General features: G+C 74.3%; 55 protein-coding genes and 1 pseudogene (1 of these 56 running past the window's edge). 23 read left to right on the top strand and 33 right to left on the bottom strand.

Annotated elements, in window-relative coordinates; genetic code table 11:
• The 4 genes in view from ACZ6O2_RS07495 to ACZ6O2_RS07480 are tightly spaced (at most 58 nt apart) and all read right to left on the bottom strand, a layout consistent with a single transcriptional unit that may run on beyond the window.
• On the bottom strand, nt 1-1,965 hold the 5' portion of the coding sequence (locus tag ACZ6O2_RS07495) for a DUF5941 domain-containing protein (RefSeq protein ID WP_466022320.1). Its footprint begins 48 nt before the window's first position; 1,965 of the gene's 2,013 nt are visible here — the first part of the coding sequence; it begins with the start codon at nt 1,963-1,965; its stop codon lies off the left edge, out of view.
• Nucleotides 1,962-2,708 (bottom strand): ABC transporter ATP-binding protein, encoded by a 747-nt coding sequence (locus ACZ6O2_RS07490; RefSeq protein ID WP_350701689.1) that lies wholly within the window; start codon nt 2,706-2,708, stop codon nt 1,962-1,964. Before ACZ6O2_RS07490 ends, ACZ6O2_RS07495 begins: the two co-directional genes overlap by 4 nt.
• A 2-nt stretch (nt 2,709-2,710) precedes the next feature.
• Complete coding sequence (locus ACZ6O2_RS07485) at nt 2,711-3,538, bottom strand: ABC transporter permease (protein WP_350701691.1); 828 nt, start codon at nt 3,536-3,538, stop codon at nt 2,711-2,713.
• Nucleotides 3,539-3,596: 58 nt separating this feature from the next.
• Entirely contained in the window at nt 3,597-4,967 is a 1,371-nt protein-coding gene (locus ACZ6O2_RS07480; protein WP_350701693.1) for an L-serine ammonia-lyase, read from the bottom strand.
• Nucleotides 4,968-5,334: 367 nt separating this feature from the next.
• Here ACZ6O2_RS07480 and ACZ6O2_RS07475 point away from each other — a divergent pair, with 367 nt between their 5' ends.
• Both ACZ6O2_RS07475 and ACZ6O2_RS07470 read left to right on the top strand, forming a co-directional pair.
• Nucleotides 5,335-5,529, top strand: coding sequence for a PspC domain-containing protein (locus ACZ6O2_RS07475; RefSeq protein WP_466022319.1), 195 nt, complete (start codon nt 5,335-5,337; stop codon nt 5,527-5,529).
• 9 nt (nt 5,530-5,538) lie between these two features.
• A pseudogene (locus ACZ6O2_RS07470) lies at nt 5,539-5,771 on the top strand (XRE family transcriptional regulator); the annotation flags it as partial.
• A 2-nt stretch (nt 5,772-5,773) separates the two neighbouring features.
• Here ACZ6O2_RS07470 and ACZ6O2_RS07465 read toward each other — a convergent pair.
• From ACZ6O2_RS07465 to pdxH, 7 genes are all read right to left on the bottom strand, one after another.
• The gene (locus ACZ6O2_RS07465; RefSeq protein ID WP_350701696.1) at nt 5,774-6,538 is read right to left on the bottom strand and encodes a DUF4230 domain-containing protein; all 765 of its coding nucleotides are present in this window, start codon (nt 6,536-6,538) and stop codon (nt 5,774-5,776) included.
• 143 nt (nt 6,539-6,681) lie between these two features.
• Nucleotides 6,682-7,842, bottom strand: coding sequence for an acyl-CoA dehydrogenase family protein (locus ACZ6O2_RS07460; RefSeq protein WP_350701698.1), 1,161 nt, complete (start codon nt 7,840-7,842; stop codon nt 6,682-6,684).
• A gap of 99 nt (nt 7,843-7,941) precedes the next feature.
• A complete protein-coding gene (locus tag ACZ6O2_RS07455) occupies nt 7,942-8,247 on the bottom strand; it encodes a type II toxin-antitoxin system VapB family antitoxin (protein WP_007454850.1) in 306 nt (101 codons plus the stop codon).
• A 187-nt stretch (nt 8,248-8,434) separates the two neighbouring features.
• Nucleotides 8,435-9,037, bottom strand: a complete 603-nt coding sequence (locus ACZ6O2_RS07450; protein WP_350701700.1) for a nitroreductase family protein — start codon at nt 9,035-9,037, stop codon at nt 8,435-8,437.
• A 12-nt stretch (nt 9,038-9,049) separates the two neighbouring features.
• Nucleotides 9,050-9,979, bottom strand: a complete 930-nt coding sequence (locus tag ACZ6O2_RS07445) for an aldose 1-epimerase family protein (protein ID WP_466022318.1) — start codon at nt 9,977-9,979, stop codon at nt 9,050-9,052.
• A gap of 54 nt (nt 9,980-10,033) precedes the next feature.
• Nucleotides 10,034-11,335 carry an MFS transporter gene (locus tag ACZ6O2_RS07440; protein WP_466022317.1) on the bottom strand — a complete coding sequence of 434 codons (1,302 nt, stop codon included), beginning with the start codon at nt 11,333-11,335 and terminating at the stop codon, nt 10,034-10,036.
• A complete protein-coding gene (pdxH, locus tag ACZ6O2_RS07435) occupies nt 11,332-11,961 on the bottom strand; it encodes a pyridoxamine 5'-phosphate oxidase (protein WP_466022384.1) in 630 nt (209 codons plus the stop codon). Before pdxH ends, ACZ6O2_RS07440 begins: the two co-directional genes overlap by 4 nt.
• A 281-nt stretch (nt 11,962-12,242) precedes the next feature.
• Here pdxH and ACZ6O2_RS07430 point away from each other — a divergent pair, with 281 nt between their 5' ends.
• The 4 genes from ACZ6O2_RS07430 to ACZ6O2_RS07415 all read left to right on the top strand — a co-directional run bounded on the left by ACZ6O2_RS07430 (nt 12,243) and on the right by ACZ6O2_RS07415 (nt 17,061).
• Nucleotides 12,243-13,349: a citrate synthase 2 gene (locus tag ACZ6O2_RS07430; RefSeq protein WP_350685273.1), complete on the top strand. Its 1,107-nt coding sequence runs from the start codon at nt 12,243-12,245 to the stop codon at nt 13,347-13,349.
• 254 nt (nt 13,350-13,603) lie between these two features.
• A complete protein-coding gene (gene serC / locus ACZ6O2_RS07425; RefSeq protein ID WP_466022316.1) occupies nt 13,604-14,731 on the top strand; it encodes a phosphoserine transaminase in 1,128 nt (375 codons plus the stop codon).
• Between the two features lie 187 nt (nt 14,732-14,918).
• Entirely contained in the window at nt 14,919-15,998 is a 1,080-nt protein-coding gene (gene sepH, locus ACZ6O2_RS07420) for a septation protein SepH (protein ID WP_350701708.1), read from the top strand.
• Nucleotides 15,999-16,074: 76 nt separating this feature from the next.
• A complete protein-coding gene (locus tag ACZ6O2_RS07415; protein ID WP_350701710.1) occupies nt 16,075-17,061 on the top strand; it encodes an aldo/keto reductase in 987 nt (328 codons plus the stop codon).
• A gap of 188 nt (nt 17,062-17,249) precedes the next feature.
• Here ACZ6O2_RS07415 and thpR read toward each other — a convergent pair whose 3' ends face one another.
• From thpR to ACZ6O2_RS07390, 5 genes are all read right to left on the bottom strand, one after another.
• A complete protein-coding gene (gene thpR, locus ACZ6O2_RS07410; RefSeq protein ID WP_466022315.1) occupies nt 17,250-17,828 on the bottom strand; it encodes an RNA 2',3'-cyclic phosphodiesterase in 579 nt (192 codons plus the stop codon).
• A 13-nt stretch (nt 17,829-17,841) separates the two neighbouring features.
• Complete coding sequence (locus ACZ6O2_RS07405; RefSeq protein WP_466022314.1) at nt 17,842-18,351, bottom strand: hypothetical protein; 510 nt, start codon at nt 18,349-18,351, stop codon at nt 17,842-17,844.
• A gap of 103 nt (nt 18,352-18,454) precedes the next feature.
• On the bottom strand, nt 18,455-19,738 hold the full coding sequence (locus ACZ6O2_RS07400; protein ID WP_350701715.1) for an MFS transporter: 1,284 nt from the start codon (nt 19,736-19,738) through the stop codon (nt 18,455-18,457).
• 71 nt (nt 19,739-19,809) lie between these two features.
• On the bottom strand, nt 19,810-20,259 hold the full coding sequence (locus ACZ6O2_RS07395) for a MarR family winged helix-turn-helix transcriptional regulator (RefSeq protein ID WP_350701717.1): 450 nt from the start codon (nt 20,257-20,259) through the stop codon (nt 19,810-19,812).
• Nucleotides 20,260-20,378: 119 nt separating this feature from the next.
• Nucleotides 20,379-21,857, bottom strand: a complete 1,479-nt coding sequence (locus ACZ6O2_RS07390) for an NCS2 family permease (protein ID WP_357702397.1) — start codon at nt 21,855-21,857, stop codon at nt 20,379-20,381.
• An 88-nt stretch (nt 21,858-21,945) separates the two neighbouring features.
• Here ACZ6O2_RS07390 and ACZ6O2_RS07385 point away from each other — a divergent pair, with 88 nt between their 5' ends.
• Nucleotides 21,946-22,194 (top strand): DUF2530 domain-containing protein, encoded by a 249-nt coding sequence (locus ACZ6O2_RS07385; RefSeq protein ID WP_466022313.1) that lies wholly within the window; start codon nt 21,946-21,948, stop codon nt 22,192-22,194.
• A 46-nt stretch (nt 22,195-22,240) separates the two neighbouring features.
• Here the strand turns inward: ACZ6O2_RS07385 and ACZ6O2_RS07380 are convergent, their stop codons facing one another.
• Nucleotides 22,241-23,080: a DUF3027 domain-containing protein gene (locus ACZ6O2_RS07380; protein WP_393257820.1), complete on the bottom strand. Its 840-nt coding sequence runs from the start codon at nt 23,078-23,080 to the stop codon at nt 22,241-22,243.
• Nucleotides 23,081-23,167: 87 nt separating this feature from the next.
• Between ACZ6O2_RS07380 and ACZ6O2_RS07375 the strand changes: the two genes are divergently transcribed.
• Nucleotides 23,168-24,817 carry an MFS transporter gene (locus tag ACZ6O2_RS07375; RefSeq protein WP_466022312.1) on the top strand — a complete coding sequence of 550 codons (1,650 nt, stop codon included), beginning with the start codon at nt 23,168-23,170 and terminating at the stop codon, nt 24,815-24,817.
• On the top strand, nt 24,814-25,464 hold the full coding sequence (locus ACZ6O2_RS07370) for a futalosine hydrolase (protein WP_466022311.1): 651 nt from the start codon (nt 24,814-24,816) through the stop codon (nt 25,462-25,464). The genes ACZ6O2_RS07375 and ACZ6O2_RS07370 overlap by 4 nt, the downstream gene beginning before the upstream one ends.
• Nucleotides 25,465-25,553: 89 nt before the next feature.
• Here the strand turns inward: ACZ6O2_RS07370 and ACZ6O2_RS07365 are convergent, their stop codons facing one another.
• On the bottom strand, nt 25,554-26,456 hold the full coding sequence (locus ACZ6O2_RS07365) for a GNAT family N-acetyltransferase (protein WP_466022310.1): 903 nt from the start codon (nt 26,454-26,456) through the stop codon (nt 25,554-25,556).
• A 593-nt stretch (nt 26,457-27,049) separates the two neighbouring features.
• Here ACZ6O2_RS07365 and ACZ6O2_RS07360 point away from each other — a divergent pair.
• Nucleotides 27,050-27,943 carry a 1,4-dihydroxy-6-naphthoate synthase gene (locus ACZ6O2_RS07360; RefSeq protein WP_350701730.1) on the top strand — a complete coding sequence of 298 codons (894 nt, stop codon included), beginning with the start codon at nt 27,050-27,052 and terminating at the stop codon, nt 27,941-27,943.
• Here ACZ6O2_RS07360 and ACZ6O2_RS07355 read toward each other — a convergent pair.
• Both ACZ6O2_RS07355 and ACZ6O2_RS07350 read right to left on the bottom strand, forming a co-directional pair.
• Entirely contained in the window at nt 27,904-28,290 is a 387-nt protein-coding gene (locus ACZ6O2_RS07355) for a cold-shock protein (protein WP_091098926.1), read from the bottom strand. The two genes, ACZ6O2_RS07360 and ACZ6O2_RS07355, sit on opposite strands and share 40 nt — an antisense overlap.
• A 28-nt stretch (nt 28,291-28,318) precedes the next feature.
• Nucleotides 28,319-28,942, bottom strand: a complete 624-nt coding sequence (locus ACZ6O2_RS07350) for an HAD family hydrolase (RefSeq protein WP_350701732.1) — start codon at nt 28,940-28,942, stop codon at nt 28,319-28,321.
• Between the two features lie 87 nt (nt 28,943-29,029).
• Here ACZ6O2_RS07350 and ACZ6O2_RS07345 point away from each other — a divergent pair, with 87 nt between their 5' ends.
• Nucleotides 29,030-31,513, top strand: coding sequence for a helicase-associated domain-containing protein (locus ACZ6O2_RS07345; protein ID WP_466022309.1), 2,484 nt, complete (start codon nt 29,030-29,032; stop codon nt 31,511-31,513).
• A 62-nt stretch (nt 31,514-31,575) separates the two neighbouring features.
• Here ACZ6O2_RS07345 and ACZ6O2_RS07340 read toward each other — a convergent pair whose 3' ends face one another.
• Both ACZ6O2_RS07340 and ACZ6O2_RS07335 read right to left on the bottom strand, forming a co-directional pair.
• Nucleotides 31,576-31,824: a hypothetical protein gene (locus tag ACZ6O2_RS07340; RefSeq protein WP_350701735.1), complete on the bottom strand. Its 249-nt coding sequence runs from the start codon at nt 31,822-31,824 to the stop codon at nt 31,576-31,578.
• Between the two features lie 132 nt (nt 31,825-31,956).
• The gene (locus ACZ6O2_RS07335) at nt 31,957-32,823 is read right to left on the bottom strand and encodes a L,D-transpeptidase family protein (RefSeq protein WP_466022308.1); all 867 of its coding nucleotides are present in this window, start codon (nt 32,821-32,823) and stop codon (nt 31,957-31,959) included.
• Between the two features lie 176 nt (nt 32,824-32,999).
• Here ACZ6O2_RS07335 and ACZ6O2_RS07330 point away from each other — a divergent pair, with 176 nt between their 5' ends.
• On the top strand, nt 33,000-34,679 hold the full coding sequence (locus tag ACZ6O2_RS07330) for a DNA repair helicase XPB (protein WP_466022307.1): 1,680 nt from the start codon (nt 33,000-33,002) through the stop codon (nt 34,677-34,679).
• Between the two features lie 365 nt (nt 34,680-35,044).
• Here ACZ6O2_RS07330 and ACZ6O2_RS07325 read toward each other — a convergent pair whose 3' ends face one another.
• From ACZ6O2_RS07325 to ACZ6O2_RS07315, 3 genes are all read right to left on the bottom strand, one after another.
• Nucleotides 35,045-35,254 carry a hypothetical protein gene (locus ACZ6O2_RS07325; protein WP_466022306.1) on the bottom strand — a complete coding sequence of 70 codons (210 nt, stop codon included), beginning with the start codon at nt 35,252-35,254 and terminating at the stop codon, nt 35,045-35,047.
• 182 nt (nt 35,255-35,436) lie between these two features.
• The gene (locus ACZ6O2_RS07320; RefSeq protein ID WP_466022305.1) at nt 35,437-36,033 is read right to left on the bottom strand and encodes a dihydrofolate reductase family protein; all 597 of its coding nucleotides are present in this window, start codon (nt 36,031-36,033) and stop codon (nt 35,437-35,439) included.
• Nucleotides 36,033-36,740, bottom strand: a complete 708-nt coding sequence (locus ACZ6O2_RS07315) for a TIGR03089 family protein (RefSeq protein WP_466022383.1) — start codon at nt 36,738-36,740, stop codon at nt 36,033-36,035. The genes ACZ6O2_RS07320 and ACZ6O2_RS07315 overlap by 1 nt, the downstream gene beginning before the upstream one ends.
• Nucleotides 36,741-36,890: 150 nt before the next feature.
• Between ACZ6O2_RS07315 and ACZ6O2_RS07310 the strand changes: the two genes are divergently transcribed.
• Nucleotides 36,891-37,457 (top strand): hypothetical protein, encoded by a 567-nt coding sequence (locus ACZ6O2_RS07310; protein ID WP_466022304.1) that lies wholly within the window; start codon nt 36,891-36,893, stop codon nt 37,455-37,457.
• Between the two features lie 35 nt (nt 37,458-37,492).
• Here ACZ6O2_RS07310 and ligD (ACZ6O2_RS07305) read toward each other — a convergent pair whose 3' ends face one another.
• Together ligD (ACZ6O2_RS07305) and ligD (ACZ6O2_RS07300) are read right to left on the bottom strand one after the other, a co-directional pair.
• Entirely contained in the window at nt 37,493-38,404 is a 912-nt protein-coding gene (ligD, locus tag ACZ6O2_RS07305) for a non-homologous end-joining DNA ligase (RefSeq protein WP_466022303.1), read from the bottom strand.
• A complete protein-coding gene (gene ligD / locus ACZ6O2_RS07300) occupies nt 38,394-39,335 on the bottom strand; it encodes a non-homologous end-joining DNA ligase (RefSeq protein ID WP_466022302.1) in 942 nt (313 codons plus the stop codon). The genes ligD (ACZ6O2_RS07305) and ligD (ACZ6O2_RS07300) overlap by 11 nt, the downstream gene beginning before the upstream one ends.
• A gap of 85 nt (nt 39,336-39,420) precedes the next feature.
• Here ligD (ACZ6O2_RS07300) and ku point away from each other — a divergent pair, with 85 nt between their 5' ends.
• The 6 genes from ku to ACZ6O2_RS07270 all read left to right on the top strand — a co-directional run bounded on the left by ku (nt 39,421) and on the right by ACZ6O2_RS07270 (nt 43,903).
• Nucleotides 39,421-40,437, top strand: a complete 1,017-nt coding sequence (ku, locus tag ACZ6O2_RS07295; protein WP_357452849.1) for a non-homologous end joining protein Ku — start codon at nt 39,421-39,423, stop codon at nt 40,435-40,437.
• A gap of 112 nt (nt 40,438-40,549) precedes the next feature.
• Complete coding sequence (locus ACZ6O2_RS07290) at nt 40,550-40,942, top strand: MerR family transcriptional regulator (protein ID WP_350701749.1); 393 nt, start codon at nt 40,550-40,552, stop codon at nt 40,940-40,942.
• Nucleotides 40,912-41,259, top strand: coding sequence for a thioredoxin (gene trxA / locus ACZ6O2_RS07285; RefSeq protein ID WP_466022301.1), 348 nt, complete (start codon nt 40,912-40,914; stop codon nt 41,257-41,259). Before ACZ6O2_RS07290 ends, trxA begins: the two co-directional genes overlap by 31 nt.
• A gap of 160 nt (nt 41,260-41,419) precedes the next feature.
• Nucleotides 41,420-42,100: an FKBP-type peptidyl-prolyl cis-trans isomerase gene (locus ACZ6O2_RS07280; RefSeq protein ID WP_350701753.1), complete on the top strand. Its 681-nt coding sequence runs from the start codon at nt 41,420-41,422 to the stop codon at nt 42,098-42,100.
• Nucleotides 42,101-42,293: 193 nt separating this feature from the next.
• A complete protein-coding gene (locus tag ACZ6O2_RS07275) occupies nt 42,294-43,118 on the top strand; it encodes an SCO6745 family protein (RefSeq protein WP_466022382.1) in 825 nt (274 codons plus the stop codon).
• A gap of 113 nt (nt 43,119-43,231) precedes the next feature.
• Entirely contained in the window at nt 43,232-43,903 is a 672-nt protein-coding gene (locus tag ACZ6O2_RS07270; protein ID WP_350701755.1) for an HAD family hydrolase, read from the top strand.
• A 4-nt stretch (nt 43,904-43,907) separates the two neighbouring features.
• Here ACZ6O2_RS07270 and ACZ6O2_RS07265 read toward each other — a convergent pair whose 3' ends face one another.
• Nucleotides 43,908-44,432, bottom strand: a complete 525-nt coding sequence (locus ACZ6O2_RS07265; protein ID WP_350701757.1) for an SAM-dependent methyltransferase — start codon at nt 44,430-44,432, stop codon at nt 43,908-43,910.
• A gap of 260 nt (nt 44,433-44,692) precedes the next feature.
• Here ACZ6O2_RS07265 and ACZ6O2_RS07260 point away from each other — a divergent pair, with 260 nt between their 5' ends.
• Entirely contained in the window at nt 44,693-45,709 is a 1,017-nt protein-coding gene (locus ACZ6O2_RS07260) for an NADPH:quinone reductase (protein WP_350701758.1), read from the top strand.
• A gap of 270 nt (nt 45,710-45,979) precedes the next feature.
• On the opposite strand, the gene ACZ6O2_RS07255 is transcribed toward ACZ6O2_RS07260, so the two are convergent.
• Complete coding sequence (locus tag ACZ6O2_RS07255) at nt 45,980-47,629, bottom strand: fatty acid--CoA ligase (RefSeq protein WP_466022300.1); 1,650 nt, start codon at nt 47,627-47,629, stop codon at nt 45,980-45,982.
• A gap of 83 nt (nt 47,630-47,712) precedes the next feature.
• On the opposite strand from ACZ6O2_RS07255, the gene ACZ6O2_RS07250 reads away from it, so the two are divergent.
• On the top strand, nt 47,713-48,204 hold the full coding sequence (locus tag ACZ6O2_RS07250) for an NUDIX domain-containing protein (RefSeq protein ID WP_350701761.1): 492 nt from the start codon (nt 47,713-47,715) through the stop codon (nt 48,202-48,204).
• 54 nt (nt 48,205-48,258) lie between these two features.
• On the opposite strand, the gene ACZ6O2_RS07245 is transcribed toward ACZ6O2_RS07250, so the two are convergent.
• Both ACZ6O2_RS07245 and ACZ6O2_RS07240 read right to left on the bottom strand, forming a co-directional pair.
• Nucleotides 48,259-49,926: an MDR family MFS transporter gene (locus tag ACZ6O2_RS07245; protein ID WP_466022299.1), complete on the bottom strand. Its 1,668-nt coding sequence runs from the start codon at nt 49,924-49,926 to the stop codon at nt 48,259-48,261.
• A gap of 118 nt (nt 49,927-50,044) precedes the next feature.
• The gene (locus ACZ6O2_RS07240) at nt 50,045-50,605 is read right to left on the bottom strand and encodes a type 1 glutamine amidotransferase domain-containing protein (protein ID WP_466022298.1); all 561 of its coding nucleotides are present in this window, start codon (nt 50,603-50,605) and stop codon (nt 50,045-50,047) included.
• Between the two features lie 117 nt (nt 50,606-50,722).
• On the opposite strand from ACZ6O2_RS07240, the gene rfaE2 reads away from it, so the two are divergent.
• The gene (gene rfaE2 / locus ACZ6O2_RS07235) at nt 50,723-52,687 is read left to right on the top strand and encodes a D-glycero-beta-D-manno-heptose 1-phosphate adenylyltransferase (protein ID WP_466022297.1); all 1,965 of its coding nucleotides are present in this window, start codon (nt 50,723-50,725) and stop codon (nt 52,685-52,687) included.
• Nucleotides 52,684-53,562: a glycosyltransferase family 2 protein gene (locus ACZ6O2_RS07230; RefSeq protein WP_466022296.1), complete on the top strand. Its 879-nt coding sequence runs from the start codon at nt 52,684-52,686 to the stop codon at nt 53,560-53,562. Before rfaE2 ends, ACZ6O2_RS07230 begins: the two co-directional genes overlap by 4 nt.
• A 50-nt stretch (nt 53,563-53,612) precedes the next feature.
• Here ACZ6O2_RS07230 and ACZ6O2_RS07225 read toward each other — a convergent pair whose 3' ends face one another.
• Nucleotides 53,613-54,734, bottom strand: coding sequence for a glycosyltransferase family 9 protein (locus tag ACZ6O2_RS07225; RefSeq protein WP_466022295.1), 1,122 nt, complete (start codon nt 54,732-54,734; stop codon nt 53,613-53,615).
• Nucleotides 54,735-54,743: 9 nt separating this feature from the next.
• Nucleotides 54,744-55,277, bottom strand: coding sequence for an Hsp20/alpha crystallin family protein (locus tag ACZ6O2_RS07220; protein ID WP_466022294.1), 534 nt, complete (start codon nt 55,275-55,277; stop codon nt 54,744-54,746).
• Nucleotides 55,278-55,279: the final 2 nt, after the last annotated feature.

Below are 55,279 nucleotides of genomic sequence, written 5' to 3'. Positions count from 1 at the left end.
CGCGGCGCGGGCGGGCAGGACGACCCAGGCGAGGACGACACTCCCCACGAAAACCATGAGAAGGTACGTACCGAGTGTAGCCATCCCGATACCCGCAATTCCGACGATCGCCGCCAGGGTCAGCAGCACGGACCGCCCCTCCCACCCGAGCGTGAGACCGTGCAGCGGCGGCGCGGACTGCCGCTTCTCCAGCCGGGCGGTCAGGTCGTAGTGGTGCAGGGTCAGCACGAAGACGTACCCGAAGACCAGCCACGGCGGCACGTCGCCGACCACCCCGACCGCGATGGCGAAGAGGTACTCCCCCGCCCGCAGCGCGGCCGGCACCAGCCAGTCCAGCGGCCCGTTGTGCGCCGCGCCCGCCCCCAGGCCGCCGACCAGGAGCACCAGCAGCGCGACCGGCACCGCCCAGCCCAGGCCCGCCGCCTCGGTGCCGCCCCGGGTGAGCAGGGCCGCCACCAGCAGCGCCGCCGGCCCCAGCGCCGCGACGACCGCCAGCGTCAGCGGGCCCATCGGGCGGACCACCGGCAGCCGGCGGGCCAGCGGGCCGTCGTCGCGGTGCAGGGTGGCGTCGACCGTGTCCAGCACCGGCACCCACATCCAGCGCGCGCGCAGGGTACGCAGCGCCCCGGTGTACGCGAACGCCAGCACCCCCCACGCCAGCACCGCGTACAGGCTGACCAGCGGGCCGAACAGCGCCACGGTCAGCGCGATCAGCGCCCACCGCTCCCCGATCGGGAAGACCACCGTCCGCTTGAGCCAGTACGACACCGACCCCGTGTCGGCCTGCACCCGGTTCGAGGCGGCGTTCAGCTTGTCGCCGATGCCGCCGGCGGAGGTGCCGACGGCCTTCGGCCGGCGCGCCGCCTCGTCGTGCAGCACGCCGTACCACGTGTCCGTCATGTGCCGGACGGTCTGCAGCGTCATCGCGGCGATCGCCAGCGCCCAGCCGTACCGGAACCCGGCCTGGGTGGCCCCGTAGCCGAGGCCGGCGTAGACCACGTACTCCTTCGCGCGGTCGGCCATCGTGTCCAGCCAGCCGCCCCAGGCGCTGAAGTGCCGCGTGTAGCGCGCGAGCTGGCCGTCCACGCAGTCGAGCACGAAGCCGAGGTAGAGCAGCACCGCCCCGGCGACCAGCGCCGGCCGGCCGCCGACGCCGAACAGCACGGCGGCGGCCACCGCGAAGGCCACCGAGATCATCGTGACGGCCGTCGGGCCGAGCCCGAGCCGGGCGGACGCCTTCGTGACGTACGGGGACCAGGTGCTGACGAAGAAGGTGGTGAAGAAGTCGTCCCGCTCCTTCACCGAGAGCCGCAGCTCCGCCCGGTCCTCGTCGACGGCGGCCACGGCCGCCTCCGCGGCGGCCAGCCCCGCCGGGTCGGTCACCCGGTGCGCGACGAGCAGGCGTACCCGATGGGCGAAGGTCAGCGCGCCGAGCCCGGCGAGGCCGGCGAAGAGCCGGTCCACGGCGGGCCCGGCCGGCGACGGCGCGGCGGCCGACGGCGCGCCGGCGGGCAGCACCCCGGCGGCGGCCGCGCGCGCGGCGGCGGCGAGCGACGGCAGGTCCGCGGCGCCGACCCGCAGCGCGCCGCCGAAGATCCCGGTGGCGTCCCCGTTCAGCGTCTCCGGCGGCCCGGCCTCGACGACCTGGCCGCGCTCCTCGCGCACGGCGGTGCGCCCGTCGCCGGGCGGATCGGTGAGCACCAGCGCCACCGTCGGCCCGACCGGGCTGGTCGCCAGGTGCCGCAGGACGGCGGTGTGCGCGACCAGGTCGGCGCCGGTGACCAGCACCGGTCCGGTGGCCGCGTCCACGAGGGCGGCCAGCTCGTCCAGGTCGGCGGCGCGGCGCACCTCGTCCGCCCCGGCGGCGCGGAGCTGGGCGGCGAGCCGGTCGGCGAGGGGTTCGCCCGCGCGGGTGGGGAGGCTCGCAGCCGGGGCGTCGGCGGCGAGCACGATCGCGAGGGTCACCGCGGGACCGCGGAGTGGTACGCGTCGAGCGCCTCGGCGATCGTGCCGTCGACGCTCAGCCGGCCCCCGTCGAGGTAGAGCCCCCGACGGCAGAACCGGGTCAGGTCCTTTTCGTTGTGTGACACCAGCACCAGAGTGCGCCCCTCCCCGAGCAGACGGTCGATCGTCGCATAACACTTCTTGCGGAACTCCGCGTCCCCGACGGCGGTCACCTCGTCCATGAGCAGGATCGGGTGCGGCAGGTGCGAGATGATCGCGAAGCCGAGCCGGACCTTCATGCCGGACGAGTAGTGCCGCACCGAGGTGTCGATGGCCCGCTCCACCTGCTCGCCGGCGAACGAGACGATGTCGTCGAAGTGCCGCCGCAGATAGCCCGACGACAGCCCGTGCAGGCCGCCGACCAGGTAGAGGTTCTCCCGCCCGGTCAGGTCGTTGGAGAAGCCGGCGGAGAGCTCCAGCAGCGGCGCCACGTCCCCGCGCACCCGGATCCGCCCCTCGTCGGGGATCAGCACCCCGGCGATCAGCCGCAGCAGCGTGCTCTTGCCGGTGCCGTTGCGGCCGATCACGCCGACGGTCTCGCCGGCCGCCACCGAGAACGACACGTCCCGCAGCGGCCAGAACTGGCCGGCGGACGCGCCGCGCGTGCCCCGGTGGATGAACAGCTCGCGCAGCCGCAGCTGCCGCCGCCGGTTGCGGACGAACCGGATGCCGAGCCCCTCCGCCTCGATGATCGGGTCGGCCATCGTCACAGTTCCTTGAGCACGGCGGGTTCGAGCCGGCGGAACGACCACCAGCCGGCGGCCAGCACCAGCAGGCTGACGCCGACGGTGGTGGCGAGCAGCCGGGCGTCCGGGAACTCGTCCGGGTACCAGACCGCGTGGTGCAGCTGGAAGATGCCGACCAGCGGGTTCAGCTCGTACGCGACCTTCAGCCAGCCCGGCAGGTCGGCGCCCCGCACCAGGCTCAGCGGGTAGATGATCGGCGTCGCGTAGAAGAGCACCCGGATGACCAGCCGCATGAACCGCTCGACGTCGCGCATCAGCACGTTGACCGCCGAGAGCAGCAGCGCCAGCCCGACCAGCAGGACGGCCTGCACCGCCACCGCCAGCGGCAGCGCGAGCAGCGACCAGCCCAGGTCGATCCCGCCGGACGCGGCGTACCCGACGGCGACGGCGACCAGGATCGGCAGGCCGGCGGCGTACTCGGCGAAGCGGCCGGTGACCCGGCCGATCGGGAAGACCTGCCGGGGCACGTTCATCGTCGTGATCAGCCGGGACTGGCCGGTCAGCGCGTTGGTCGCCTCGCTCAGCGCAGAGCTGGTCCACATCCAGGCGAAGATCCCGGTGATCAGGAACAGCGGGTACGAGTCGGCCGCGTCGCCGAGGTGCCGGGTGGTGTCCCGGGAGTAGAGGACGCCGAAGACGAACCAGTAGATCGCCCCCATGCCGAGGGGCTCGATCAGCGACCAGAGGTAGCCGAGCACGGACTGCTGGTACTTCACCGCCAGGTCGCGCCGGACGAGGATGCGCAGGGAGTTGCGGTGCGACCACAACGCCGCGACGCCAGAGGTCACCGTCGCCTCCCGCCTCACCGGACGGACGACAGGTTAGCAGTCGATGAACGAGCGGTCCTCAGCACTCGATCACGTTGACGGCCAGGCCGCCGCGCGCCGTCTCCTTGTACTTCACCTTCATGTCCGCGCCGGTCTCGCGCATGGTCTTGATGACCTTGTCGAGCGACACGTGGTGCACCCCGTCGCCGCGCAGCGCCAGCCGGGCGGCCGTGATCGCCTTGATGCTAGCCACCGCGTTCCGCTCGATGCAGGGGATCTGCACCAGGCCACCGACCGGGTCGCAGGTCAGCCCGAGGTTGTGCTCCATGCCGATCTCGGCGGCGTTCTCCACCTGCTCCGGGGTGCCGCCGAGCGCCTCGGCCAGCCCGGCGGCGGCCATCGAGCAGGCCGAGCCCACCTCGCCCTGGCAGCCCACCTCCGCGCCGGAGATCGACGCGTTCTCCTTGAACAGCACGCCGATCGCGCCCGCCGCCAGCAGGAACCGGACCACCCCCTCGTCGGAGGCGCCCGGCACGAACCGGGTGTAGTAGTGCAGCACCGCCGGGATGATCCCGGCCGCCCCGTTGGTCGGCGCGGTGACGACCCGGCCGCCGGCCGCGTTCTCCTCGTTGACGGCGAGGGCGAAGAGGGTCACCCAGTCCATCGCCCGCAGCGGGTCGGTGGGGTCGGACTCCGTCGCCAGGCTGCGGCGCAGCTCGGCGGCGCGGCGGCGGACCTTCAGCCCACCGGGCAGCACCCCGTCCCGCGAGCAGCCCCGCTCGACGCACTCCCGCATCACCCGCCAGATCTCCAGAAGGCCGGCGCGCACCTCGCCCTCGCTGCGCCAGGACAGCTCGTTGGCGAGCATCACCTCGCTGATCGACAGCCCGGTCGACGCGGTCACGTCGAGCAGTTGCGCGCCGGTGAGGAACGGGTGCCGTACGCGCGTCGCGTCCGGCTTGATCCGGTCCGCCCCGGCCGCCGCCTCGTCGACCACGAACCCGCCGCCGACCGAGTAGTACGTCCGCACGCGCAGCTCCGCGCCCCGGTCGTCGTACGCGACGAAGGTCATCCCGTTCGGGTGGTACGGCAGCGACCGGCGCCGGTGCAGCACCAGGTCCCGGTCCGGGTCGAAGCCGATATCGTGCGCGTCGAGCAGGCTCAGCCGGCGCTCCGCCCTGATCCGGCTGATCCGCGCGTCGACGGTGTCGGTGTCGACCGTCTCCGGCGCCTCGCCGGCCAGCCCGAGCAGCACCGCGCGGTCGCTGCCGTGGCCGTGACCGGTGGCGCCGAGCGAGCCGAAGAGTTCCGCCTGCACCCGGACGGTGCCGGTCAGCAGCCCGTCGGCCTTCAGCCCGGCGACGAACGTGCGGGCGGCCCGCATCGGCCCCACCGTGTGCGAGCTGGACGGCCCGATGCCGACGCTGAAGAGGTCGAAAACGCTGATCATGCTGCACTTCCTCGCCGTCGTACCCCTCGCGGGGTCCGGCCCGGTCGTGGCCGGCCCGGGACCGGGCGGCCGTCGGCACCCGGAGGTGCGGGTGCCCGACCGGCGAGCCTACCCGCCCAGCTCACCGGCTGCCCGTCGCGTCGCCCCGATCGTCGGCATCCGGAAAGCCGGCGCCGCGCGGGGACTGCCCCGAGGCCCCCGTGGGTCGTCGATCCGGACGGGTGCCCGTGGCACCCGTCCGGATCGACGCGGGTAACCACCTACGGGGACGCGGGCGGCCGATCCTCCCTGGGGCCGAGGGCGTGGTGGGTGCCCGTTCCTACCGTTGAGGCAGACGCGGCGAACGCCGCAGAGTGGGAGTACGACGATGAGTCGCAAACTGGTCCGCCCCCGTCAGGGACGCATGATCGCCGGTGTCTGCGCCGGTCTGGCCCAACGTTTCGGCAGGTCGGCGGGGTTCGTCCGGCTGCTGTTCCTGCTGTCGCTGCTGCTGCCCGGCACCCAGGTGATCTTCTACCTGGTGCTCTGGGTCCTGATGCCGAACGAGGACCGCAGCCGGTGACGTGAGATGCGCCGCCCGAGCCTGGAGCTGCTACTGCCCATCTCCCAGGCCCATCAGGTGCCACTGGACGAGTTGGTCGGGGCGCCGGAGGTCGGCGATCCGCGGATCCGTCACACGCCCCGCGTCCGCAACGGCCGCACGGTGGTCCCCTGACCACCCAGCCCGGGCCCCTGCAAGCCTGGAAGTCGGTCATTCCGGCTGAGCAGAACCGACCCGAGCTGTGCACGCACGACGGCTACGATGGTCACGGGGCGGTGTAGGTGACCGTCACCTTCTCGTAGCCGAGGGAGCGGAGCAGACCCTCCAGCATCTTGCGGGTGTTCTCCTCGGCCCGCTGGGTGAGGCCGCTGTCCCGGGCGGCGGTGGTGATCCGCTCCTCGGCTAGCTGGTAGACCTGCTGCTGGCGGTTGGGATCGCCGTCCACCAGCTCGCCGATCCGGTTGAGCAGCCCGCGCTCCTCGGCGAAGACGTAGCTCTTCTCCAGGTCGAGGTTGGTCTTGCCGAGCTGCGGCGCCGGCAGCCTGATCTCCACCGACTTGCCGTCGGCCGACTCGACCACCGCGCCCTCGGAGATCTTGGCGAAGTCCACGTACGCCTCGACGCTGCCCGCCCCCACGAAGAGGGTGCGCTGGTTGAGCAGCCAGTCGGGCACGTTGCGCCGGTCGTTCTGGAGGTCCACGACCACCTGGAAGTTGCCCTCGGCGGCGACGTAGCGGCTGAGGTCCTGGATCGACTTGAGCAGCGGCGGCTGACTGCGGTCGGTCTGCTCCTTGGCGAACGGGTTGCGGAAGTCCGGCAGGATGCCCGTGGCCTGCACGCCGAGCAGCACCACCACCGCCAGGGCCGCCGCGCCGAGCACCCAGAGCAGACCGCGGGCCGGCCCACCGGCCGGCGTCGGCGCGCCCGGCGCGGGCTCGGGTGCGACGTCCGTCCGGGCCTTGAGCTCCTCGCCGGTCGGGTAGCCCGGGAACTCCCTGGTGGGCTCGTTGATGTCACCGTCGCGGGCCATGGCCCTCACCGTCCTCGTCAGACACGTCGTCTGTCATGACGGTAAGGCCCCGGTACGACAGGCGCTCGCCGAGCGGCGCGGCCGGGCGATGGCGCCTCGCGGGGGCCGGCGCGGACACCGGCCGGGCGGGCGGAAACCGCAGGTCAGGCGAAGGCCGACAGCCCGGTCAGCCGCTGCCCGATGACCAGTTGGTGGATCTCCGACGTGCCCTCGTAGGTGAGCACGCTCTCCAGGTTGTTGGCGTGCCGCATGACCGGGTACTCCCCCGAGACACCGTTCGCGCCGAGGATGGTGCGGCACTGCCGGGCGATGGCCAGCGCCTCCCGGACGTTGTTGAGCTTGCCCACGCTCACCTGGTCGGGGCGCAGCCGCCCGGCGTCGGCGAGCCGCCCCAGGTGCAGCGCCAGCAGCGCGCCCTTGTTCAGCTCGACGGCCATGTCGGCGAGCTTGGCCTGGGTGAGCTGGAAGCCGGCCAGCGGCCGGCCGAACTGGGTGCGCGTGGTGGCGTACTCCAGGGCGGTCTCCAGGCAGTCGCGGGCCGCGCCGAGGGCGCCCCAGACGATGCCGTGCCGGGCCTCGGTCAGGCAGCTCAGCGGCGCCTTGAGCCCGACCGCCTCGGGCAGCCGGGCGTCCGCCGGGAGCCGCACGTCGTCGAGCACGACCTCCCCGGTGACGGAGGCGCGCAGCGACATCTTGTGCCGGATCTCCCGCGCCGTCACCCCGGGCGTGTCCATCGGTACGGCGAAGCCGCGCACGCCGTCGTCGGTGCGCGCCCAGATCACCGCGACGTCGGCGATCGGCGCGTTGGTGATCCACATCTTGGCGCCGGTCAGCACCCAGTCGTCGCCGTCGCGGCGGGCCCGGGTGGTCATCGACGCCGGGTCGGAGCCGTGGTCGGGCTCGGTCAGGCCGAAGCAGCCGATCGCCTCGCCGGTCGCCATCGACGGCAGCCAGCGCTGCTTCTGCTCCTCGCTGCCGTAGCGCCAGATGGCGTACATGGCCAGCGAGCCCTGCACCGAGACCAGGGAGCGGACGCCGGAGTCACCGGCCTCCAGCTCCAGGCAGGCCAGCCCGTACGCGACGGCCGACGCGCCGGCGCAGCCGTAGCCCGTCAGATGCATGCCGAGCAGGCCGAGCTTGCCGAACTCGACGGCCAGCTCCCGGGCGGGCACCCGGCCCTCCTCGTACCAGCCGGCGACGTGCGGGCGGACCCGGTCGTCGACGAGCTGGCGCACGACGGCGCGGATCTGCCGCTCCTCCTCGGTGAGCGAGGAGTCCAGGTCGAGCAGGTCGGTACGGCTCATGGCAGCCACCTTAACGAAGCCTCAGGCCGGGGCGTCGGACGAGGCGCGGGCATCACGAGGCGCGGGCGTCGGAGACGGCGCGGGCGACGCGGGCCCTCGTCACTCGATCGGCTCGGAGAGGACGAGCACCCGGGCGTGGATCTGGTTGCGCTGCTGGAGCGCCGCCCGCAGCGCGCGGTGCAGCCCGTCCTCCAGGTAGAGCCCGCCGTTCCACTGCACCACGTGCGGGAAGAGGTCGCCGTAGAAGGTCGAGTCCTCGGCGAGGAGCTTGTCCAGCGCCAGCTCGCGCTTGGTGGTGATCAACTGGTCCAGGCGCAGGGGCCGCGGCGGGATCTCCGCCCACTGCTTGAGCGTCAGGTTGTGCTCCGGGTAGGGACGCCCGTCCCGGACCGCTCTGAAGATCACGACGGCACGCTCCCCTCCCCCTAGGCCCGGCCGACCCACGCGGGGCCGGGTCGCGGCGTGGCACCACGACCCGCGGTGCCGATGACCGTGCCAGCGTAGCGGGCTGCGGCACCCCGCGTTCTGCTCCCTGATGTCAGTTTCACTACCCACCGTCCGGTTCTCAACCGGGCGAAACGCCCGGAGCCGGTCAGCTCCACCGCCCGCGCCGGATCACCTCGTCCACCGGACGCCGTCCCCGGCGCAGCGACGGTGACCGGTGGTCCGGCGCCCGGTAACCCACGGTGACCGCCCCGATCGGCTCGTACTCGGCCGGCACGCCGAACGCCTCGCGGTAGGCGTCGAGGCGCTGCGGCGGGATGCCGAAGAAGCACGCCCCCAGCCCCTCGTCCACGGCGGTCAGCAGCATCAGCAGGGCGGCGAAGCCGGTGTCGACGTACCAGTAGGGCACCGGCCAGCGCTCCGCCGAGCGGTCCGCCCAGCCTTTGTCCGGCTCCGCGTACCGCTCCAGGTAGGCCGAGCGGTTCGCGTGCGGCACGACGATCAGCGGGGCCCGGCGCATGCCGGCCAGCCAGCGCTCCCGGCCGCCCCCGCCGGGGGTGGCCGCCGCCCAGAACCGGTCCCGGTCCGCCGGCTCCTCCAGCACCAGGAACCCCCACCCCTGGGCGAAGCCGGCCGACGGCGCGTGGACCGCGTGGTCGAGCAGCCGCTCCACCACGTCGGGCGGCACGGGACGGTCCGGGTCGTAGTTGCGGACCATCCGGCGCCGCCGGACCACCTCGCTGAACTCCATGTGCTCCCCCGCTCAGACCCCGGGCCGTACGCCCCAGACACCCCGCCACGTCTCGCCCGGCTTCAGGGTGATCACGTCCCGGCCGGAGCGGAACGCGTCCGGCGGGCAGGTCATCGGCTCCACCGCGACGGAACGGCGGCACCGCTGCCCGGGAAGCGCGTCGCCGGTGAACACCTGCCACCAGCCGAACTCCCGGTCGGCCCAGATCCGCACGCCCGCCGAGCCGTCCGGGGCGGACAGGGTGACCGCCGAGCCGCCGTCGTCGTCGCGGATCACGTCGCCGAAGGTGAGGTCCAGCCGGGCGCGGCCGATCCGTCGGGGGCTGGTCCAGTCATACTCGGTGCCGGCGACCTCGCTGGCACCGATCGGCAGCAGCCGGGAGTCCACCTGCAACCGCCTCCGGGCCGGCAGCCGCATCGACAGGTCGTCCACCGCCACCCCGGGCACGCGCAGGTACGGGTGCACGGCGAAGCCGAACGGCGCCGGCTCGGCACCGAGGTTGGTCGCCTCGTGCTCGGCGCGCAGCCCGTCCGGGCCGACGCTCCACCGGGTGCGCAGCCGCAGCGGCCACGGGTAGCCGGGCTGCGGCGGCAGGTCGTAACCGACGGTCACCGCGTCGGGCGACCGGTCCAGCAGCCGCCACGGCACCCAACTGACCAGCCCGTGGATGGCCACACCCCGGTCCGGCTCGCTGAGCGTGAGCTGCAACAACCGGTCGCCGAAGGTGTAGCGACCGTCGCGGATCCGGTTCGGCCACGGGGCCAGCACCTGCCCGGCACAGCCGGGGCACATCTCGTCGGCGTCGTACCCGTCGAGGTGGTCGACCCCGTCGTGCCGGTATGTCCGCACCCCGCCGCCCACCTCCACGATGACGGCCTCGTGGCCGGCGCCGGAAATGGCCCACTGTGCGCCCGAAGGCGACCGCTGGTCGGGGATGTCCATGCGGGCGACCCTAACGGTTCGCGCCGTACGTGTCGCTCGCCCCGACCCGGCCGGTCAGCCCCGCCCGCCGCCGGAGGCGGACGCCGCCCGGTAGCGCAGCAACGCCGGGAACACCACCGCGAGCAGCACCGCCAGCGCCGCCGAGATCAGCCCACCGCTGACCCAGGCGACCCCGCCGCCGAACCCGGCCGCGACCGCCCCGGCCCGCAGGTCACCCAGGCGCGGACCGCCCGCGATGACCACCGTGTTGACGCCCATGAGCCGGCCGCGCATCCGGTCCGGCGCGTAGACCAGCAGCATCGACTGCCGCAGCACCGCGCTGACCAGGTCGGCCGCCCCGGCCACCGCGAGCAGCAGCACCATCAGCCAGAGCTGGCCGGCGAGCCCGGCCGCCGCCACGGCGAGACCCCAGGCGACCACGGCCGCCACCAGCGCCAGGCCCTGCCGGCGCAGCCGGCCGATCCAGCCGGAGCTGAGCCCGCCGAGCATCGCGCCGAGCGCGATCGCGCTGTAGAGCCAGCCGACGGCCGCCCCGCCGCCGAACCGCTCCTCGGCGATCTCGGGGAAGAGCGCGCGGGGCATGGCCAGCACCATCGCGATCAGGTCGATGGCGAAGGAGAGCAGCAGCACCGGTGTGGTGGACAGGTAGCGCAGCCCGTCGACGATGCTGGCCAGCCCGGCCCGCCGGGGGGTGTCGCCCCCGTCCGGGTCCGGCTCCGGCGGCATCGCCGGCAGCCGGAAGGTGGCCCAGACGGCGACGGTGAACAGCACGGCGTCGAGCGCGTACGCGATCGGCAGGCCGACGCCGGTGTCCCAGCGGGCGAAGATCAGGCCCGCGGCCAGCGGCCCGAAGACCGCCGCCGCGGTGTAGGTGGTGAAGTTCAGCGTGCTCGCCGCCGGCACCAGGTCCAGCGGCACCAGCCGGGGCAGGATCGCGTTGCGGGTGGGCGAGCTGATCGCGAAGGCGATCGACTGCACCGCCACCAGCACCAGCAGCAGCAGCGGGCTGCCGACCCCGAGCAGCGCCTGCGCCAGCAGGCCGAGCGTCGACGCCCACAGCACCGCCGAGGTGGCCAGCAGCACCCTGCGCCGGTCGCGCGCGTCGGCCACCGCGCCGCCCCAGAGCCCGAAGACCAGCAGCGGTACGAACGCCGCGATGCCGATCAGCCCGACCCAGAGCGAGTCCTCGGTCAGCGCGTACATCTCCACCGGCACGGCCACCGCGGTGAACTGCATGCCGAACATCGCGATGCCGTTGCCCAGCCACATCCGCCGGTACGCTGGCACGGCCAGCGGGCGCAGGTCGATCGCGAACCGGCGCAGCCCGCGCGGCCGGGGTTCCTTGAGCTGGGTCACGGACCCAGCCGCTCGACGACCCACTCCCCGGCCCCGGCACGCCGGAACCGCAGCCGGTCGTGCAGCCGGCTGGCCCGGCCCTGCCAGAACTCCACGGACTCCGGCCGCACCCGCAGCCCGCCCCAGTGCGGCGGCGCCGGGATCGGCTCGACCTCGGCGAACCGCTCCGCCGCCGCCCGGTACGCCGCGTCCAGCGCCGCCCGGTCGGGGACCACCCGGGACTGCGTGCTGGCCCAGGCGCCGAGCTGGGAGCCGCGCGGCCGGCTGGCGAAGTACGCCTCGGTCTCCGCCCGGTCGACCCGCTCCACCCGGCCGGCGACCACCACCTGCCGCTGCATCGGGAACCACGGGAACACCAGACTCGCGTACGGGTTGGCGGCCACCTCGGCGCCCTTGCGGGAGCCGTAGTTGGTGAAGAAGACGAAGCCCTCCGGGTCGTACCCCTTGAGCAGCACCGTCCGGGCGCTCGGCCGGCCGGCGGCGTCGGCGGTGCCGACCACCATCGCGTTCGGTTCGGGCAGCCCGGCCGCGACCGCGTCGGCGAACCAGCGGTCGAACTGGGTGTGCCAGTCGGCGGCCAGGTCCGCCTCGGAAAGGCCCAGGTCCGCGGCGTACTCGTTACGCATCGCGGCCGGGGGCACTGTGTCGCCCGTCACTTTCTCTCCCTCCCCGTCGACCCGGCCCACGCCCTCCGAGCAGGCCAGGCCGCACCGCCCAGTGTCGCCGACGCATCCGGGCCGTCCCGGGCGGGGGATGTCGCGTGCAGCACAGTCGCAGCGGGTCGCGGATCCGGTACCCAGCAGGCAAGATGTCACGAACACATCCCTGATGAGGGTCGCCTGGGGCACTCGGCCGGCTGGCCGGTGAGGGCTGGCCGGGCGCACCGAGCAGACCCAGGAGAGATGACATGGCCGATTTCAAACCCGGGCTGGAGGGCGTCGTAGCCTTCGAGACCGAGATCGCCGAACCCGACCGCGAAGGCGGCGCGCTGCGCTATCGCGGGGTCGACATCGAGGATCTGATCGGCCAGGTCTCCTTCGGCAACGTGTGGGCGCTGCTGGTCGACGGGCGGTTCGGCCCGGGCCTGCCGCCGGCGGAGCCGTTCCCGGTGCCGGTGCACTCCGGCGACATCCGGGTGGACGTGCAGTCCGCGGTCGCGATGCTCGCCCCCTACTGGGGCCTCGACCAGCTCCTCGACATCTCCGACGAGCAGGCCCGCGAGGACCTCGCCCGGGTGTCGGTCACCGCGCTGTCCTTCGTCGCCCAGTCCGCCCGCGGCCTCGGCCTGCCGGCGGTGCCGCAGAAGGAGATCGACAAGGCGTCCACCATCGTCGAGCGGTTCATGAAGCGCTGGCGCGGCGAGCCGGACCCGCGGCACGTCAAGGCCGTCGACGCCTACTTCATCTCGGCCGCCGAGCACGGCCTGAACGCCTCCACCTTCACCGCCCGGATCGTCGCCTCCACCGGCGCCGACGCCGCCGCCTGCATCTCCTCCGGCATCGGCGCCCTCTCCGGCCCGCTGCACGGCGGCGCCCCCTCCCGCGTGCTCAGCATGCTGGAGGCGGTCGAGCGCAGCGGCGACGCCGAGGGCTACGTGAAGGGCGTCCTCGACCGGGGCGAGCGGCTGATGGGCTTCGGCCACCGGGTCTACCGGGCCGAGGACCCGCGCGCCCGGGTGCTCCGCCGCACCGCCAAGGAGCTGGGCGCGCCGCGCTTCGAGATCGCCGAGGCGCTGGAGAAGGCCGCGCTGGCCGAGCTGCAGGCCCGTCGCCCGGACCGGGTGCTCGCCACCAACGTCGAGTTCTGGTCGGCCGTGGTGCTCGACTTCGCCGAGGTGCCGGCGCACATGTTCACCTCGATGTTCACCTGCGCCCGGATGGGCGGCTGGAGCGCGCACATCCTGGAGCAGAAGAAGCTCCAGCGGCTGGTCCGCCCGTCGGCCCGCTACGTCGGCCCGGGCAGCCGCAAGCCCAGCGACGTCGAGGGCTGGGACGCCATCCCGCACGGCGTCTGACCGCGTACCTCCGAGGGGCCCCGTCCGCGGACGGGGCCCCTCGCGCGTGCCCGCACCTTTGTGGCGGACGACTCACGCCCGGGTGTGGGACCAGCGGCCGGATCGGGCGGCCCGGATGGGAGGATGAAGGCCGGCAGTGTCGCCGGACCGGCCCGGATCCCGGCCGCCCCGCGCGCCCGCGCGCGTCCGCCGTCGATCCGCGCCCGCCTGAAGACCGGGCCCGCCATCGCACATGCGGAAGGATCTCGACAACCGTGGCTGACGCACCGACCATCCGGATTCCCGACGACCTCAAGCCCGCCGACGGAAGGTTCGGCTGCGGGCCGTCCAAGGTCCGTCCGGCGGCGGTCTCCGCCCTCGCCGACGTGGCGACCAGCTACCTGGGCACCTCCCACCGGCAGAAGACCGTCCGCGACCAGGTCGCCCGGCTGCGCCGTGGCATCGCCGAGTTCTTCTCCCTGCCCGAGGGCTACGAGGTGGTGCTCGGCAACGGCGGCACCACCGCGTTCTGGGAGGTCGCGACGTTCGGCCTGGTCCGGGACCGGGCGCAGTTCGCCAGCTTCGGCGAGTTCGGCGCGAAGTTCGCCAAGTCCGTCAAGGACGCCCCCTTCCTCGGCGAGCCCACCATCCGCAAGTCGGAGGCCGGCACCGCCCCGAGCCTGGTGGCCGAGGCGGGGGTCGACGTCTACGCCACCCCGCACAACGAGACCTCGACCGGCGTCGCGGTGCCGATCAGCCGGGTGGCCGGCGCCGACCCGGGCTCGCTGCTGCTGGTCGACGCCACCTCCGGCGCCGGCGGGCTCGACGTCAACGTCGGCGAGACCGACGTCTACTACTTCGCCCCGCAGAAGTGCTTCGGCTCCGACGGCGGTCTCTGGCTGGCCCTGATGTCCCCGGCCGCCCTGGAGCGGGCCGGCGGGATCAAGGCGTCGGGCCGCTACGTCCCGGCCTTCCTCGACCTGGTCACCGCGATCGACAACTCGCGGCTGGAGCAGACCTACAACACCCCGGCCCTGGCCACCATCTTCCTGGCCGCCGAGCAGACCGACTGGATGAACGCGCAGGGCGGGCTGGCCTGGGCGGCCAAGCGCACGGCCGAGAGCGCCGCGATCGTCTACGGCTGGGCGGAGCGCTCCGACGTGGCGACGCCGTTCGTCGCCGACCCGGCGCTGCGGTCCAACGTGGTCGCCACCATCGACTTCGCCGACGGGGTCGACGCCACCGCGATCGCCAAGGCGCTGCGCGCCAACGGGATCGTGGACACCGAGCCCTATCGGAAGCTGGGCCGCAACCAGCTGCGGGTCGCGCTCTTCCCGGCCGTCGAGCCGGCCGACGTCGAGGCGCTGACCGCGTCCATCGACTACGTGGTCGAGCGGCTCTAGGCCGCCGTCACGTTCGGTGGCCGCCGGGCCGTACGGCGGCCACCGAACGTGATCATCGCCGCAGCTCAGTCGCGACATGCGGGTGTCGCATCCCCCACCTCTGGGAAGATGCGCGTACGGTGGTGCGAGACGCCCGGGTGGCCGGCTCGTGGCGTGACGGCCAGCGAAGCGGGACGGAGGCAACGCTATGCGCCCAGTACGCTTCGTCGCCCTCTCCGAGGACGGCCAGGCCCTGGTGCTCGCCGACGAGGTCGGGCGACTGCTCGCCCTGCCCATCGACGACCGCATCGCCGGCGCGCTGCACGCCGAGCCCGGTGCCCCGCCGCTCGCGGTGGCCCCGGCCGCCGCCGACCCGGTGCCCTCACTGTCCCCACGCGACATCCAGGCCCGGATCCGCTCCGGCGAGTCCGCCGAGGACGTCGCCCGGATCGCCGGCGTGCCGGTCGACCGGGTGCTGCGCTACGCCGGCCCGGTGCTCCAGGAGCGGGCCATGCTCGCCCAGCACGCCCGGCGCACCCGGCTCAAGGGCGCGGAGAAGCCGACCCCGCTCGCCGAGGTCGTCAACGGCCGGCTGGCCCAGCACGGGATCGACACCGAGAAGATCTCCTGGGACGCGTGGCGCCGCGACGACGGCACCTGGCGGATCGTCGCGACCTGGCCGTCGGGCAAGGCGACCGCGCAGGCGGTCTGGGATCTCGACAAGACCCGGCAGGCGGTCACCCCGCACGACGACATGGCGCAATACCTCTGCGCCGAGCGGCCCACCCCGATCCTCGGTCAGGAGCCGGCGCCGGAGCGGGGCGGTCACGCGCTGCCCGGCCCGTCGCGCGGCGAGCCGAGCCGGGGCGGGCACGGCCTGCCGGCGCCGGCCGAGCACAGCCGGCCGGGCCGCGACCCGATCCGGGCCGGGCGGGACGCCCTGCTCGCCTCCCTCGACCGTCCACTCGGCTCGACCTCGGGCCGCGGGCTCGACCCGCGCTCCCCGGCCGCCCTGGCGGGGCAGGACGCGCCCCGGCAGCGGCCGGTCGGCGGCGGCGCGGCGGCGCTGCTCGGCGGCGGGCAGGGTTCCGCGTTCGACGACGACTCGGACGCGCCCAAGGAGGTGCCGGCCGTGCCGTCCCTGGCGGTGCTCCGGCCCCGCCGCACGGGCGCGCCGGCGGCTGCTGCCGGCGAGTCGGCCGAGGCCGGGGGCAAGCCCCGCAAGCGCCTGCCGAGCTGGGACGACGTCCTCTTCGGCAGCGGGCCGGCGGCCCGCGAGTCCTCCTGACGCGTCGACTCCGGCGGCGAGCGTTCGCCGGAGTCGGCGCGAGGCACTCGAAGTGCCGTCGTGGCAGGGTGGCCGTATGGAGTACACGAACCTGGGCCGCACCGGCCTGTCGGTCAGCCGCCTCTGCCTCGGCACGATGAACTTCGGGCCGCAGACGACCGAGCCGGACAGCTTCGCGATCATGGACCGGGCCCTCGAACACGGCATCAACTTCTTCGACACCGCCAACGTCTACGGCTGGCAGACCGGCGAGGGGATCACCGAGCAGATCATCGGCCGCTGGTTCGCCCAGGGCGGCGGCCGGCGGGACAAGGTCGTCCTGGCCACCAAGGTCTACGGCAAGATGGGCGAGTGGCCCAACGAGCAGGGCCTGTCCGCCCGGCACATCATCCGGGCCTGTGAGGACTCGCTGCGCCGGTTGCAGACCGACACCATCGACCTCTACCAGATGCACCACGTCTCCCGGGCCACGCCGTGGGAGGAGATCTGGCAGGCCATGGAGACCCTGGTCGCCCAGGGCAAGGTGCTCTACGTCGGGTCGTCCAACTTCGCCGGGTGGCACATCTCGGTGGCGCAGGAGGCGGCGGCGAAGCGCCACTTCCTCGGTCTCGTCTCGGAGCAGTGCATCTACAACCTGCTCACCCGGCACGTCGAACTCGAGGTGGTGCCCGCCGCGCAGCACCACGGGCTCGGCATCATCCCGTGGTCGCCGCTGCACGGCGGGCTGCTCGCCGGGGTGCTGCGGAAGATGGCCGAGGGCGGGGCCGCGCGCGGCGCCAGCGGCCGCTCCGCCGACGCGCTCGCCGAGCACCGGCCGACCATCGAGGCGTACGAGAAGCTCTGCGGCGAGCTGGGGCACGACCCGGCGGACGTGGCGCTCGGCTGGCTGCTGTCCCGGCCGGGGGTGACCGCCCCGATCATCGGGCCGCGCACCGCCGACCAGCTCGACCGCTCCCTGGGCGCCCTGACCGTCAGCCTCGACGAGGACGCCCTCGCCCGGCTCGACCAGCTCTTCCCGCCCGTCGGCAACGGCGGCCCCGGCCCGGAGGCCTGGGCCTGGTAGCACGCGCCGACGGTGGAGCCGGCGGCGGGCGACCGCCGGCTCCACGGGTGGGCGCCGCCGGCCGGGGCCTGCGGCGACGTCCGCCCGGGCTGGCGTGGCCGGGCGGTCACACGGGCACCGGCGGCCACTGGCTGGCGTGGCCGGCGTCAGATGGGCCAGGCCGGCCACTGGCTGGCGTGTCCGGGCGGTCAGATGGGCCAGGCGGCCAGGCGGTCGTAGGTGGGGCGGGGGCCGGGGTGGCTGCGCATCAGCACCATCTCGGCGGCCGGCCACGCCGGGCCCTCGTAGCCGTCCAGGGTCGCCAGGTCCGCCGTCACGTCGACGTCGGGCACCCGGTCACCCGGTCGGGCGACCGTCAGGTGCGGGCGGAACGGCTTCTCGTCGTGTGGCAGGCGGGCGTGCCGCAGCCGGGAGCGGATCAGCCGGGCCAGCATCTGGAGCTGCTCCACCTCGCCCCGCAGGTCGGCCCAGAGCACCGTGAACCGGCCCCGCCCGAAGCGCCCGCCGCCGGCGAACCGGAGCCGGGGCGCGGCGGAACGGCCCTCCCGGGACCACTCGGCGGCCAGCCCCAGCGCGCTCTCCACGTCGACCAGCCGGTCCGCCTCGACGTCGCCGAGGAAGGCGAGGGTGACGTGGGCGGTGGCCGGGTCGGCGAGCCGGACGTTGATCCCGGCGGCGGCCGCCGCGCCGACCCGCAACCGGGCGACCTGCGCGCCGAGGTGCGCGATCGCCTCCGGCGGCGGGTAGACCGCGACGAAGAGCCTCACGCCGGCCCGCCGCTCAGTGGTGGCGCTGCCGGTGACCGGCCCGGGCGGCGGGCAGGGTCAGCCCGGCGGCGTGCAGGAGGCCCTCCACCCGGACCCGCTCCAGCTCCAGGTCGACGCCCTCCAGCTCGGTGAGGTGCTCGGTGATGCCGAGCGCCCGGCAGGCCAGCCGGAGCCGGTCGTCGTACGCCCGGAGCACCGTGCCGTGCCAGACCGGCTGCCGGCCATCGGTGCTGGCGCCCTGGCCGCGCAGGCGCCGCAGGTCGGCGGCGAGTTGCTCCAGCGGGCGCCGTTCGGGCCGGTCGAAGTCGGTGAGGTCGATGTCGCGGGTCAGCGCGTCGGCCTCGACGGCCCGGTCCAGCCGGGCGATGGTGCGCCGCTCCCGCCGGCGCTCCCGCCACTCGGCCCACCCGCAGGCGACCCGGTCGATGATCTCGTCGGCGCAGAAGACCGCGGCGATCACCGCCGGCAGGCTGGCCACGCCCACGAAGGCCAGGACCAGCAGCACCCCGCGTCCGACCTCCACGCATCGACGCTAAGCCCGATCCCCCCGGGCCGCCACCGGATTGGCCGCATCCACGCCATCCGCGGGATGGGACGGATCGTCCCACCCCGGGCGGCGAGGGCGGTCAGCAGTCGGTGGAGGTGACGTAGAAGCGCGGCATCGGCAGGATGCGGAAGCGCAGCCGGGCGCCGGCGCGGCGGAGCTGCCAGGTGAGCGCGATCAGGGCGGTGGCCAGCGAGACGAGCCCGCCGATCCAGATGCTGGCGCCCGCGCCGTAGGTCTCCGCCACCCAGCCGATCAGCGGCGCGCCGACCGGGTTGGTGCCGAGGAACACCAGCACCCACAGGGCCATCACCCGGCCCCGGAAGGCGGCGTCCGTCCCGAGCTGGACCCGCTGGTTGGCGGCCTGGGCGAAGAACACCATGAAGAACCCGGTGGGCAGCAGGAGCGCCACCACCATCCAGTACGCCGAGGCGAGCCCGACCAGGGTGCCGAAGCTGGCGCAGCCGACCGCGGCGCCGAGGACCACCCAGACCGACGGGCGGCTGCGCCGCCCGGTGCCGGCCAGCGCCCCGACCAGCGCGCCGACCGCCAGCGCGGTGCTGAACAGCCCGAACGAGGCCGCCCCGGTCTGGAACACGGTCTTGGCGAGCGCGGCCAGGGTGAGCTGGAAGTTGAACAGCGACATGCCGATCACCGACATCACCGCCATCGGCAGCAGCAGGTCGGGGCGGCGCCAGACGTAGCGCAGGCCGTCGACGACCTTGGCCGAGGCCCGCTCGTCGCGCGGCGGCAGCGCCTCCCGGTGCAGCTCGGCCGGGCGCATCCGGACGACGTTGACCAGCGGGGCGATCGAGCTGAGCGCGGTGAACAGGAAGACCGGCCCCACGTCGAACGCGGCGATGGCCAGGCCGGCGGCGGCGGGCCCGACGATCCGGGCGGAGTTGAACACGGCCGCGTTCAGCGAGAGCGCGTTCGGCAGCAGCGACGTGCCGACCAGCTCCGAGACGAACGCCTGCCGGACGGGGGTCTCCACGGCGTTGGCGACGCCGAGCAGGGCCGCGAACGCGAACACGTGCCAGAGCTGCACGAGGCCGGTGATCACCAGCAGGCTCATCGCGAGCGCCAGCACGGTCCAGAACGCGTTGGCGACGAAGAGCAGCATCCGCTTGTCGTAGCGGTCGGCGAGCCGCCCGGAGAGCAGGGTGAGCAGCAGGACGGGAGCGAACTGGAGGGCGGTGACCACGCCGAGCGCGGTGGCGGAGTTGTCGGAGAGCTCGAGGACCAGCCAGTCCTGGGCGATGAACATCATCCAGACGCCGATCAGCTTGATCAGTTGCCCGGATGCGAAGAGCCGGTAGTTGCGGACCTGTAGGGACTGGAACATCGTGCTCAGCTTCGCCTGCACTCTTTGTGCGCCTCCTCGCGGTCGTACGCGTCATCGACGGCGGACGGCGCGGTGGGTGCGAGGCGCGCGGGTCAGGCGCGGGCGAGCTGCTGAAGGATCTCGGCGGCCTGCCGCAGGGTGTCCCGTTCTGCTTCGGTCAGCTCGGCCAGCCGGTGGGCCAGCCACTCGTCGCGGACGCGCTCGAACTGGTCGAGCACCGCCCGTCCCCCCTCTGTCGCCGCGAGGATGACCTGCCGGCCGTCGGTCGGATGGGGGGTGCGCTGCACGAGGCCGCGCTCCTCCAACTTCGCGACGATCTTGGTCATCGTCGGCGGCTGCACCCGTTCGACGTCGGCCAGTTCCCGGGGCGTCAGCGCGCCCGCCAGCTGGAGGCTGGTGAGCGCGGAGAGCTGGGTGACCGTGAGGTCGCCGACCGGCCGGGCCTGGCGGACCCGTCGGTTGAGTCGGGTGATCGCATCACGCAGCTGTGGTGCGAGCTGCGCCGGTGGCACGCGTTTCGCCGTCACCGTCCGCTCCGTCACGATAGTTAGCTTAACTAATGAGCCTGGCTAATGAGCTGCGATATGACCATGGTCACGAGAAGTTTGCCCTGCTCCGGGCCGGCTACCCGATTCGGTCACCGGCCCGGAGCGGAGGGTGGTCAGAGCACCAGGGACTCGATCGGCCCGCGCAGGAAGTACAGCACGAAGAGGGCGGCCACCCCGTACAGCAGGGGGTGGATCTCCCGGGCCTTGCCCTTGGCGAGCTTCACCACCACGTAGGTGATCAGGCCGGCGCCGATGCCGTTGGAGATCGAGTACGTGAAGGGCATCAGGACGATCGTGAGGAACGCCGGGATGGCGATCTCGTAGTCGGACCAGTCGATCGTCCGCACCGCGGTCATCATCAGGAAGCCGACCACCACCAGCGCGGTGGAGGCCGCCTCGAACGGCACCACCACGACCAGCGGCGCCAGGAACATCGCCAGCAGGAACAGGCCGCCGGTGACCAGGTTGGCCACGCCGGTGCGGGCGCCCTCCGCCACACCGGCGGCGCTCTCGATGTACGACGTGTTGCTCGACGTGCTCGCCGCACCGCCGGCCGCCGCCGCGATCGAGTCGACCAGCAGGATCTCCTTGGCCCGCGGCGGGGTGCCCCGCTCGTCGAGCATGCTCCCCTCCTGCCCGACCGCGACCATCGTGCCCATGGTGTCGAAGAAGTCCGTGATCAGCAGGGTGAACACGAACATGAGGACGACGAGCCAGCCGGCCCGGCTCCACGAGTCGAACACGTTGAAGTTGCCGAGCAGCGACAGGTCCGGCACGTCCAGCCAGGTCTTCGGCAGCTCGGGGACGTTCAGCGCCCAGCCCTTCGGGTTCGGCTTGCCGTCGACGAAGGACGGCCCGATGTTCGCCACCGCCTCGACGACGACCGCCAGCACGGTGGAGCCGAGGATGCCGATCAGGATCGCGCCCTTGACCCGGCGTACCAGCAGCACCACGGTCAACAGCAGGCCCACCACGAAGACCAGCATCGGCCAGCTGCCGAGGGTGCCGTCGAAGCCCAGGCCGACGGGGACGGTGGTGTTCGCCGAGTCCGGGACGCGGCGGACGAAGCCGGCGTCGACCAGCCCGATGATGGTCAGGAAGAGGCCGATGCCGACGCCGATCGCCGTCTTCATCTGCGTCGGCACCGAGCGGAACACCGCCGTGCGCAGGCCGGTCAGCACCAGCACCGCGATGATCACACCCTCGATCACCACGAGGCCCATCGCGTCCGCCCAGGTCATCTCCGGGGCGATCTCGTACGCGACCAGCGCGTTGACGCCGAGGCCGGCGGCGAGCGCGATCGGGAACCGGCCGACGACGCCCATCAGGATCGTCATCAGGCCGGCGACCAGGGCAGTGGCCGCCGCGAGGGCGGGGATGGGGAGCTTCTGGCCGTCGCCGTCGACGGCACCACCGATGATGAGCGGGTTGAGCACCACGATGTACGCCATCGTGAAGAAGGTCGCCAGGCCACCGCGTACCTCGCGGCTCATCGTCGAGCCACGGGCGGAGATCTCGAAGAACCGGTCGAAACCGTTACGCGGGTGAGCCGGATCGGGTGGTGTTCCGTTGTCGGGTGGTGCTACTGCCATCAGGTCCTCGCAGGTGATCTTCCGTTGTCGCGCCGCATCGTCGCAGATCACCGGCCAGCAGCGAAAGTTGATCGCGTACGCTTGCCGCGTGCCGAAGGAGCAGCCGCCGCGACCCGAGCCGCTCGACCCGCCGATGGTGCCGTTCGCCCTCGCCGGGATGGCGGCCTGGGCCCTCGCCGGGTTGGTGTTGCTCGTCTTCTTCCGCGGCTGGCTGACCGCGCACGGTCACCAGGACTGGTTGTGGATCTGCCTGGCCGGTTTCCTGTGGGGTTTCCCCGGTCTCGCCGTGATGATGCGGCACGACGCCAACCGACGCCGCCGCCGCGCCGGCCACTGACCTGCGACGACGCCGCGCCGCCGGCCCGTCAGGGGTGGCCGGTCCGTCAGGGGTGGCCGTACGGCTCCGCCGGCTCCGCGGCCTCCACCGAGCCCGGCGCCCGGCTGACCGACACGGGCTCCACCGCACTGTCGTCGTAGACCGTCGGCATCTCGTCGACCGGGGTGTCGGCGGCCTCGATCAGGGTCTCCGAGTGCGCGCCGCAGCCGTGGTCGGCGCTGACCACCCGGCCGTCGTCGGGGGCGTAGAAGTTGCCGCAGGCGCCGAAGGACTGCCGCAGGGCGCCGGCGAGCGGCAGGTAGAAGCCGCAGGTCCCGCAGCGGGCGGCGGCGGGAGCGGCGACCGAGATCGCGGCGGAGGGGCCGTGGTCGCCGTCGTACCAGCGCTGGGCGGCCTCACTGCGCCCCTCCCGGGAGAGCACCCGGGCCCGGCCGAGCCCCAACTCCCAGGCGGTCTCCTCGACCGCCGGGTCGTCGGAGAGCACGTAGCCGGGCTGGAGCCGCTCGTCGTCCGCCGGGGTGGGCAGCAGGTCGCCGGGACCGAGGTCGCCCGGCTTGAGCCGCTCCTGCCAGGGCAGCCAGCCGGGCGCGAGCATCGCGTCCGCGCCGGGAAGCAGCACCGTCTCGCAGACGGTGACGTGCCGGCTGCGGGGCACCCGGGTGACGGTGACCGCCCACCGCCAGCCGCGGTAGCCGGCGAGCCGGCACTCGAAGTAGTGGGTGACGAGCCGGTCGCCCTCCGCGACGGCCTGCAGGTGGTCGCCGATGTCCGAGGCGTCGACCTCGGTGATGGCGTCGCGCGCCACCTCGACGGCAGCGGCGCAGACCTGGTCGAGACGAGCGGCGCGGGCGGAGGCGGGCCTGGTCACCCGACCATTGTTCCCCATGCGTACGGCCGACCGACAGGCACCCGCCGAGGACGTTCTGGCGCAGTGGTGCGGCGTGCGCGGACCGGATGGGCGAGGATGGTGGGCATGCCGCTGTTCTCCCGCTCCGGGCGGTCCGTGCTCGGGCAGACCGTCGGCACCGGCATCAAGGCCGTCCGCCTGCTGTTCCGGGGCTCGGTCAGCGGTGGGCGCTGGATGACCCGCCGGGCCGGCCGGGCCCGCGCCCGGGGCGCCGGGGACGAGGTCGGCATGGTCCGCCTCTTCGACCTGCACGCGGTCTCCTGCGCCGGGGACACGCTGATCGCCATCGGCCTGGCCGGGACGATCTTCTTCAACGTCCCGCTCGGCGAGGCGCGCAGCAAGGTCGCCCTCTACCTGCTGGTGACCATGGTGCCGTTCGCCATGCTCGCCCCGGTGGTGGGCCCGCTGCTCGACCACTTCCGGCACGGCCGGCGGTACGCGCTGGCCGCCACCATGCTCGGCCGGGCCTTCCTGGCCTGGCTGATCTCCGACTACATCCACGGCTTCGGCCTCTACCCGGCGGCCTTCGGCGTGCTGGCGCTCTCCCGCGCGTACGGGGTGGCCCGCTCCGCGGCCGTGCCCCGGCTGCTCCCGGAGGGACTCGGGCTGTCCCAGGTGGGTGCCCGGGCCAGCGTCTACGGCACGGTGGCCGGCGCGCTGGTCGCCCCGATCGGCCTGGCCGCCTTCTGGTTCGGGCCGCAGTGGCCGCTCCGGGTGGCCTCGGTCATCTTCCTGGTCGGCATGGTGATCTCCCTGCGGCTGCCCCCGAGGGCCGACTCGGAGCCGCCGGAGCGGGTGCCCCGGCCGCTGCGGGCGCTGGGTCGCCGCACCGGGGACCGCCCGCTGGGCCGGGGGCGACCGGCGGGCCGGCTCGTGATCGCCACCCTGATCGGCGCCGCGACGCTGCGCGCGGTCTACGGCTTCCTGTTGCTCTTCCTCGCGTTCGCGATCAAGGCGGGCGACCTGACCACCGTGGCCTTCGGTCGGGACCTCGGCGACGAGGCGGCGCTGGGCCTGGTCGGCGCGGCGCTCGCCGTGGGCACCTTCCTGGCCACCGCGGTCGGCACCCGGCTGCGCATCCACCGACCCGCCGCGATCCAGTCCAGCGGCATGGTCGTCGTCGCCGGGGTGGCGATCCTCGCCGCGTTGAAGTTCTCGCTGCCCATGGTCGCCCTGCTCTGCCTGGTCGCCGCGCTGAACAGCGGCATCGCCAAGCTCGCCGTGGACGCCTCGATCCAGGAACGCATCCCGGAGCGGCTGCGGGCCAGCTCCTTCGCCCACTCGGAGACGGTGCTGATGCTCGCCTTCGTCGCCGGGGGCGGGCTGGGGCTCGTACCCTTCGACGGCCGGATCGGGATCGCCGTCGTCGCCGTCGTCGGCACCGTGGCCGCCGCCCGGGGCCTGGTGGTGGCCGGCCGGCTGCGCGCGGAGCGCCTGCTCGGCCGGCCGCTCGGCGACGACGAGCTGGCCGACGGGACCGACGGAACCGACCCCGACGCCCCGGGCACCGTCGACGCGGGTTCCCCCGACCCGGAGGCCGGGCGCCGACACGACCCCACGCCCACCTCCCCCGCCCCGACGCAGGGCGGCTCTCCGCTGGACGACCCCGGCCTGGCACCGCCGGGCTACCACATCTACCGGCCCTCGTCGGCCGTCGGCGGGCCGGGCGGGACGGACGACGAGACCCGTCGGGAGCCGCAGGGGCCGCTCTCGTGACCGCTCTGCTGGTGGTCACGGCGGTCCCCGCCGAGGCCGAGGCGATCCGCGCCGGCCTCGCCGACCAGACGACCACGGTGCTGCCGGTGGGGGTCGGCCCGGCCGTCGCCGCCGCGACCACGACCCGGCTGCTGGTGCTCGCCGAGGCCGCCGGCCGGCCCTACGGCGGCGTGGTCAGCGCGGGCGTGGCGGGGGGCTTCGCCGGCCGGGTGGAGGTGGGCGCCACGGTGCTGGGCACCGTGTCCGTGGCCGCCGACCTCGGCGCCGAGTCGCCGGCCGGCTTCATTCCGGTGGACGAGCTGGGCATGCCCGCGGACTGGCTGGGTGGCAGCACCGCGCTCGCCGCCGACCCGGGCCTGCTCGCCCGGCTGCGGGCCGCGCTCCCGGCGGCCACCGTCGGCCCGGTGCTAACCGTCAGCACGGTCACCGGCACCGCCGCCAGCACCGACGCGCTGCGCCGGCGGCACCCGGACGCGGTCGCCGAGGCCATGGAGGGGTACGGGGTGGCCGTCGCCGCCGCCCAGGCGGGCCTCCCGTTCGTCGAGCTGCGTACCGTCTCCAACCCGATCGGCCCCCGCGACCGCGACGCGTGGCGCATGCGCGAGGCGCTGGCCGCCCTGACCACCGCCGCCGCCGCCCTGACCTGACCCGTCCAACCTGCCCGGCCTGCCTTCCCGCCGCCTGCCTGCCGCACGGTGGCCTGCCTGCCCGCCCGCTGCCTGCCCGCACAGGACCGTCAGCCCGTGACCGCCGGCCGACGGTCGAGCCGCAGCGACCACGGTCGGCACGCCTCCAGTTCGTAGCCGCAGGCGAGCAGGAAGTCGCTCCCGCCGGCCCCGGCGGTCGCGAGCACGGTGCGGATACCGGTCCTGTCCATCTCCTCCGCGAGGAGCTGGAGCAGCCGGCGGCCGATGCCCAGGAAGCGCAGCTGGGGTGCCACCACCACACCGTCCAGCACCATCTCCCGCCGGCCGCCGACGTCCTCACCCAGCAACAGGTCCTCGCTCCGTTCGTGCGCCCGCAACTCGCCGACCGGCCCGCCACCGGGCAGTTCGGCCACGAATCGCCAACACCCGTCCGGCACGTCCTCGGTCACCCGGCGAAACCTCACGGCGGCGCGAAGCCGCTCCCGTACCCGTCGCTCGTCGCGCCGCCCGCGGTCGAGGTCGTACGTCCGCTCGGGCACCCGCACCGGCCACTGTTCCGGCGGTACGCACCAGTGCCCCCACCACGCGCCCGGCCAGTCCTTCAGCGTCCGGACCTCCCGGACGTCGAGGTGCGCGGGATAGCGGCGACCGCCCTCGTCGCGTCGTCCGTCGTGTGGGACGGCCGGCAGCACCGCGAGGGTGCCCGGCTCGACCGAGGACAGCGTGCTGGTTCTCGCGATGTCATCTGGGACGGCGTCTGCCATGTCGGGCCCGGCGTCTCGGACACCGACCACCAGTTCCCCGCCGGCGGCCCGGACCAACCGCTCCACCGTCCGCAACCTCGGATCGGCTCCCGGACCGGATTCGATCCGCGCCACGGTGCTCTTGGGCACGCCCGACCGCCGCGCCAGTTCCCGCTGGCTCAGGTCTGCCTGGCGCCGCAGTGCGCGCAGCGCCGCCCCCACGTCGATCGGCCCGCTCCGCTCCGTCACACCTCGATCGTCGCCATGGAGTGGGCCGACTTCAACAACAGCCGCCCACCTGTGGAAAAGCCTGTGGATAACCGCATGGTTGTGTGCAGCCGGAGGCTCTTGGGCGGACCACCACGCCCGAGCCGAGCTGCCTCCCGTCGACCCGCAGCCCGGCCGAGCCGAGCTGGCGCCGGTCTGCCCGTAGCCGCCGCCGCGGAAGCCGTGCGTGGTCGCTGTCGAGCTGCCCCGCCCATGAGACCACCGGTGCGTACCGGCCCAGCCCTTCTGGCCGGGGCGTGCCCCATCTGTGAGGGCAGCTCGACAGGGGCCGAACGGGGCATGGTGACGCCACCGACGGGGCCGGCTCGACACCGTTACCCGGTGTCGCCACCGACGGCCCGCTCGACACCGTGCCTCGTGTCCCTGTGGCCCGTGGCCCGTGGCCCGTGGCCCGTGGCCCTATCGTCGCGTGAGGCCGGCGGAGCGCGGCTCGGCACCGTGGGTGTGTCCCGGTCCCGTCGCGCCCGTCGCGGAGGGCTTCACGTCGCGGGGCAGGTCACAGTCGCGGGTACCGGGCGGAGCCGGCCCGCGGCGGGCGGGGATACCGTGGGGGCGTGGCGCTCTCGCTGGCGATCTCGCCCTGCCCCAACGACACGTTCGTCTTCCACGCCCTGGTGCACGGCCTCGTGCCCGACGCGCCGCCGGTGGAGGTGACGTACGCCGACGTCGACGTGACCAACACGGCCGCCGAGCGGGGCGCGTTCGACCTGGTGAAGGTGAGCTACGCCGCGCTGCCGTGGCTGTTGGAGGACTACCACCTGCTGCCCTGCGGCGGGGCGCTCGGCCGTGGCTGCGGCCCGCTGGTGCTGACCAGGGGCGACGGCGCCGGCCGACCCGACCGCCCGGGCGGCGCGGGGCACGCCGACCGCGCTGGCCTCGCCGACCGGGCTGACCTCACCGGCGCGACCGTGGCGGTGCCCGGCGACCGGACGACGGCGTACCTGCTCTTCCGGCTCTGGGCGGCGGACCGGCCGCCGGCGCGGATCGAGGTGGTGCCGTTCCACGAGATCATGCCGGGCGTGGCCGCCGGCCGGTACGACGCCGGCCTGGTCATCCACGAGGCCCGCTTCACCTACCCGCGGCACGGCCTGACCGCCCTGGTGGACCTGGGCGAGTGGTGGGAGGCCGACACCGGCCTGCCCATCCCCCTCGGCGCCATCCTGGCCCGGCGCGGCGCGGTGGACCCGGAGGCCGCCGCCGGGTGGATCCGCGAGTCGGTCCGCCGGGCCTGGGCCGACCCGGCGGCGAGCCGCGACTACGTGCTGGCGCACGCGCAGGAGATGGAGCCCGACGTGGTGGACCGACACATCGGCCTCTACGTCAACGAGTTCACCGCCGACCTGGGGGACGCCGGGTTCGCCGCCGTGGAGGCGCTGCTCGGTCGGGCCGCCGCCGCCGGGCTGGTGCCTCAGACCTCCAGCTCGCGCGCGACGGCGTGGACCAGCTGAGCGATCTTCTGCGCGGTCTTGCGGTCGGGGAAGCGGCCCCGGCGCAGGTCCGGCTGCACCTTCGCCTCCAGCACCTTGATCATGTCCTCGACGAGGCCGTGCAGCTCCTCGGCCGGCCGGCGGCGCAGCTCCGCCACCGACGGCGGGGCGTCGAGCAGCTTGACCCCCATCGCCTGCGCGCCCCGGCGGCTGTCCACCACGCTGAAGTCGACCCGCTGACCGCCCTTGAGGTCGGTGACACCCGCCGGCAGCGCGGTCTTGGGAAGGAACACGTCGCCACCCTCGTCGCTGGTGACAAATCCGTATCCCTTGGCCGCGTCAAACCACTTCACTCGACCCGTCGGCACCTGAGAACCCCTGCTTCGCTTGAGACGTCTACTGCCCCAAGGCTAGCCGGATCATCCCGTCCAGCGCCGCCGGGAATCCGGTGAGATCATCCAGCACCGCCTCCGCCCCGGCGGCGCGGAGTTCGTCGGCCGAACACGGGCCGGTCGCGACGGCGATGCCGGGCACGCCCGCCGCCCGCGCGGCCACCATGTCGGCCACGTGGTCGCCGACGTAGTGCGTGGCGCCGTGCTCGCGCAGCGCGGTCGCCTTCTCCTCGGCGAACAGGTCGCCGGCCAGCTCGTCGACCGCCAGTCCGAGGTGGTCGAGGTGCAGCCGGGCCAGGCGGCCCAGCTTGGAGGTGACCACCAGCACCCGGCCGCCGCGGGCGCGGATCGCGTCGATCGCCTCGCGGGCGCCGGGCAACGGGACGGTGGGCGTGATCGCGTACGCCGGGTAGAGCTCGCGGTACGTGCGGACGGCCGCGTCGACCTGCTCCGGCGGGAACCAGCGGGCGATCTCGGTACGCAGCGGCGGGCCGAGCCGGGACACGGCGGCCTCAGCGTCCACGTGCACCCCCGTCAGGGCGGTCAGCGCCCGGTAGGTCTCGGCGATGCCGGGGCGCGAGTCGACCAGGGTCATGTCGAGGTCGAAGCCGACCGTGAGTGCGGGCATGCGCAGAAACCTACCCGCCCGTCCGCACGGGTCAGCCGGACGTCCGAGGGGCGGGAAGACCCCCTGCCGGGCTAGCGTGGAACGACGATGACCACCTCACTCGCCGACCACCTGCGGTCGCTGCCCGACGAGTCGCTCGCCGCCCTCCTCCAACTGCGGCCGGACCTCGTGGTGCCCGTGCCCGCCGACGTCTCCGCGCTCGCCATCCGGGCCCAGTCCCGGGTCTCGGTGGCCCGCGCGCTCGACGGGCTCGACCAGTTCACCCTGCAGATCCTGGACGCCGCCCGGCTCACCCGGGACCCGGCCGAGGGCACCACCTCCACCGCCTCGGTCCTCGCCATGGCCACCGCCGGCCCGCACCCGCCCGCCCCCACCTCCGTCCGCACCGCCGTGAACCGGCTGCGGGCGCTCTTCCTGTTGCACGGCCCCGAGAGCGCCCTGCGCGTGGTGGAGAGCGTCGACGAGGTCTCCCCGTACCCGGCGGGGCTGGGCCGGCCGGCGGCGGAGCTGGACCCGCGGGCGGCGGCGCTCTGCGCGGACCCGGCGAAGCTGCGGCGGACGCTGCTGGCCGCGCCACCCTCGGCCCGGGCCATCCTGGACCGGCTGGCCGCCGGCCCGCCGGTGGGCAGCGTGCCGGCGGGCGCGTTGCAGGCGCCGCCGGTCGGCGCGGAGGACGACCTGCCCCCGGACCCGACCAACGGCGGCGCGCCGACCGGCTCGCCGGTGCGCTGGCTGGTCGACCACCACCTGCTGGTGCTGGTCTCCGGCCCCAACAAGGCCAGCGCCACCGGCACCGTCGAGCTGCCCCGGGAGGTCGGCCTGCTGCTGCGCCGGGACAGCGGCCCGCTCGGCCCGCTGCGGACCAGCCCGCCGCCGGTGGCCACGCCGCCGCGCGAGCCGAAGGCCGCCGACTCCGCCGGGGCCGGGCAGACCATGGAGGCGGTACGTCACACCGAGGCGCTGCTGGAGCAGCTCGCCGCCGAGCCGGCGCCCGTGCTGCGCTCCGGCGGCCTGGGCGTGCGCGACCTGCGCCGCCTGGCCCGCGCGGTCGGGGTGGACGAGCCGACCGCCGCCCTGCTGCTGGAGGCGGCGTACGCGGCGGGGCTGATCGGCGAGGTGGACCTGCCCGGGGCCACCACCACCCGCTACGGGGCCGACCAGCAGGTGCTGCCCACCGCCGGGTACGAGGTGTGGCGGGCCGGCACGCTGGCGCAGCGCTGGGAGCAGCTCGGCCGGGCCTGGCTGACGATGACCCGGCAGGTCGGGCTGATCGGGCAGCGCGACGACCGGGACCGGCCGATCACCGTGCTCTCGGCCGAGGCGGAACGGGCCGGGGCGCCGGCCGCCCGACGCGCGGTCCTCGGGGTGCTCGCCGGCCTGGAGCCCGCCACCGCGCCCACCCCCGAGGAGGTGCAGTCGCTGCTCGACTGGCGGGCGCCGCGGCGCAGCCGGGGGCGGGAGGCCGCGCACCGCGAGGTGCTGACCGAGGCGGCGACGCTGGGCGTGACCGGGCTGGGGGCGCTCACCTCGTACGGGCGGCTGCTGCTCGCCGACGTCACCGCCACCGACGAGCGGGGCGGGGACGACCCGCTCGGGCTGCGCGCGGACGCCGAGGACGGCGACGGGACCGGCGCGGTGCGCGCGCTGGACGCGTTGCTGCCCGCCCCGGTCGACCACTTCCTGGTGCAGGCCGATCTGACCGTCGTGGTGCCCGGCCCGCCCGACCCGGCCCTCGCCGCCGAACTGGAGGTGGTGGCCGAGCACGAGTCGGCCGGCGGCGCCAGCGTGCACCGGGTCACCCCGGCCAGCGTGCGCCGGGCCCTGGACGCCGGCTACTCGGCCGACGACCTGCACGCCCTGTTCCGGCGCCGGTCCCGCACCCCGGTCCCGCAGGGGCTGACGTACCTGGTGGACGACGTGGCCCGCAAGCACGGCGGGCTGCGGGTCGGCTCCGCCGGGGCGTACGTGCGCAGCGACGACGAGGCGCTGCTGACCGAGGTGCTCGCCGACCGGCGGCTGGAGTCACTGGCGCTGCGCCGGCTCGCGCCGACGGTGCTGTCGACCCCGTACCAGGTGGGCCGGATGCTCACGGCCCTGCGCGAGGCCGGGTACGCCCCGGTGCCGGAGGACGCGAGCGGGGCGGCGGTGCTGTCCCGCCCGAAGACCCGCCGGGCCCCGGCCCGGGTGTCGGTGACGACCCGGACCCTCGATCCGCTGACCGCGCCGAAGTTGTCCATGCCCCGCCTGCTGGGCGTGGTGGAGCAGATCCGGCGCGGCGACGCGGCGGCCCGGGCGGCGCGGCGCGCGCCGGCGGTGGTCCGGGGCGGTGCGGCGCGTACCGGGCCGGCGCCGGTGCACACCCACAGCGACGCCCTCGCCGTGCTCCAGCAGGCGGTGCGGGACAAGGCGCTGGTCTGGGTCGGGTACGTCGACGCGCACGGGGCGACCGCGTCCCGGCTGGTCCGGCCAGTCTCGATCGGCGCGGGTTACCTGCGCGCCGAGGACGAGCGCACGGAGATGCTGCACACCTTCGCCCTGCACCGGATCACGGCGGCGGTGCTGGAGGACTGAGCGCCGGCGCCCGTCCGCCCACGGGTCGTTCCTCTGGCAGGACCGGCGGGCCTCGGGCCGGGTCAGCGCCGGCTGCGGCGTACCGTCCCGACGACGGAGACGATCAGCAGCAGCGCGAACCCGGCGCCGGCCGACTCGCCGACCGAGTCGACGAAGCCCTGTTCGAGCACCAGCCAGCCGAAGAGGAACCAGCCGAGGAGCACCGCCGCGGCGGCCGCGTACGCGACGACGGTGACGGTGGAGACCCCCTCGTCCGGTGACCGGTCGCGCTCGGCGCTGTGCTCCGGTCTCGCTTCCCGGTCGACCGTCATCTCCAGCCTCCCCGTCCGTCCGACGCGTGGCCTTCCAGCGTGTCACTCGGGTGACCGGAGTGACAGGGGATAAAACCCCGATCGGACGACATGTGCGACGCGGACGGGCCGGGGCCCCGGGGCGGCGGCGGATCAGGTGCCGGGGCGCCGCCCGACCACCACCACCCGGCTGCCGACCTTGCCCAGCTCCCAGTACCGGACCGCGTCGGCGTGCAGCAGGTTGACGCAGCCGTGCGAGCCGATCGCCTTGTTGTGCAGGTAGGTCGTGGTCTCGTGGAAGCCCATCCCCTGCGTGAAGTGCTGCCAGTACGGGAGCCAGACCTCGTACGGGTCGGACCACTCCTTGATGTTGCGATAGTTGATCTTGAAGGTGCCGGCCGGGGTGCGGTAGCCGGGCATGCCCGTCCGGGTGACCGTCGGCTTCACGAGCACCTTGCCGTTGCGCATCACCCAGGTCGTCTGCCGGGTCAGGTCGATGCAGAAGGTGGTGCCCGAGCCGGCCTTGCAGCGCGCCGTGTCGGTGGTGGCGAGCCGCTTCGCCACGTCGTGGGTGGTGGGCCCCGCGCGGCCGTGGGCGGGGCGGATGTCGTACCGCTTCTGGAACTTCTTGATCGCGGCGCAGTCGGCGGCGGACTGGCGGCCGTCCACGGTCAGCGTCCCGAACCCGCCCAGCCGGGCGAGGTACGCCTCCACCGCGCGCTGGTGCTCCCCCTGCGGGCAGCCGGCGGCCGACGGCGACGTGGTGGGCTTCGGCGCGGGCCGGGTCGGCCTCGGGCGGTTCGGCGCGGGCTTCACCGCCGGCTTCGCCGTCGCCGTGCCGGCCCGCTGGTCCGGCCCGGGCGCACCGCTCGCCCCCGTTAACTGCTCCGTGGCACCGACCGGGACGGGACCCCCGCCCCCACCTCCGTCGGCCCGCGGCTCGAACGTGCACGCACCGGCACCGACCAGCGTGGCCACTGCCAGGGCGACGAGCCGGGTGGTGATCCGGACGTGTTTCATGGCGCCTCCCGTGACAGGTGTCCTATTGCTAGACGTTGCGAGTGCCGTTCCGGTTGCGCCCCGTGTCCAGATTTTTCTGGCGTCACCCGGATACGTGCAACACTGGTGGGTCGGCCCGGGGCGGGTCAGTCACCTCCCGGACAGCCGGCGACCCGAGGCGGAGGAGAGGCACTGGCGTGAGCGGTGGACCCCTGATCGTGCAGTCGGACAAGACCCTGCTGCTGGAGATCGACCACCCCGACGCGCAGGCGTGCCGGATGGCCATCGCGCCCTTCGCGGAGCTGGAGCGCTCCCCGGAGCATGTGCACACCTACCGGCTGACCCCGCTCGGGTTGTGGAACGCGCGCGCCGCCGGCCACGACGCCGAGGCCGTGGTGGACGCGCTGATCAAGTATTCGCGGTACCCGGTGCCGCACGCGCTGCTGGTCGACGTGGCCGAGACGATGGACCGGTACGGCCGGCTCCAACTCGCCAACGACCCGGCGCACGGCCTCGTCCTGCGGGCCCTGGACCGCATGGTGCTGATCGAGGTCGCCAAGAGCAAGAAGCTCGCCGGCATGCTCGGCGCGAAGATCGACGACGACACGATCGCGGTGCACCCGTCCGAGCGGGGCCGGCTCAAGCAGGCGCTGCTCAAGCTGGGCTGGCCGGCGGAGGACCTGGCCGGCTACGTCGACGGCGAGGCGCACCCGATCGAGCTGGCCGAGACCGGCAAGGACGGCGGCAGGCCGTGGACGCTGCGGTCGTACCAACGGGAGGCCGTGGAGGCGTTCTGGGCCGGCGGGTCGGGCGTGGTGGTGCTCCCCTGTGGCGCGGGCAAGACGCTGGTCGGGGCGGCGGCGATGGCCGAGGCGAAGGTCACCACGCTGATCCTGGTCACCAACACGGTCGCCGGGCGGCAGTGGAAGCGCGAGCTGATCGCCCGCACCTCCCTGAGCGAGGAGGAGATCGGGGAATATTCGGGCGAGCGCAAGGAGATCCGCCCGGTCACCATCGCCACGTACCAGGTGCTCACCTCGCGGCGCGGCGGAGCGTTCACCCACCTGGACCTGTTCGGCGCCCGCGACTGGGGCCTGGTCGTCTACGACGAGGTACACCTGCTGCCCGCGCCGATCTTCCGGTTCACCGCGGACCTCCAGGCCCGCCGCCGGCTGGGGCTGACAGCGACGCTGGTCCGTGAGGACGGCCGGGAGGGCGACGTGTTCAGCCTGATCGGCCCGAAGCGGTACGACGCGCCGTGGAAGGACATCGAGTCGCAGGGCTGGATCGCCCCGGCCCAGTGCACCGAGGTACGCGTGACGCTCACCGACGCGGAGCGCATGTCGTACGCGACGGCGGAGGCCGAGGAGCGCTACCGGATGGCGGCGACCGCCCGCACGAAGCTGCCCGTGGTCAAGGCGCTGGTGGACCGGCACCCGGGCGAGCAGACGCTGGTGATCGGCGGCTACATCGAGCAGTTGCACCAGCTCGGCGAATACCTCGACGCGCCGATCGTGCAGGGCTCGACCACCAACAAGGAACGGGAGCGGCTCTTCGACGCGTTCCGCTCCGGGGAGATCCGCACCCTGGTGATCTCGAAGGTCGGCAACTTCTCCATCGACCTGCCCGAGGCGGCCGTGGCGATCCAGGTCTCCGGCACGTTCGGCTCGCGGCAGGAGGAGGCGCAGCGCCTCGGGCGGGTGCTGCGGCCCAAGGCCGACGGCCGGCAGGCGCACTTCTACACCGTCGTCTCCCGGGACACCATCGACACCGAGTACGCCGCCCACCGCCAGCGCTTCCTCGCCGAGCAGGGGTACGCGTACACGATCGTCGACGCCGACGACGTCCTCGGCCCGAAGCTGCCGACGGTCGACTGACTCCCGTCACCGGACAGACCTCGCGGGAATCGCACGTCCCTCCGGTCGGTGTGGCGGGCCTGGCGCCGGCTCAGCGGTGTGGCCCGACGCTGACGAATGACTGATCTCTGCCCGGGTACGCGGGCTGCGATACCGGCGACGGATTCGGGCCCGTGGCCCGCACCACCATCACGCTGGGCCACGGCCCGGCGCGGAATCGCGATGGCCGACCCGACATACGCGAGAAGAGGCATGCGATGAGGGACAGGATCCTCCAAGCTCTGAAGAGGCAGACAAAGTCGATCATGGTGCGCCGCAGGCGCAGGGATTCCATGATCAGCAAGCGGGGCCGCTCCAGAAGGCCCGGCAGGCTCTTCCAATAAGGCTCAGCGCCGCGTCGAGCCGGGCGGCGTCACCGTCTCGGCCGAGGACCAGCAGGGCGTACGCCACTGGGTCTTCTGCGACCGCACGCTGCCCGGCGGCGCGCGGTGCGCCCTGCCGGCCGACCACACCGCGCCCTGCTCCCGCCGACCCTGGCGGACCCGCAACCACCCCGAGCAGAAGACGACCCCGCCGCCCAGCCGCCGCCCGACCACACGCTGCTCCGGCCAGATCTTGGACGGTTTCCGTTCGTTTGGAACGACAACTGTCCAAGATTGCCAAAGGCGGCCGGGGGCGGGAGCGGCGCAGCGTGTGGCGATGTGGTTCCGGCCGGTGGGCCATTGGGTCCGTGGGCGAGCCGGTGCTGACGGGGCCCGTGCTCGGGACTGCCGGGCGGCTACGGCCGGCGGACCCGGTAGTAGAGGTGGGTGACCTGGTCGCCCTCGATGACGGTCGGCCCGGTCAGCTCGACCGGCGGGTGACCGAGATGGTCGAAGAACGGCACCCCGCCGCCGAGCAGGACCGGCACGAGGTTGACCCGGATCTCGTCCAGCAGCCCGGCGTCGAGGCACTGGCGGGCGATGGTGCCGCCGTTGACCCCGACCCAGCGGCCGCCGGCCAGCTCTCGGGCCTGCGCGACGGCGGCCTCGATGCCCTCGGTGACGAAGGTGAACGGCGCGTCCGGCCGGGGCCAGCCGTCCGGCACGTGGTGGGTGACCACCACGACCGGCTTGTCCAGGGGGTGCCTGCCGTCCCAGCCGCCGATCAGGTCGAAGAGTCGCCGGCCGACGACCAGGGCGCCGGTCTCGTCCATGGTGCGGCGCACGTGGCCGGCGCTCGCCGGGGAGGTGCGGAACGTCATGTCCGGCTTGGCGGTCGGCACGGGGACGTCGCCGTTCTCGTACCAGCGGAAGAGCAGGTCGAAGCCGCTCTCGTCCGGCCCGGAGATGTAGCCGTCCAGCGACATGCTCGCCTCGGTGTAGACCCCGCCCATCAGAGCACCCGGGTGATCTGCTCGGCGGCGATCCGGGCGTCCAGCGTCGCCGGGTCGAGGTTGGCGCAGAGCACCACCGACGCGCCGACGGCCAGCGGCGCCAGCAGCCAGTACACGGGCTGCTCGTGCTCGGCGACGTCGACCAGCAGCCGGTCGCCGGCCCGCAGGTCGAGCCGCTCCGCCACGGCCCGCGCGACGCTGCCCCACTGGCGGTAGCTCGTGCCGTCCGGGCTGGCCGCGTCGGCGCTGGTCAGCGGGGCGGACGCGGGCAGCGCGTCGGTGTGCCGGCCCACCTCGGCGAGCCAGTCCAGGTAGCCCAGGGGCACCTCCGTCGACGGGGCGGACCCCAGCCCGAGGACGTAGCGGTGCCGGGCCTCGGGCACGTCCTCCAGCCAGTCGTCCAGCCGCTTCGCGCTGACGAAGACCGCGTCGAACGGCTCGTTGTCGCCCGGCCCGAGCTGCGGCAGCCCGGCGGTCGCCCGGGGACGGAACGACACCGCCACCCCGGCCGACCAGGCGCCCAGCAGCACGGCGGCGGTCTGCCAGTGGGCCGGGAGCAGCACCGCCGCCCGGTCGCCGACGCCCAGCCCGCAGCCCTCGCGCAGCAGCCCGGCGGCCCGCGCCGCCCAGCCGCCCAGCTCCGTGGCGGTCAGGTCGACCCGCTCACCGGTCGCGTCGTCGAGGTACGTCAGCAGCGGCCGGTCCATCTCTGTGGGCCGGTCACCGGTCGGCGACTCCCGGACGAGGGCATCGGTCAGGATCATCACGCACTCCTCGGGCAGGCTCAGGCCACCCTACTCAACCAGCGTCGGCCCGGCATTCGACTGACGCGCCCGTCGCCGGAGATCACCGCAATCATGGCCGGACGACCCGTCGACGTCGCACAGCCCGAGCACCCGTTCTGGGCCGAACTCGCCCAGGCCAGGGCCCATCCACGACTGCAGATCGCCGACGACGGCGTCGCGTCCCTGCTCGCCATGGTGTGGCTCACCGAGGCGGAGCTGAACGGGCCACGGGTCGCCCGACCCACCGCGGCGCCCTCGCTCGCCGACGGCGAGGTCGACAACACCTCCTGGCGGGCGAGGCACAGCGTGTACGGTTCCCTGTGGCTGGTGCCCCGCGACGACCCCAACGCAGGCGTGCCACCGGTGAGTTTCCCGTCCGACGGCGACGCCTACGTCGACGTGCCGGACAGGTTCGACGTCTTCCACGCCGAACACCTGGGCGGCACCGACATGTCCCCCGACGGAGTGCGCGACGGCCTGTCGCCCTGGTACGTCGAGGTGTGCCGACTGGGCGGCATCAGCTTCGGCGGCGACCTGGACATCGCCCTGGACCTCGAAAACGACGCCTTCCTCGGCGACTGGAGCACCGCTGTGCGGATCCCGGGCACCGCTGCCGGTCAACCGACGTCGCCACGTTGAGCCAGCGGCAGGGCGCACGCGGGACCCGCTGACCGTCACACCGGCAGCTCGGGGCCACCGTCGAGCAGCGGGGCGAGCAGGTCTCCGTCCTTCTCCACCCGCTTGAGCACCTCGCTCGCCACGTACGGCTTGGTGGCCGGCCGTTTCCCGGCCGCGCCCGCCGCGACCTCGTCCCACGTCAGCGGGGTGGACACGGACGGCACCGACTGGGCCCGCAGCGAGTACGGCGACACGGTCGTCTTGGCCGCGTTGTTCTGGCTCCAGTCGATGAAGACCTTGCCGGGCCGCAGGTTCTTCGCCATCTTCGACACGACCAGTTTCGGGTGCGCCCGTTCCAGTTCCTGGGCGATCCGTTTGGCGTAGGCCGACACGTCCTCGGCGTCCTGCGTGCCGGCGATCGGGCAGCAGAGCTGCATGCCCTTCTTCCCGGACGTCTTCGGGTAGCTGTCGATGCCGTCCTCGGCGAGCCGGTCCCGCATCAGCAACGCCACCTGGCAGCACTGGCGCAGCGCCGCCGGCGGCCCCGGATCCAGGTCGACGACCATCATGTCCGGGTGCTCGCCGATCTTCCACTGTGGGGTGTGCAGCTCCAGCGCGGCGAGGTTGGCCAGCCAGACCAGGGTGGGCAGGTCGTCGGCGACCACGTAGTCGATGGTTTCCCGGCCCTTGCTCGACCCGGGCGCGGGCAGCGTCTCGGTGCGTACCCAGCCGGGGGTGGCGGCCGGGGCGTTCTTCTCGAAGAACGAGCCGCCGGTGACCCCGTTGGGGAAGCGGATCCGGGTCAGCGCCCGGCCTTGCAGGTGCGGCAGGAGCACCGGGGCGATGCGGGTGTAGTAGTCGATCACCTCGCCCTTGGTGAACCCCGCGTCGGGATAGAGCACCTTGTCCAGGTTGGACACCTCCAGCGAACGCCCCTCGACGTCCACCTTCAACCGCTCACCCGGCATCGTCGACCTCCTCGGCGGGCTTGTCCGGTCGCAGCCGGAGCACCCGGGGGAACCGCAACCGCCCGTCCGGGGTGCGCTGGCCGTACTTCACCTCCACCACGACCCTCGGGGTTACCCAGATCGCGCCCCGCGCATCCTCGCGCGGCAGGGCGTCGGCGAACGGCGAACCGCCGGTGCGCAGCGGCTCCAGCTCGCGGAGCAGTTCCCGCTCGATGGCCGCGCCGATGCCGCCACCGACCCGCCCCCGGTAGGTGAGCCGCCCGTCCGGGCGCGGCACCCCGACCAGCAGGCCGCCGATCTTCCGCGCCCCGGGCCGCCAGCCGCCGACCACGAAGTCGCCGGTCACCTCCAGCTTGACCTTCACCCAGTCCGGCGAGCGCACCCCCGGGCGGTAGACCGAGTCGACCCGCTTGGCCATCACCCCCTCCAGGCCGTGCTCGCCCGCCGCCTCGTAGGTGGCCAGGCCGTCCGGGAAGACCGGCGACACCGCCCACCGGGCGCCGCCGAGCGCGAGCCCGTCCAGGGCCTCCCGCCGGCGGGCGTACGACCGGCCGGTCAGGTCCTCGCCGTCGAGCCGGAGCAGGTCGAAGATCATGTACGTCACCGGGATGGTCGCCGCCAGCCGGGCGGCCTTGTTCCGGTCGCGGACGTGCATCCGCTCCGCCAGGGCGGTGAACGAGGGCTGGCCGTGCTCGCCGAGCAGCACCACCTCGCCGTCGAGCAGCGCGTCGCCCACCTGCTTCTGGAGGGTGGCCAGCTCGGGGTACGCGACGGTGATCTCGACGCCGGAGCGGGCGTACAGGTGCTGCCGGCCGCCGGAGATGTCGGCGAGCGCGCGGACGCCGTCCCACTTGAACTCGTACGCCCAGCCGGCACCCGCCGGGAGCTGCCCGGTCATCGCGAGCATCGGCTTGAGCGGCGCGCCGGGCACCTCACGACTGTACTTGCCCACGGAAGCGCTCGCGTGGCCTTCGATCTTTTGGGATCCTGGGCAGTACCGGCGAGAGGAGCACGGGATGCGGGCCATCTGGAAGGGAGCGGTCTCGTTCGGGCTGGTCTCGATCGGGGTGCGGGTCTACTCGGCCACCGAGGAGAAGGACATCCGCTTCCACCAGGTGCACCGGGACGACGGCGGCCGGATCCGTTACAAGCGCACCTGCCAGGTCTGCGGCGAGGAGGTCACCTACGACGACATCGCCAAGGGCTACGACATCGGCGGCGGCGAGATGGTGATCCTGACCGACGAGGACTTCGCCGACCTGCCGCTGTCCACCTCGCACGCGATCGACGTGCTGGAGTTCGTCCCCGCCGAGCAGGTCGACCCGATCCTCTACAACAAGGCGTACTTCCTGGAGCCGGAGGGCACCGCCACCAAGCCGTACGTGCTGCTACGCGACGCGCTCGCCGACTCGGAGCGGGTGGCGATCGTCAAGGTGGCCCTGCGCCAGCGGGAACAGCTCGCCACGCTGCGGGTCCGGGAGGGCGTGCTGCTGCTCAACACGATGCTCTGGCCGGACGAGATCCGTAGCCCCGACTTCGGCTTCCTGGACGAGGACCTGAAGGTCCGCCCGCCGGAGCTGGCCATGGCCAGCTCGCTGATCGACTCGATGGCCGGCGAGTTCGAGCCGGACGCGTTCACCGACGACTACCGGGCGGCCCTCCAGGAGGTCATCGACGCGAAGGTGGAGGGCCGCGAGGTGGTCCAGCCGGAGGAGGTCGAGGAGGCCCCGGCGGCGGCGGTGGACCTGATGGCGGCGCTGAAGGCGTCCGTGGAGCGGGCCAAGGCCGCCCGGGGCGAGGCGCCGGCCGGCGGTGGCGGCGAGCCGACCCCGATCTCGGCGGCCCGTTCCGCCCAGAAGAAGGCGGCCGAGAAGAAGGCGGCCAAGGCGCCGGCCAAGAAGGCCGCCGAGAAGAAGGCGGCGCCCAAGAAGACGGCCGCGAAGAAGGCAGCCCCGAAGAAGGCCGCCGAGGGCGAGAAGAAGCCCGCGGCGAAGAAGGCGGCCCCGAAGAAGGCGGCCCGCAAGACCGCCTGACCCGCGCCGGCCCGCGTCCCCCGGCCGGCGACGCCTGCCCGGCGCACCGCGCGGGTTGCCTTGACGCCGGTGGCAAGGTCTAGCGTCGGTCGCGTCGGACGAGGGAGGTCGGATGCTGATCGGTGAGCTGGCGGAACGCGCCGGCACGAGCACCCGGGCCCTGCGCTACTACGAGACGCACGGCCTGGTCCGGGCGGCCCGCTCGGCCAACGGCTACCGGGTCTACGACGAGGCGGAGCTGCACGTCGTACGCGAGATCCGGGCCCTGCTCGCGGTGGGCTTCGGGCTCGACGACATCCGCCCGTTCGTCGCCTGCCTCCGAGCCGGCAACGCCTCCGGCCACGTCTGCCCGGACTCCGTCGCCGTGCTGCGGCGGAAGCTGGCCGAGGTGGACGCCGGCATCGACCGACTGCACGCGGTCCGGCAGGAGCTGCGGGACCAGCTCGCCCACGCCATCGCCCACCGGGAGGAAACATGCTCCAGACTGCGCCGCACGGCTCGCTGACCGCCGTCACCGACGACACCTTCGCCGCCGTGGTGCTCGCCGCCGACCGGCCGGTGGTGGTCGACTTCTGGGCGGACTGGTGCCCGCCGTGCCGGGCGATCTCCCGCAGCCTCGCCGAGCTGGCCGGGGAGTTCGCCGGGCAGCTGGTCTTCGCCACTACCGACACCGACGCCAACCCGGACACCACGCGCACGTACGGCGTGCTGTCCCTGCCCACCCTCCTGGTCTTCCACCGGGGCGAGGTGGTCGGCTCGATCGTCGGGGCGCGGCCGAAGCACCACCTGCGGCAGTCCCTGGCCCGGCACCTGGCCGGCTGAGCCCGTGGGCGGCGGCCCGCCGGCCGCCGCCCTGCCCCGGGCGTTCCTGCCGGTGCTGGTGGGGCGGGGGTGGCCCGCGTGGTGGAAGCGGGACGGCCGAGGCGGCACGGTAGGCGTCGGGGCGGGTACCGTGTGCGTCGGCTTTCCCCCCGGCACTCCGATGCCGGCCACACCTTCGCAGCAGGGAGTCGACGCCGTGAGCGAGCGTACGCAGAACCGAGCCCAGAAGTCGGAGCGGCGGCTGGCCGCCCAGTTGGCGGCGCAGAAGGCGGCCGAGGCGAAGCGTCGCCGGCAGGCGTGGGCCGGCGGGCTCGCCGGCGTCGCCGTGGTCGCGGTGCTGATCACCGTCTTCGTGACGATCGGGCAGAACGACGACGACTCGAAGGAGCAGGCAGCGGGCACCCCGTCGGCGTCCGCCACCGCCCCGGCGGCCGACGCGCCCCCCGCCCCGCAGCTCCCGGCGGGTGCGGACCCGGCCCTGGGCACCAAGCCGACGGTCGCCGCCGGCAAGGGCGAGCTGAAGAAGCTCACCGTGACCCCGCTGATCAAGGGCACCGGCCCGGCGGTGCAGAAGGGCCAGACGATCACCACGAACTACGTGGGCGTGTTCTACAAGGACGGCAAGGAGTTCGACTCGTCGTGGAACGCCGGCCAGCCGGCCTCCTTCGCGATCGGCGTCGGCCAGGTCATCCCCGGCTGGGACCAGGGCCTGGTCGGGGTGACCGTCGGCAGCCGCGTGCAGCTCGACATCCCGGCCGAGCTGGCGTACGGCAACGACGCCTCCAGCGGGCGGCCGACCGGCCCGCTGCGCTTCGTCGTGGACGTGCTCGCGGCCCAGTGACCCGGTGGCCGGCCCGGTTCGCCCGGGTTGTCGCCCCGGTGTGATGCAGTAGCCCACAGAGGGCTTCCGGCCCTTCAGCCAGCGGCAGTAGGTTCAGCGTCACCCCGGGCGCCCGCCGTCCGGGGTGACCACCGGACCCGACGCGGAGGTGCACGTGACGGCGCTGGACGACGCGGGGCGGACCGCCCGGGTGATGTGGACGCACTTCGAGCCGGTCCACGCGGTCACCTACTTCCATCCCCGTGCCCGGGCCGCCTTCGAGGCGGTCGGGCTGCGCGGCTTCTGGCGCGGCTACTTCGCCGGCCGGGCGGCGCCGCTCGGGCCCGTCGACGCCGCGCCGGTGGTCGGGTCGTTCTTCAACTTCGCCCCGCACACCGTGGCGCGGGCGCTGCCGGCAGTCTGGCGACTCGCCACCCCGCCGGAGGCGCTGCGCGCCCGGCTCACCGGCGCGGTGCAGGCGCTGGCCGAGCTGACCTACGAGCTGCCCGAGTCGCACCTGGTCGAGGCGGCCGAGCTGCTGGAGGCGGCCGCCGCCGAGGTGGAGCCCGCCGGCCGGGTGCTCGGCGCGGCCAACGCCGCCCTGCCGCGCGGCGAATACCCGCTGGCCCGGCTGTGGCAGGCCGCCACGACGCTGCGGGAGCACCGGGGCGACGGGCACGTCGGGGCGCTGGTCGCGGCCGACCTCGACCCGGTGGAGACGCTGGCCTGGCGGGTCGCGGTCGGCCTGTCCCCGCAGTACCTGGCCGGGCGGGGCTGGGCCGAGGAGCAGTGGACCGCCGCCCGTGCCCGGCTGGCCGAGCGCGGCTGGCTCACCGCCGAGGGCGAGGCGACCACGCAGGGCCGCGCCCGGTTCCAGGCGATCGAGGACGCCACCGACGCCGCCGCCGCGCGACCGTGGCGGGCGCTGGGCCCCGAGCGCGCCGACCGGCTCCTGGACCTGCTCGAACCGATCGCCCGCGCCGCCCACTTCGTCATCCCGGAGGAGAACCCGATCGGCCTGCCCACCCCGCAGAGCTGACCGCCGCCCGTCCGGGACGGCACGGGTCATCGCCCGCCCGGGAACGGCACGGGTCATCGCCCGGCGAGTCGGCCCGGTCGTCGCCCGTCCGGGACGGCGCGGGTCGGCGCCCGATGGGGCAGGATGGGGCCGTGGCGGATGCGGTGATCTTCGACCTGGACGGCGTGATCGTGGATTCGGAGCCGGTCTGGGAGGAGGTGCGACGGGCGTACGTGGCGGCGCACGGCGGGACCTGGCAGGCCGACACGCAGCGCCGGCTGATGGGCATGAGCACCGGCGAGTGGGCCCGGTACCTCAGCGGGGAGCTGGGCGTCGACCGGAGCGCCGAGCAGGTCGCCACCGAGGTGGTCGAGGAGATGATCCGGCGGTACGCGGCGCACGTACCGCTGATCGACGGGGCCGACGAGGTCGTGCGTCGGCTGGCCGGGCGGTGGCCGCTGGGGCTCGCCAGTTCCTCGCCGACCCGGCTGATCGCGGCGGCGCTGGCCGCGACGGGCCTGACCGACGCGTTCGGCGCGACGCTGTCGACCGAGGAGACCGAGCGGGGCAAGCCGGCGCCGGACGTCTACCTGGCGGTCGCCGGACGGCTGGGCGTCGACCCGGCCCGCTGCGTCGCCGTGGAGGACTCGTCCAACGGCGTCCGGTCGGCCGCCGCCGCCGGGATGACGGTGGTGGCGGTGCCGCACGGGTCGTACCCGCTGGACCCGGACGCCGAGCGGCTCGCGGCGGTGGTGCTGGGCGCGGTGGACGAGCTGACCCCCGCCACGGTGGACCGGCTCGGGTAGCGGCTCAGGCCGGACGGACGACCACGTCCAGCAGCGGCGTCGGCCGGTCGACCCGGGCGATCTCCGCGACGGTCCAGCCCGCGGCGCCCACCCGGTCGGTGAGCCGGTCGACGAGCGGGGCCAGCCGGGCGGGGTGCGGCGGCTCGTAGACCAGGTGCAGCACGCCGTCGGGGGCCAGCAGGCCGGCGAGGCGGCGGAACTCGGCCGTGGGCGGCCGGGTCCAGAACAGGTTGACGTTGACGGCGAGGATCCGGTCGTAGCGCTCCCCGGGGGAGTCCAGGGTGGACAGGTCGGCGTGCCGGAAGACGGCCCGACCGGCGGCGACCTGCGCGGCGTTGCGCTGGGTGGCGGCCCGCAGCGCGGTGGCGGACCGGTCGACCGCGACGACCCGGGCGACCTCCGGCACCGCGCAGATGAGCGCGACGGCCACGCCGTTGCCGCAGCCGATCTCCAGCACCCGGTGGCCGGCGCGCAGGTCGAGCCGGTCCACGGCCCAGCGCAGCCGCTCCGGCACCCGCCTGGTCGCCACCCGGTCAGCGTAGCCACGCCGGGCCCGTCAGACCCGCCCGACTCGGGCTCGACCTCGGCGCGCGTCGCCGAGCGGCCCCGCGACTCCCCGGCGCCGGCCGGTTCGGCGTCGGCCCCCACCCCGTCCCGCATGACCACTCCCTCCCGCCGGTCACCCGGTTGCACGGTTTCCGGCCCTGCCGGGATCGGCATGAGCGCGGGTCCGCCGGGTACGGCAGCCGACGGCGCCCCGCGCCGGGGCCGCCGGGTGAGGAGACGGGGATGAAGGCGATCGTGTACGAGCGCACCGGCGACGCCTCGGTGCTGCAACTGGTCGACCGGCCGGTGCCGGAGCCGGGTCCCGGCGAGGTCCTGGTGCGGGTGGCGGTCTCCGGGGTGAACCCGACGGACTGGAAGTCGCGCCGGCAGGGGCCGCTGCCGGACGGCTGGCAGACGCCGGGGCAGGACGGCGCGGGGGTGATCGAGTCGGTCGGCCAGGGTGTCGACCGGGAGTTGGCCGGCGAGCGGGTCTGGCTGTGGGAGGCCGCCTGGCAGCGCCCGTGGGGCACCGCGGCCGAGTACACGGTGGTGCCGGTCCGGCAGGCGGTGCCCCTCGGCGACGCCTCCTTCGACGTGGGGGCCTGCCTGGGCATCCCCTTCCTCACCGCGCACCGGTGCCTGACGGCCGGGGAGTACACGCCGGACAGGCTGCACGCCGGGTCGCTCAGCGACCACACGGTGCTCGTGCAGGGCGGGGCGGGGGCGGTGGGCAACGCGGCCATCCAGCTCGCGCGGTGGGCGGACGCCTGCGTGGTCGCCACGGTCAGCAGCCCCGAGAAGGCGCAGCTCGCGGCGGCGGCCGGCGCGTCCTTCGTGGTCAACTACCGGGAGCAGGACGTGGTCGAGGAGGTCCGCAAGATCGCACCCGACGGGGTGCACACGATCGTCGAGGTCTCCCCGGCGCGCAACGCCGCGACCGACGTGCAACTGCTCGGGCGCGGCGGCGCGGTGTGCGTCTACGCCGACGACGGCGGGGACGAGGTGACCCTGCCGATCCGGTCGTCGATGGTGCCGAACGCGCGCTGGCAGTTCGTGCTCGTCTACACGGAGCCGAAGGCGGCCAAGGCCCAGGCGGTGGTGGACGTGGCCGCCGCGGCGGCGCAGGGCGGCATCCGGGTGGGCGAGGACGCGGGCCTGCCGCTGCACCACCACTCGCTCTCGGCGACCGCCGCCGCGCACCGGGCGGTGGAGAACTCGGTGGTCGGGAAGGTGCTCATCAGCACCAGCGCCGCGGGGTGACGGCCCCGCCGGGAGACGGCTGAGCGCCCACCGGGAGACGGCTCAGCGCCCGCCAGCCGGCCGGGACCCGCCGCCCCAAACCCCTCTGATCCGGGCTGATTTCCCCGTCATCGGGACAGAGGCGAACAACTTTCGCAACAATGGTGGTGCGGGTCGCCCCGCAAAGGAACGGGCGGCCCCGGCGCGGTGCGAACGCCGGGGCCGCCCCTGGGGAGGGATGTCTCAGGAGTGCGTCCCTTACCCCAACAGGCGACGGTGCGCCTGAAAACGTTACGGGGCCGCCAGCTCCCGGACACTCAGCTCGCCCTCGGCGTACCTCGAGCGCACCACCTTCTTGTCGAACTTGCCGACGCTGGTCTTCGGCACCGCGTCGATGACCGCCCAGCGCTCCGGCAACTGCCAGCGGGCCACCGACCCGGCCAGGAACTCCCGCAGCTCCGCCGGGTCGGCCGACGCGCCCTCGCGAAGGACGACGGTGGCCAGGGGCCGCTCCCCCCAGCGCTCGTCGGGCACCCCGACCACGCAGGCCTCCAGCACGGCCGGGTGGGCCATCAGCGCGTTCTCCAGCTCGACCGAGGAGATCCACTCGCCGCCGGACTTGATCACGTCCTTGGACCGGTCGGTGAGGGTGATGTAGCCGTCCGGCGAGAGGGTGCCGACGTCGCCGGTGCGCAGCCAGCCGTCGCGGAACTTCTCCTCGTCCGGGGCGTCGTCGCCGAGGTAGCGGGCGGTCACCCAGGGCCCCCGGACCTCCAGCTCGCCCACGGACGTGCCGTCGGCGGGCATCGGCTCGCCCAGCGGGCCGACGATCCGGGCCTCGACCCCGGCCGGCACCCGGCCCTGGGTGTAGCGGTAGCGCCAGGCGTCGTCGCCGGTCGCCCCGGCCGGCGGGCGGGCCACCGAGCCGAGCGGCGACATCTCGGTCATCCCCCAGGCGTGCACGATGTCGATGCCGTGCCGCTCGCCGAACGCGTGCATCAGCGCCGGCGGGCAGGCCGACCCGCCGACGATCACCTCCTGCAGCGAGGAGGTGTCCACCTCGTGGCCGTCTAGGTGGGCCAGCAGGTCGTTCCAGATGGTCGGCACAGCCCCGGCCAGGGTGGGCCGCTCGGCGGCGATCATGTCGGCGATCGGCGCGGCCTGGAGGAACCGGTCCGGCATGATCACCGACGCGCCGGAGATGAACGCCGCGTAGGGCAGACCCCAGGCCATCGCGTGGAACATCGGCACGATGACCAGCTCGCGGGTGGTCGGGCCGAGGCCGAACGACTCCGGCATGCAGACCTGGAGGGAGTGCAGGTATATCGACCGGTGCGAGTAGGCGACGCCCTTGGGGTGTCCGGTGGTCCCGGAGGTGTAGCAGAGGGCGGCGGCGGCGCGCTCGTCCACCTCCGGCCAGTCGTAGACGTCGGGCCGATCGGCCAGCAGCGCGTCCCAGTGGTGTACGGCGATCCGGTCGCCGGCCGCCGCCACCAGCGGGGCCGGGTCCCCGCCGCCGACCACGACCACGTGCCGCACCGTGGTCATCTCGCCGATCACCCGGGCGAGCAGCGGGATGAGCGTCGAGTCGACCAGCACCACCCGGTCCTCGGCGTGGTTGGCGATGTAGGCGACCTGCTCCGGGAAGAGCCGGATGTTGAGGGTGTGCAGCACGGCGCCCATGCTCGGCACCGCGAAGTAGGCCACGAGGTGCTCGTTGTTGTTCCACATGAAGGTGGCGACCCGCTCGTCGCCGGTGACCCCGCACTCGTCGCGCAGCGCGTGGGCCAGCCGGGCGGCCGTCCGCCCGACCTCGGCGTACGACATGCGGCGCGGTTCGCCGCCGGTCCATGTGACGACCTCGGCCGTGCCGTGCACGGTCGAACCGTGGGTGAGGATCCGCGCGACCTGGAGGGGGGCGTCCATCATCGTGCTACGCATGGGTAACAAATTAGTGTCGCCGGTCACACCTTGGGAACCCTGGAAACCCCGTCCGCCCCCGGCCGGCCCCGTAAATTGTCCGGGTGAGCATCTCCTGGGCCGATTCGTACGTGGGCCAGTTGCGCGCCCTGGCCGGTGACCGGACGCTGATGTTCGTCGGGGCCCGCGCCGTGGTCCGCGACAACGCCGGGCGCGTCCTGCTGATCCAGCGCTCCGACAACCACCAGTGGGCCCTGCCGGCCGGGGCGATGGAACTGGGCGAGTCGATCGCCGACTGCGCCGTCCGCGAGGTGCGCGAGGAGACCGGCCTGCGCGCCCTGCGGGTCAGCGCCTTCGCCCTCTACACCGGCCCGGACCGCACCCACACCAACATGTACGGCCACACGTACCAGATCTTCACGACCGCGTTCCGTGTCGAGGAGTGGGACGGCAACCTGGCCCGGGTCACCGACGAGACCGTCGACGCCGGCTTCTTCCACCGGGAGCAGTTCCCGGCCCCACTCTCCACGAGCGTCCCCGAGACCCTCGCCGACCTCGACGTCTTCGAGCAGACCAACCGGCTGATCCTCAAGTGACCCGGGCCGGGGCGCACCCCGGACGCCGATCGCGCCCGGGGTGACCGCCGAGGGTCACAGCAACGTCTGGCTCTTCGCCTCCATCTCGGCGGCGGCCTCCTCCTTCGACTCCCGGGACAGCGGCTTGCCGCCCGGCGCCGGGGCCTCGCCGCCGAGGCCGTCCGTGCCGCCCGTGGCGCCGCCGGGGCCCGCCCCGCGCAGCTTCTCGTTCGGCAGCGCGAGGGTGACCAGCACCGCCACGATCGCGATCAGCCCGGTGGTCAGGAAGACCAGGTGCAGCGACTCGACGAACGACACCTGGACGGCCGCGCGGACGGGGGCGGGCAGGGCCAGGATGGTGGCCGGGTCGTTGACCGAGACGTCCGCTCCGCCGCTCGCCGCCACCGCGGCCTGCTGCTGCGGCGGCAACTGGGCGATCGCCCCCGGCAGCCGGCCGGCCAGCTCGGACGTGAGCCGCGACGACAGCACCGCACCGAGGATGGCGACGCCGAACGACCCGCCCAGTGACCGGAAGAACGTCGCCGACGAGGTGCCGGCGCCCAGGTCCCGCATCGAGACGGCGTTCTGCACGGCCAGGATCAGCGACTGCATGCAGAGCCCCAGCCCGACGCCGATCACCACCATGAAGCCGAAGGCCACCCAGAGCGAGGTGCCCACCTCCAGCCGGGTGAACAGCAGCATGCCGACCACCAGCACCGCCGCACCGGCCACGGGGAACCACTTGTACCGCCCGATCCGACTCATCGCCCGACCGGTCAGCACCGAGGTGATGATGATGCCGGCCATCATCGGCAGCATCAGCAGGCCGCTGCGGGTCGGCGAGGCGCCCTTGACGATCTGGAGGTAGAGCGGGATGAAGATGATCGACCCGAACATCACCAGGCCGAGCACGAAGCCGGCACTGTTGGCCAGGGCGAAGGTGGCGCTGCGGAACAGCCGCAGCGGCAGGATCGGCTCGGCCACCCGGGCCTCCTGGAGCACGAAGAGCACGCCGAGCACCGCGCCCGCGACGAAGAGCCCGATGATCACGCCGGAGCCCCAGGCGTACTCGTTGCCGCCCCAGCTCAGCGCGAGCAGCAGGCAGCTCACCCCGGCGACCAGCAGCGCCGCGCCGAGCCAGTCGATCGCGTGGTCGCGCCGGGTGAACGGGATCAGCCGCATCACCCGGGAGCAGACCACGATCGCCAGGATCGCCAGCGGCACGTTGACGTAGAAGATCCACCGCCAGTCGGTCTCGGCGAAGTAGCCGCCGACCAGCGGCCCGGCGACCGAGGAGAGACCGAAGACCGCCCCGAACAGCCCCTGGTAGCGACCGCGTTCCCGCGGCGTGACCACGTCCGAGATGATGGTGAACGCCAGCGTCATCAGGCCGCCGGCGCCGAGACCCTGGATCCCGCGGGTGACGATGAGCTGGGTCATGTCCTGCGACAGGCCGGCCAGCAGCGAGCCGAGCAGGAACGTGCCGATGGAGAAGAGGAACACCGGGCGGCGCCCGTACAGGTCGGCCATCTTGCCGTAGAGCGGCGTCGAGGCCGTGGAGGCGAGCAGGTACGCGGTGACCACCCACGAGTAGTGGTTGATCCCGCCCAGCTCGCCGACGATCGTCGGCAGGGCGGTGCCGACGATCGTCTGGTCGAGCGCGGCCAGCAGCATGCCGGTCATCAGGCCGAACATGAGCAGCCGGATCTGCCGCCTGTTGAGCACCGGGGCTTCCGTGGTCATCCCAGGTCCTTTCCCCGCCCACCCGAAACATGCGTGCCGGCTGGCCGCCGGTCGGGTCGACCGCGAGTCGGCCGGCGGTGCCGGCCGTCGGCCCGCCGACCGCACGGTCGACGAGGGGTCACCGGGACGGGTGCCGCCCCTCGGCGAACTCCTCGACGATCTTCGCGCAGAAAGCCGGCAGGTCGCCGGGCTTTCGGCTGCTGACCAGCCCGTCGTCCGTGACGACCTGCTCGTCGACCCAGATCGCGCCCGCGTTGGTCAGGTCGGTGCGCAGGCTCGGCCAGGAGGTCATCCGGCGGCCCCGCACCACGTCCGCCTCGATCAGCGTCCACGGGCCGTGGCAGATCACCCCGACCGGCTTGCCGGCGTCGAAGAACCCCCTGACGAAGCGCACCGCGGCCGGGTCGGTCCGCAGGAAGTCCGGGTTCGCCACCCCGCCGGGCAGCACCAGCGCGTCGTAGCCGCCCACGTCCGCGTCGGCCACGGTCACGTCCACGTCGTACGCGGTGGACTGGTCCAGGTGGTCGAAGGACCGGATCGTGCCGGGCCTGAGCGAGACCAGCACCGCCGTGGCGCCGGCCCGCTCCACCGCCTCGCGGGGCTGGACGTACTCGGCCTCCTCCACGCCGTCGGCGGCCAGGAACGCGATCCGCCTGCCCTGAAGTGTCGTCGCTGCCATGTCGGTGTCCTCTCCTCTCCGGGGTACCGTCCGTCCCTTCCCGGGGCCCGGTGCCCGAAACCCGCGCCGAGGGTGCGCCCAGGTTTGACGGGGGTGCCGAGGGGGACCCCGGGAGGCATGGCAGCAGCAGCGGAACAGCGCCGGCTCGCCACCGTGGTGGAGGGCTGGCTGGGGCGTCCCGTCCTGGTCATCGGCGACGCCATGCTCGACGACTGGCGGTTCGCCGAGTCCGACCGGCTCTGCCGGGAGGCGCCCGCCCCCGTCCTCACCCTGCGCCGGCGGATCTCGGCGGCCGGCGGGGCGGCGAACACCGCGGTGAACGTCGCGGCGCTCGGGGGCCGGGCGGTGCTGGTCGCACCGGTCGGCGCGGACGTCGCCGGGGACGAGTTGCACGACTGTCTGGACCGGGCCGGCGTCTGGGACCGTACGGTCAACCAGCCCGGCCGCCCGACGCCGGTGAAGCGGCGCATGCTGGCCGGCAACCAGATCCTGCTGCGCGAGGACTCCGGCGACCCGGACGACGCGCTCGACGACGACGGGGTGGCCCGGCTGCTCACGGCACTGGACTGCGCCACCGAGGAGCTGCGCGCCGCCGCCGGTGGCGAGGCGCCCACCCTGGTGGTCTGCGACTACGGCCTGGGCGCGCTGCCCGCTCCGGTGCGCGCCTGGCTGGTCGCCCAGCGGGAGCGGTACGCGACGGTCGCCCTGGACGCCCACGACCTGGCCGACTGGCGTGGCCTCGCCCCGACCGTGGTGACCCCGAGCTTCGCCGAGGCGACCCGGCTGCTCGCCCGGGCCGCCGGCACCCGGCCGGCCCACGCGACCGAGCTGCACCTGGACCACCCCGACGGCGATCCGGCCGACGGCCCCTCCGAACTCACGGTGGGCGCCGCGCCGGGCGGCCTCGGGCCGCTCCACGGCATCCGCCACCCCGACGTGACGGGCCTGACCGGGAACGCCGGCGGCCTGCCCGGGACCCACCCGGCCGGGAACGCCAGCGGCCTGCCCGGGACCGGCCCGGCCGGGAACGCCGGCGGCCTGCCCGGGACCGGCCCGGCCGGCGGCGGAACGGGACCGACCGGGCACGAGGCGGGCCCCGTCCGCGGCGGTGTCGGGCCGACCGGCGAGCCGACGCCCGGCGAGGGCCGGGTGGCGATGACCGGGGACGGGCTCACCGTGACCGGCACCGGCGTCACCGTCAACGCCACGGCGGGCGAGGGCGTCGACCGGGCGGTGCTGGCCGAGTCCCGCCTCGCCGAGCTGCGCGCGCACACCGGCGCCGACGTGGTGGCGGTGACCCTGGACACGGAGGGGGCGGTGGTCGGCGGGGCCGACGGCGAGCCCCGGCGCAGCCACAGCACCCCGGTGCCCGCCAGCCACGCGGTCGGCGCGGGGGACGCGTACCTGGCGGCGATGACGCTGGCGCTGGCCGCCGACGCGCCGCTGCCGACCGCCGCCCAACTGGCCCAGCTCGCCGCGACGATCACCGTCTCCGACACCGGCACCTGCGTGTGCCGCCGGGAGGACCTGCTCGCGGCCCTGGACGTGCCGGTCGACGGGGCGGGCCACCGGTCGCTGGTCGGGGCCGACGAACTGGCCGCGCTCGTCGCGGAGCACCGCCGGGCGGGCCGCTCGATCGTCTTCACCAACGGCTGCTTCGACGTGCTGCACCGCGGCCACGTGCGCTACCTGGAACAGGCCCGGGCGCTCGGCGACCTGCTGGTGGTGGCGGTCAACTCCGACGGCAGCGTACGCCGGCTCAAGGGCCCGGACCGGCCGGTGAACCCGGTCGAGGACCGGATCGCGCTGTTGGCCGCGCTGGCCTGCGTCGACCACGTGGTGGTCTTCGAGGAGGACTCCCCGGCAGGTCTCATCGAGACCGTCCGCCCCGACGTGTACGTCAAGGGCGGCGACTACCCGCCGGAGATGGTGCCGGAGGGCCCGCTGGTCCGCCGGCTCGGCGGGCAGGTCCGCACCCTCGGGTACGTGCCGGACCGGTCCACCTCGGCGATCATCGACCGGATCCGGTCGCACGGCCAGGAACCCCAGGGGGACTCCTCCCTGACGAGCAAGCCGTCGTGAGCCGCCCGCTCGACCTCGGCACGGCCGAGCGGTTCCGCGCCGAGCGGCTGCTCGACGTGCTGATCCCGACCCGCAACCGCCCGGCCGAGCTGGCGGTCACGCTCTCCGGGCTGGCCGCCCAGGAGGGCGTGCCCGGCTTCGGGGTGGTGGTCAGCGACCAGTCCGACGGCGACGCCGCGTACCGGCACCCGGCGTCGGCCACCATGGTCCGGGCGCTGCGCCACCGGGGACACCCGGTGCTGCTGACCCGCCGGCTGCCCCGGCGCGGGCTGGCCGAGCACCGGGCCTACCTGCTCGCCGCCTCCGCCGCCCGGTACGTGCTCTGCCTCGACGACGACGTCTGGCTGGAACCGGGCACCCTGGGCCGGCTGGTCACCGCCATCGAGGAGCTGGGCTGCGGCTTCGTCGGCAACGCCGTGCACGGGCTGTCGTACGCCGACGACGTCCGGCCGGACACGCACCGGCGCTACGAGGAGTGGACCGGGCGGCCCACGCCGGAACGGATCCGCCCGGGCACCCCCGAGTGGGACCGGGCGTCGATCCACTCGGCGGCGAACCTGCTGCACGTCACGCGGAAGCTCGACCTGCCGCCGGGGGCCTGGCGGGCGTACAAGGTGTCCTGGATCGGCGGCTGCGTGCTCTACGACCGGGCCAAGCTCCTCGATTCCGGCGGGTTCGACTTCTGGCGGCGGGTGCAGGAGAAGCACCAGGGCGAGGACGTCGCCGCCCAGCTCGCCGTGTTGGCGCGCCACGGCGGCGCCGGCGTCCTGCCCAGCGGCGCGTACCACCTGGAGTCGCCGACCACCGTCACCGACCGGGACGTGGAGGCGTGGGAGGTCGTGCTCGCCGAGGAGGACGCGGCCCAGCCGGCCTGAACCCGCGACCCGCGGCCGTGCTCAGGGCGCGCCGGCTCGGGGCACCGTGCTCAGGGCGCGCCGGGCTCGGGGTGCAGCAGCTCGCGGGCCGCCTCCACCACCTCCACCACCGGCACGTCGGTGACGAACGAATCCCGGTGCGGGCACTCGCCGTCGCCGGGGCGGTGCGGGTAGATGCCGGGGGTGCAGTCCACCCCGCAGACCGGGCAGAGCACCGTCCACGAGGCGATGGGCCGGTGCCGGCCGCGCAGCAGGTTCGCCACGTTGATCAGGTTGCCCACCCAGTAGACGCCGACGGTCGCGGTGCCCACGGCGGCGGCGAGGTGCAGCGGCCCGGTGTCGTTGGAGATCACCAGTTCACAGCCGGCGTAGCAGCCGGCCAGCCCGCCGAGGCTGAGCGTGCCCACCTGCGGGCGGACCGGCACCCCGGCCGCCGCGACCACCCGGTCGACCACCTCCCGCTCCGCTGGGGTGCCGGTGACCAGCACCTCGTACCCGTCGCCGACCAGGTCGCGGGCGACCCCGGCGAAGCGTTCGGCGGGCCAGCGGCGGCGGGTGTCCGTGGCGCCGGGGTGCAGCGCGACCCTGGGCCGCTGCGGCGGGCCGAGCACCTCGGCCGCTTCGGCCCGATCGGCGTCGGTGACGGTCAGCGTCGGGACGACCGTGGTGGCCGGCGCACCCACCAGCGCGGCCACCTCCAGGTAGCGGACCACCTCGTGCTGGTAGTAGACGTACCGGATCCAGCGGTCCAGCGGCGGCGCGTCCTCGGCGCGCAGCCCGGCGGTGACCCGGGCGCCGAGCGCGCCGACGAACGGGTTGGAGTTGGCGCCCCCGCCGTGCACCTGGAGCGCCAGGTCGAAGCGCTCCTTGCGCGCCGTGGCGAGGAAGTCGTCCGTCGACGACTCCGGCTCGTCCGGCTCGGGGTGACGGATCCCGGGCGCGGGCGGCACCACCAGGACCCGGTCCACCGGGCCGGGCCGGTCGCGCCAGAGCTTCGCGTGCCACGGCGCGCCGAGCAGCACGATCTCCGCCTCCGGGTACGCGGCGCGCAGCGCGTCCAGCGCCGGCAGGACGAAGATGAAGTCGCCGAGCGCGTTGGCGCGCAGCACGGCGATCCGCTCGACGTCGGGCACGCGCCCGGCGACCGGGCCGAGCACCTCCGGGGTGACCACGGTCCCCCGCTACGGCCGGTCGGTCTCGCCGACGGCGATGTCCGGGTGGTGCATCTCCCGGTCGGCGGCCGGGTCGACGACGGTCCGCGTGCCCACGGGTGCACCGGGGCGGCCGACGGCGATGGTGCGGGGTACGGGGCGGGCGGCCCGGGGCAGCCGGACCCGGAGCAGGCCGTGGTCCATCACCGCGTCGATGGCGTCCGGGTCCACGCGGGCGGGCAGGTCGACCCGGTACTCGAAGCCCCGCGTCTCGAAGCCGCCGGGGATGCCCTGGTCGGCGTTGACCTCGGCCTCGGAGCGGGCCCGGACGCACAGCTCGCGATCGTCCAGCTCGACCGCCACCTCCTCCGGCGCCACCCCGGGCAACCGCACCACGACCTCCCAGCCGTCGGCGGTCTCGGCCAGCTCGACGTCCGGCGGCCCGGCCCGCCCGCCGACCAGCCGGCGCAGCTCGGAGCGCAGGGACTGCAACTCGCCCATCGGGTCCCAGCCCTGCTGCCGCCCGCGCCAGCCCCGGCCGGACCCGCCGCCCTGCTCACTCATGC

The organism is Micromonospora sp. NPDC048040, assembly GCF_055587185.1.
The sequence above is the reverse complement of the archived record's forward strand: the minus strand, read 5'-3'. Positions and strand labels throughout refer to the sequence as shown.

Excerpts from the sequence above, each read along its gene's own strand:
- ACZ6O2_RS07480 (WP_350701693.1), bottom strand. The coding sequence starts at position 4,967 with ATGATCAGCGTTTTCGACCTCTTCAGCGTCGGCATCGGGCCGTCCAGC.
- ACZ6O2_RS07260 (WP_350701758.1), top strand. The coding sequence starts at position 44,693 with ATGAAGGCGATCGTGTACGAGCGCACCGGCGACGCCTCGGTGCTGCAA.
- ACZ6O2_RS07340 (WP_350701735.1), bottom strand. The coding sequence starts at position 31,824 with ATGACGGTCGACCGGGAAGCGAGACCGGAGCACAGCGCCGAGCGCGAC.
- ACZ6O2_RS07280 (WP_350701753.1), top strand. The coding sequence starts at position 41,420 with ATGCCGGCCACACCTTCGCAGCAGGGAGTCGACGCCGTGAGCGAGCGT.
- ACZ6O2_RS07450 (WP_350701700.1), bottom strand. The coding sequence starts at position 9,037 with ATGGAGTTCAGCGAGGTGGTCCGGCGGCGCCGGATGGTCCGCAACTAC.
- rfaE2 (WP_466022297.1), top strand. The coding sequence starts at position 50,723 with ATGGCAGCAGCAGCGGAACAGCGCCGGCTCGCCACCGTGGTGGAGGGC.
- ACZ6O2_RS07240 (WP_466022298.1), bottom strand. The coding sequence starts at position 50,605 with ATGGCAGCGACGACACTTCAGGGCAGGCGGATCGCGTTCCTGGCCGCC.
- ACZ6O2_RS07275 (WP_466022382.1), top strand. The coding sequence starts at position 42,294 with ATGTGGACGCACTTCGAGCCGGTCCACGCGGTCACCTACTTCCATCCC.
- trxA (WP_466022301.1), top strand. The coding sequence starts at position 40,912 with ATGCTCCAGACTGCGCCGCACGGCTCGCTGACCGCCGTCACCGACGAC.
- ACZ6O2_RS07490 (WP_350701689.1), bottom strand. The coding sequence starts at position 2,708 with ATGGCCGACCCGATCATCGAGGCGGAGGGGCTCGGCATCCGGTTCGTC.
- ligD (WP_466022303.1), bottom strand. The coding sequence starts at position 38,404 with ATGCCGGGTGAGCGGTTGAAGGTGGACGTCGAGGGGCGTTCGCTGGAG.
- ACZ6O2_RS07390 (WP_357702397.1), bottom strand. The coding sequence starts at position 21,857 with ATGGCAGTAGCACCACCCGACAACGGAACACCACCCGATCCGGCTCAC.
- ACZ6O2_RS07345 (WP_466022309.1), top strand. The coding sequence starts at position 29,030 with ATGACCACCTCACTCGCCGACCACCTGCGGTCGCTGCCCGACGAGTCG.
- ACZ6O2_RS07445 (WP_466022318.1), bottom strand. The coding sequence starts at position 9,979 with ATGGACATCCCCGACCAGCGGTCGCCTTCGGGCGCACAGTGGGCCATT.
- ACZ6O2_RS07290 (WP_350701749.1), top strand. The coding sequence starts at position 40,550 with ATGCTGATCGGTGAGCTGGCGGAACGCGCCGGCACGAGCACCCGGGCC.
- ACZ6O2_RS07245 (WP_466022299.1), bottom strand. The coding sequence starts at position 49,926 with ATGACCACGGAAGCCCCGGTGCTCAACAGGCGGCAGATCCGGCTGCTC.
- ACZ6O2_RS07375 (WP_466022312.1), top strand. The coding sequence starts at position 23,168 with ATGCCGCTGTTCTCCCGCTCCGGGCGGTCCGTGCTCGGGCAGACCGTC.
- ACZ6O2_RS07475 (WP_466022319.1), top strand. The coding sequence starts at position 5,335 with ATGAGTCGCAAACTGGTCCGCCCCCGTCAGGGACGCATGATCGCCGGT.
- ACZ6O2_RS07270 (WP_350701755.1), top strand. The coding sequence starts at position 43,232 with ATGGGGCAGGATGGGGCCGTGGCGGATGCGGTGATCTTCGACCTGGAC.
- ACZ6O2_RS07220 (WP_466022294.1), bottom strand. The coding sequence starts at position 55,277 with ATGAGTGAGCAGGGCGGCGGGTCCGGCCGGGGCTGGCGCGGGCGGCAG.
- ACZ6O2_RS07415 (WP_350701710.1), top strand. The coding sequence starts at position 16,075 with ATGGAGTACACGAACCTGGGCCGCACCGGCCTGTCGGTCAGCCGCCTC.
- ACZ6O2_RS07430 (WP_350685273.1), top strand. The coding sequence starts at position 12,243 with ATGGCCGATTTCAAACCCGGGCTGGAGGGCGTCGTAGCCTTCGAGACC.
- ACZ6O2_RS07315 (WP_466022383.1), bottom strand. The coding sequence starts at position 36,740 with ATGGACCGGCCGCTGCTGACGTACCTCGACGACGCGACCGGTGAGCGG.
- ACZ6O2_RS07350 (WP_350701732.1), bottom strand. The coding sequence starts at position 28,942 with ATGCCCGCACTCACGGTCGGCTTCGACCTCGACATGACCCTGGTCGAC.
- sepH (WP_350701708.1), top strand. The coding sequence starts at position 14,919 with ATGCGCCCAGTACGCTTCGTCGCCCTCTCCGAGGACGGCCAGGCCCTG.
- ACZ6O2_RS07335 (WP_466022308.1), bottom strand. The coding sequence starts at position 32,823 with ATGAAACACGTCCGGATCACCACCCGGCTCGTCGCCCTGGCAGTGGCC.
- ACZ6O2_RS07255 (WP_466022300.1), bottom strand. The coding sequence starts at position 47,629 with ATGCGTAGCACGATGATGGACGCCCCCCTCCAGGTCGCGCGGATCCTC.
- pdxH (WP_466022384.1), bottom strand. The coding sequence starts at position 11,961 with ATGCGTAACGAGTACGCCGCGGACCTGGGCCTTTCCGAGGCGGACCTG.
- ACZ6O2_RS07320 (WP_466022305.1), bottom strand. The coding sequence starts at position 36,033 with ATGGGCGGGGTCTACACCGAGGCGAGCATGTCGCTGGACGGCTACATC.
- ACZ6O2_RS07310 (WP_466022304.1), top strand. The coding sequence starts at position 36,891 with ATGGCCGGACGACCCGTCGACGTCGCACAGCCCGAGCACCCGTTCTGG.
- ku (WP_357452849.1), top strand. The coding sequence starts at position 39,421 with ATGCGGGCCATCTGGAAGGGAGCGGTCTCGTTCGGGCTGGTCTCGATC.
- ACZ6O2_RS07465 (WP_350701696.1), bottom strand. The coding sequence starts at position 6,538 with ATGGCCCGCGACGGTGACATCAACGAGCCCACCAGGGAGTTCCCGGGC.
- ACZ6O2_RS07380 (WP_393257820.1), bottom strand. The coding sequence starts at position 23,080 with ATGGGGAACAATGGTCGGGTGACCAGGCCCGCCTCCGCCCGCGCCGCT.
- ACZ6O2_RS07460 (WP_350701698.1), bottom strand. The coding sequence starts at position 7,842 with ATGAGCCGTACCGACCTGCTCGACCTGGACTCCTCGCTCACCGAGGAG.